The sequence below is a fragment of the Enterobacter sp. 198 genome (genome assembly GCF_009025585.1).
GTDB lineage: Bacteria > Pseudomonadota > Gammaproteobacteria > Enterobacterales > Enterobacteriaceae > Enterobacter > Enterobacter ludwigii.
The window spans coordinates 1-57,227 of record NZ_WCIM01000023.1 but is presented as its reverse complement, the minus strand read 5'-3'; the positions used below and the strand labels follow the sequence as shown (position 1 = coordinate 57,227).

General features: G+C 56.1%; 54 protein-coding genes and 1 riboswitch (1 of these 55 running past the window's edge). Of the genes, 25 read left to right on the top strand and 29 right to left on the bottom strand.

Features of this window, described 5'->3' with window-relative positions; translation table 11 throughout:
* Both F8561_RS14865 and ydgH read right to left on the bottom strand, forming a co-directional pair.
* Window positions 1–91: the 5' portion of an amino acid permease gene (locus tag F8561_RS14865; RefSeq protein WP_020884310.1), read on the bottom strand. The gene continues 1,292 nt to the left of window position 1, outside the view; 91 of the gene's 1,383 nt are visible here — the first part of the coding sequence; its start codon is at window positions 89–91; the stop codon falls past the left edge of the window.
* 185 nt (window positions 92–276) lie between these two features.
* Entirely contained in the window at window positions 277–1,221 is a 945-nt protein-coding gene (gene ydgH, locus F8561_RS14860; RefSeq protein WP_020884309.1) for a DUF1471 family protein YdgH, read from the bottom strand.
* A 535-nt stretch (window positions 1,222–1,756) separates the two neighbouring features.
* Between ydgH and pntA the strand changes: the two genes are divergently transcribed.
* Complete coding sequence (gene pntA, locus F8561_RS14850) at window positions 1,757–3,286, top strand: Re/Si-specific NAD(P)(+) transhydrogenase subunit alpha (RefSeq protein WP_020884308.1); 1,530 nt, start codon at window positions 1,757–1,759, stop codon at window positions 3,284–3,286.
* 10 nt (window positions 3,287–3,296) lie between these two features.
* Complete coding sequence (gene pntB / locus F8561_RS14845; RefSeq protein ID WP_025204333.1) at window positions 3,297–4,685, top strand: Re/Si-specific NAD(P)(+) transhydrogenase subunit beta; 1,389 nt, start codon at window positions 3,297–3,299, stop codon at window positions 4,683–4,685.
* Window positions 4,686–4,734: 49 nt separating this feature from the next.
* On the opposite strand, the gene uspE is transcribed toward pntB, so the two are convergent.
* The 6 genes from uspE to F8561_RS14810 all read right to left on the bottom strand — a co-directional run bounded on the left by uspE (window position 4,735) and on the right by F8561_RS14810 (window position 11,913).
* Window positions 4,735–5,685 carry a universal stress protein UspE gene (uspE, locus tag F8561_RS14840; RefSeq protein WP_014169827.1) on the bottom strand — a complete coding sequence of 317 codons (951 nt, stop codon included), beginning with the start codon at window positions 5,683–5,685 and terminating at the stop codon, window positions 4,735–4,737.
* Window positions 5,686–6,124: 439 nt separating this feature from the next.
* Window positions 6,125–6,877, bottom strand: a complete 753-nt coding sequence (fnr, locus tag F8561_RS14830; protein WP_014070017.1) for a fumarate/nitrate reduction transcriptional regulator Fnr — start codon at window positions 6,875–6,877, stop codon at window positions 6,125–6,127.
* Window positions 6,878–7,060: 183 nt separating this feature from the next.
* On the bottom strand, window positions 7,061–7,576 hold the full coding sequence (gene ogt, locus F8561_RS14825; RefSeq protein ID WP_020884306.1) for a methylated-DNA--[protein]-cysteine S-methyltransferase: 516 nt from the start codon (window positions 7,574–7,576) through the stop codon (window positions 7,061–7,063).
* A 10-nt stretch (window positions 7,577–7,586) separates the two neighbouring features.
* Window positions 7,587–9,113, bottom strand: a complete 1,527-nt coding sequence (gene abgT, locus F8561_RS14820) for a p-aminobenzoyl-glutamate transporter (protein WP_151887646.1) — start codon at window positions 9,111–9,113, stop codon at window positions 7,587–7,589.
* A gap of 44 nt (window positions 9,114–9,157) precedes the next feature.
* Window positions 9,158–10,603, bottom strand: coding sequence for a M20 family metallopeptidase (locus tag F8561_RS14815; RefSeq protein ID WP_151887644.1), 1,446 nt, complete (start codon window positions 10,601–10,603; stop codon window positions 9,158–9,160).
* Window positions 10,603–11,913 carry a M20 family metallo-hydrolase gene (locus F8561_RS14810; protein WP_151887643.1) on the bottom strand — a complete coding sequence of 437 codons (1,311 nt, stop codon included), beginning with the start codon at window positions 11,911–11,913 and terminating at the stop codon, window positions 10,603–10,605. The genes F8561_RS14815 and F8561_RS14810 overlap by 1 nt, the downstream gene beginning before the upstream one ends.
* Before the next feature lie 175 nt (window positions 11,914–12,088).
* Between F8561_RS14810 and F8561_RS14805 the strand changes: the two genes are divergently transcribed.
* Window positions 12,089–13,000, top strand: coding sequence for a LysR family transcriptional regulator (locus tag F8561_RS14805; protein WP_014169834.1), 912 nt, complete (start codon window positions 12,089–12,091; stop codon window positions 12,998–13,000).
* Between the two features lie 355 nt (window positions 13,001–13,355).
* Window positions 13,356–13,919, top strand: a complete 564-nt coding sequence (gene smrA / locus F8561_RS14800; RefSeq protein ID WP_020884302.1) for a DNA endonuclease SmrA — start codon at window positions 13,356–13,358, stop codon at window positions 13,917–13,919.
* A gap of 37 nt (window positions 13,920–13,956) precedes the next feature.
* Here smrA and tcp read toward each other — a convergent pair whose 3' ends face one another.
* On the bottom strand, window positions 13,957–15,618 hold the full coding sequence (tcp, locus tag F8561_RS14795; protein WP_014169836.1) for a methyl-accepting chemotaxis citrate transducer: 1,662 nt from the start codon (window positions 15,616–15,618) through the stop codon (window positions 13,957–13,959).
* A 144-nt stretch (window positions 15,619–15,762) separates the two neighbouring features.
* Between tcp and F8561_RS14790 the strand changes: the two genes are divergently transcribed.
* From F8561_RS14790 to umuC, 3 genes are all read left to right on the top strand, one after another.
* A complete protein-coding gene (locus F8561_RS14790) occupies window positions 15,763–16,629 on the top strand; it encodes an aldo/keto reductase family oxidoreductase (RefSeq protein WP_151887642.1) in 867 nt (288 codons plus the stop codon).
* A gap of 233 nt (window positions 16,630–16,862) precedes the next feature.
* A complete protein-coding gene (umuD, locus tag F8561_RS14785; RefSeq protein WP_014169838.1) occupies window positions 16,863–17,297 on the top strand; it encodes a translesion error-prone DNA polymerase V autoproteolytic subunit in 435 nt (144 codons plus the stop codon).
* Window positions 17,281–18,543, top strand: a complete 1,263-nt coding sequence (gene umuC, locus F8561_RS14780) for a translesion error-prone DNA polymerase V subunit UmuC (protein ID WP_151887641.1) — start codon at window positions 17,281–17,283, stop codon at window positions 18,541–18,543. The genes umuD and umuC overlap by 17 nt, the downstream gene beginning before the upstream one ends.
* 7 nt (window positions 18,544–18,550) lie before the next feature.
* Here umuC and F8561_RS14775 read toward each other — a convergent pair whose 3' ends face one another.
* Window positions 18,551–19,432 (bottom strand): LysR family transcriptional regulator, encoded by an 882-nt coding sequence (locus F8561_RS14775; RefSeq protein ID WP_032678042.1) that lies wholly within the window; start codon window positions 19,430–19,432, stop codon window positions 18,551–18,553.
* 97 nt (window positions 19,433–19,529) lie between these two features.
* On the opposite strand from F8561_RS14775, the gene F8561_RS14770 reads away from it, so the two are divergent.
* Window positions 19,530–20,585, top strand: coding sequence for an SDR family oxidoreductase (locus F8561_RS14770; RefSeq protein ID WP_059306016.1), 1,056 nt, complete (start codon window positions 19,530–19,532; stop codon window positions 20,583–20,585).
* A 64-nt stretch (window positions 20,586–20,649) separates the two neighbouring features.
* Here F8561_RS14770 and F8561_RS14765 read toward each other — a convergent pair whose 3' ends face one another.
* Window positions 20,650–22,158 (bottom strand): PLP-dependent aminotransferase family protein, encoded by a 1,509-nt coding sequence (locus tag F8561_RS14765; protein WP_138013785.1) that lies wholly within the window; start codon window positions 22,156–22,158, stop codon window positions 20,650–20,652.
* Window positions 22,159–22,194: 36 nt separating this feature from the next.
* Here F8561_RS14765 and F8561_RS14760 point away from each other — a divergent pair, with 36 nt between their 5' ends.
* The gene (locus F8561_RS14760) at window positions 22,195–22,962 is read left to right on the top strand and encodes an arylamine N-acetyltransferase family protein (RefSeq protein WP_020884297.1); all 768 of its coding nucleotides are present in this window, start codon (window positions 22,195–22,197) and stop codon (window positions 22,960–22,962) included.
* A 120-nt stretch (window positions 22,963–23,082) separates the two neighbouring features.
* Here the strand turns inward: F8561_RS14760 and F8561_RS14755 are convergent, their stop codons facing one another.
* Entirely contained in the window at window positions 23,083–23,352 is a 270-nt protein-coding gene (locus F8561_RS14755; RefSeq protein WP_014169844.1) for a hypothetical protein, read from the bottom strand.
* Between the two features lie 56 nt (window positions 23,353–23,408).
* Window positions 23,409–23,756, bottom strand: a complete 348-nt coding sequence (gene yajD / locus F8561_RS14750) for an HNH nuclease YajD (protein ID WP_014169845.1) — start codon at window positions 23,754–23,756, stop codon at window positions 23,409–23,411.
* A gap of 178 nt (window positions 23,757–23,934) precedes the next feature.
* Between yajD and F8561_RS14745 the strand changes: the two genes are divergently transcribed.
* Window positions 23,935–24,960, top strand: a complete 1,026-nt coding sequence (locus F8561_RS14745; RefSeq protein ID WP_151887640.1) for an LLM class flavin-dependent oxidoreductase — start codon at window positions 23,935–23,937, stop codon at window positions 24,958–24,960.
* 96 nt (window positions 24,961–25,056) lie between these two features.
* Here F8561_RS14745 and F8561_RS14740 read toward each other — a convergent pair whose 3' ends face one another.
* Window positions 25,057–26,100 (bottom strand): AI-2E family transporter, encoded by a 1,044-nt coding sequence (locus F8561_RS14740; protein WP_151887639.1) that lies wholly within the window; start codon window positions 26,098–26,100, stop codon window positions 25,057–25,059.
* A 421-nt stretch (window positions 26,101–26,521) separates the two neighbouring features.
* On the opposite strand from F8561_RS14740, the gene mdtJ reads away from it, so the two are divergent.
* From mdtJ to F8561_RS14725, 3 genes are all read left to right on the top strand, one after another.
* Window positions 26,522–26,884, top strand: coding sequence for a multidrug/spermidine efflux SMR transporter subunit MdtJ (gene mdtJ / locus F8561_RS14735; RefSeq protein WP_032670478.1), 363 nt, complete (start codon window positions 26,522–26,524; stop codon window positions 26,882–26,884).
* Window positions 26,871–27,200: a multidrug/spermidine efflux SMR transporter subunit MdtI gene (mdtI, locus tag F8561_RS14730; protein WP_014169849.1), complete on the top strand. Its 330-nt coding sequence runs from the start codon at window positions 26,871–26,873 to the stop codon at window positions 27,198–27,200. The genes mdtJ and mdtI overlap by 14 nt, the downstream gene beginning before the upstream one ends.
* 85 nt (window positions 27,201–27,285) lie before the next feature.
* Complete coding sequence (locus F8561_RS14725) at window positions 27,286–29,448, top strand: bifunctional diguanylate cyclase/phosphodiesterase (RefSeq protein ID WP_151887638.1); 2,163 nt, start codon at window positions 27,286–27,288, stop codon at window positions 29,446–29,448.
* Window position 29,449: 1 nt separating this feature from the next.
* Here F8561_RS14725 and F8561_RS14720 read toward each other — a convergent pair whose 3' ends face one another.
* From F8561_RS14720 to F8561_RS14710, 3 genes are all read right to left on the bottom strand, one after another.
* Window positions 29,450–30,271, bottom strand: a complete 822-nt coding sequence (locus tag F8561_RS14720) for a trypsin-like serine peptidase (RefSeq protein WP_020884292.1) — start codon at window positions 30,269–30,271, stop codon at window positions 29,450–29,452.
* Window positions 30,272–30,549: 278 nt separating this feature from the next.
* Complete coding sequence (gene asr / locus F8561_RS14715; protein ID WP_032670412.1) at window positions 30,550–30,939, bottom strand: acid resistance repetitive basic protein Asr; 390 nt, start codon at window positions 30,937–30,939, stop codon at window positions 30,550–30,552.
* A 177-nt stretch (window positions 30,940–31,116) separates the two neighbouring features.
* A complete protein-coding gene (locus F8561_RS14710; protein ID WP_108648373.1) occupies window positions 31,117–32,604 on the bottom strand; it encodes a carboxypeptidase M32 in 1,488 nt (495 codons plus the stop codon).
* Between the two features lie 155 nt (window positions 32,605–32,759).
* Between F8561_RS14710 and F8561_RS14705 the strand changes: the two genes are divergently transcribed.
* Window positions 32,760–33,122, top strand: a complete 363-nt coding sequence (locus tag F8561_RS14705; RefSeq protein WP_151887637.1) for a cell envelope integrity protein TolA — start codon at window positions 32,760–32,762, stop codon at window positions 33,120–33,122.
* 1 nt (window position 33,123) lies between these two features.
* Here F8561_RS14705 and F8561_RS14700 read toward each other — a convergent pair whose 3' ends face one another.
* Window positions 33,124–34,377 (bottom strand): MFS transporter, encoded by a 1,254-nt coding sequence (locus F8561_RS14700; protein WP_020884288.1) that lies wholly within the window; start codon window positions 34,375–34,377, stop codon window positions 33,124–33,126.
* A 121-nt stretch (window positions 34,378–34,498) separates the two neighbouring features.
* Between F8561_RS14700 and F8561_RS14695 the strand changes: the two genes are divergently transcribed.
* From F8561_RS14695 to bioD, 3 genes are all read left to right on the top strand, one after another.
* The gene (locus tag F8561_RS14695) at window positions 34,499–35,431 is read left to right on the top strand and encodes a LysR family transcriptional regulator (RefSeq protein ID WP_020884287.1); all 933 of its coding nucleotides are present in this window, start codon (window positions 34,499–34,501) and stop codon (window positions 35,429–35,431) included.
* Window positions 35,432–35,525: 94 nt separating this feature from the next.
* Window positions 35,526–36,746: a sugar metabolism global transcriptional regulator Mlc gene (gene mlc, locus F8561_RS14690; RefSeq protein WP_020884286.1), complete on the top strand. Its 1,221-nt coding sequence runs from the start codon at window positions 35,526–35,528 to the stop codon at window positions 36,744–36,746.
* A 130-nt stretch (window positions 36,747–36,876) separates the two neighbouring features.
* The gene (gene bioD, locus F8561_RS14685; protein ID WP_014169857.1) at window positions 36,877–37,572 is read left to right on the top strand and encodes a dethiobiotin synthase; all 696 of its coding nucleotides are present in this window, start codon (window positions 36,877–36,879) and stop codon (window positions 37,570–37,572) included.
* Here bioD and clcB read toward each other — a convergent pair.
* From clcB to F8561_RS14645, 8 genes are all read right to left on the bottom strand, one after another.
* Window positions 37,507–38,817, bottom strand: a complete 1,311-nt coding sequence (gene clcB / locus F8561_RS14680; protein WP_151887636.1) for a voltage-gated ClC-type chloride channel ClcB — start codon at window positions 38,815–38,817, stop codon at window positions 37,507–37,509. The genes bioD and clcB overlap by 66 nt on opposite strands.
* A gap of 168 nt (window positions 38,818–38,985) precedes the next feature.
* Window positions 38,986–40,134, bottom strand: coding sequence for an osmoprotectant ABC transporter ATP-binding protein OsmV (gene osmV, locus F8561_RS14675; RefSeq protein WP_014169859.1), 1,149 nt, complete (start codon window positions 40,132–40,134; stop codon window positions 38,986–38,988).
* A complete protein-coding gene (osmW, locus tag F8561_RS14670) occupies window positions 40,134–40,781 on the bottom strand; it encodes an osmoprotectant ABC transporter permease OsmW (protein ID WP_014169860.1) in 648 nt (215 codons plus the stop codon). The genes osmV and osmW overlap by 1 nt, the downstream gene beginning before the upstream one ends.
* Before the next feature lie 8 nt (window positions 40,782–40,789).
* Window positions 40,790–41,689 carry an osmoprotectant ABC transporter substrate-binding protein OsmX gene (gene osmX / locus F8561_RS14665; protein ID WP_014169861.1) on the bottom strand — a complete coding sequence of 300 codons (900 nt, stop codon included), beginning with the start codon at window positions 41,687–41,689 and terminating at the stop codon, window positions 40,790–40,792.
* An 18-nt stretch (window positions 41,690–41,707) separates the two neighbouring features.
* Window positions 41,708–42,418, bottom strand: a complete 711-nt coding sequence (gene osmY / locus F8561_RS14660; RefSeq protein ID WP_151887635.1) for an osmoprotectant ABC transporter permease OsmY — start codon at window positions 42,416–42,418, stop codon at window positions 41,708–41,710.
* Between the two features lie 273 nt (window positions 42,419–42,691).
* Entirely contained in the window at window positions 42,692–43,435 is a 744-nt protein-coding gene (locus F8561_RS14655; protein ID WP_047357364.1) for a YoaK family protein, read from the bottom strand.
* A gap of 155 nt (window positions 43,436–43,590) precedes the next feature.
* Window positions 43,591–44,214 carry a glutathione S-transferase family protein gene (locus F8561_RS14650; RefSeq protein WP_047357365.1) on the bottom strand — a complete coding sequence of 208 codons (624 nt, stop codon included), beginning with the start codon at window positions 44,212–44,214 and terminating at the stop codon, window positions 43,591–43,593.
* A gap of 106 nt (window positions 44,215–44,320) precedes the next feature.
* Complete coding sequence (locus F8561_RS14645; RefSeq protein WP_196480812.1) at window positions 44,321–44,614, bottom strand: DUF1330 domain-containing protein; 294 nt, start codon at window positions 44,612–44,614, stop codon at window positions 44,321–44,323.
* Window positions 44,615–44,682: 68 nt separating this feature from the next.
* Here F8561_RS14645 and F8561_RS14640 point away from each other — a divergent pair, with 68 nt between their 5' ends.
* The 8 genes from F8561_RS14640 to atzF all read left to right on the top strand — a co-directional run bounded on the left by F8561_RS14640 (window position 44,683) and on the right by atzF (window position 55,087).
* Window positions 44,683–45,135: a MarR family winged helix-turn-helix transcriptional regulator gene (locus F8561_RS14640; protein WP_040017354.1), complete on the top strand. Its 453-nt coding sequence runs from the start codon at window positions 44,683–44,685 to the stop codon at window positions 45,133–45,135.
* Window positions 45,136–45,351: 216 nt separating this feature from the next.
* Window positions 45,352–45,450, top strand: a riboswitch (guanidine-I (ykkC/yxkD leader).
* A 57-nt stretch (window positions 45,451–45,507) separates the two neighbouring features.
* On the top strand, window positions 45,508–46,566 hold the full coding sequence (locus F8561_RS14635; RefSeq protein WP_151887634.1) for a putative urea ABC transporter substrate-binding protein: 1,059 nt from the start codon (window positions 45,508–45,510) through the stop codon (window positions 46,564–46,566).
* 17 nt (window positions 46,567–46,583) lie between these two features.
* A complete protein-coding gene (locus F8561_RS14630; protein WP_014169869.1) occupies window positions 46,584–47,399 on the top strand; it encodes an ABC transporter permease in 816 nt (271 codons plus the stop codon).
* A complete protein-coding gene (locus F8561_RS14625) occupies window positions 47,396–48,172 on the top strand; it encodes an ABC transporter ATP-binding protein (RefSeq protein WP_063156042.1) in 777 nt (258 codons plus the stop codon). Before F8561_RS14630 ends, F8561_RS14625 begins: the two co-directional genes overlap by 4 nt.
* A 13-nt stretch (window positions 48,173–48,185) precedes the next feature.
* Entirely contained in the window at window positions 48,186–48,893 is a 708-nt protein-coding gene (locus tag F8561_RS14620) for an urea amidolyase associated protein UAAP1 (RefSeq protein WP_151887692.1), read from the top strand.
* An 11-nt stretch (window positions 48,894–48,904) separates the two neighbouring features.
* Window positions 48,905–49,537 carry an urea amidolyase associated protein UAAP2 gene (locus F8561_RS14615; RefSeq protein WP_025204312.1) on the top strand — a complete coding sequence of 211 codons (633 nt, stop codon included), beginning with the start codon at window positions 48,905–48,907 and terminating at the stop codon, window positions 49,535–49,537.
* A 151-nt stretch (window positions 49,538–49,688) separates the two neighbouring features.
* Complete coding sequence (gene uca / locus F8561_RS14610; protein ID WP_151887633.1) at window positions 49,689–53,291, top strand: urea carboxylase; 3,603 nt, start codon at window positions 49,689–49,691, stop codon at window positions 53,289–53,291.
* Window positions 53,288–55,087: an allophanate hydrolase gene (gene atzF, locus F8561_RS14605; RefSeq protein WP_151887632.1), complete on the top strand. Its 1,800-nt coding sequence runs from the start codon at window positions 53,288–53,290 to the stop codon at window positions 55,085–55,087. Before uca ends, atzF begins: the two co-directional genes overlap by 4 nt.
* An 18-nt stretch (window positions 55,088–55,105) precedes the next feature.
* On the opposite strand, the gene dmsD is transcribed toward atzF, so the two are convergent.
* From dmsD to F8561_RS14590, 3 genes are all read right to left on the bottom strand, one after another.
* On the bottom strand, window positions 55,106–55,720 hold the full coding sequence (dmsD, locus tag F8561_RS14600) for a Tat proofreading chaperone DmsD (RefSeq protein WP_151887631.1): 615 nt from the start codon (window positions 55,718–55,720) through the stop codon (window positions 55,106–55,108).
* A 42-nt stretch (window positions 55,721–55,762) separates the two neighbouring features.
* Window positions 55,763–56,617, bottom strand: coding sequence for a dimethyl sulfoxide reductase anchor subunit family protein (locus F8561_RS14595; protein WP_047744572.1), 855 nt, complete (start codon window positions 56,615–56,617; stop codon window positions 55,763–55,765).
* Between the two features lies 1 nt (window position 56,618).
* The coding region (locus F8561_RS14590) for a DMSO/selenate family reductase complex B subunit (protein WP_113657089.1) at window positions 56,619–57,227 on the bottom strand (609 nt) is incomplete at its 5' end.

The following is a 57,227-nucleotide window of genomic DNA, read 5'->3' as shown; positions in this document are numbered from 1 at the left end:
CCATATTCTGCGGTAAGCTGAACACGCCCGCACCCAGCATTGAGCTCAAAACGAGTGCAGTCAAAGCACTCAGGCCTAGTTTCTTTTCCATTGGCTTCCTGTTATGAAAGGTCCAAATCCAGAATAATTATTTCGCACAGGCGCATAAAAATGGTGGATCACACTAAGGCGCGGGATTTTACGGAGTGTCACGAAAGCATGCAATGACGTGGGGCCGAATTTCAAAAAAAAGTAACAAAAAAGGCGGCATTGCGCCGCCTCGGGTCAACCGTTCTGTTACTTGTACAGGTCGGCGCTGATGGTTACGTTGTTACCACGTTCCTGCCACTGGCGGGTGATGTGGTAATACTTCGCCCCTTTCTTCGCCGCACGTTTCGCGACCTGATAAGAGACTTCCGTCATGTTGCCGTAGTTGCCGGTAAATTTAATGCTGTCGAACGGCACCATCTGCGCTGCAGTGGCTTTGTTCAGCTCTTCAATTTTGGTTCCGTCTGGCAGGGTAACGGAGTAACGGCCACCTTTGGTGGATTGCGTTTCGAAGAAACGGCCCACTTCAGCGCTTGGTGCGGCAGAGGTGGCTACGCCTGGAATTTCCACTTTCTTCGCTTCTTCACCGCCTTTCGCTATCGCCGCACGACCCGCTTCGGAATCTGCAGGGATGGCGTCCGGGCTTTGCAGAACGCGTTTCTTCGCATCTTCTTTATAGATGAACGCGGTAATGCGCTGGTTGCCACCCTGGTTAGCATCGACCTGACGCACGATAAAGAAAGAGTACGCGCCTTTTTCTTTTGCGGCTTTGGTGATGGCATCGTTCACTTCAGGCTGGCTGCGATAGAAGCCCTGCACGGTGACGGTGTCATAAGGTTCCAGCTCAATCGCCTGATCTTTCGGTAATTCAACGACGCCGTTAATCACGCGGTTTTTCGGCGCGTCAGCTTTCGGCGCATTGTCTTTATACAGCGCAATGGTCACGCGCTGGTTACCGCTGTTGCCGGAGTCAGACTGATCAACAACGTAAAACGAGGCCGCACCGTTTTTATCGGCGGCTTTTGATGCGGCGGCGACGGCATCGCCAATAGAATTATAACGACCCACAATGACCGTATGGTCAAAAGGTTTTAACGCTGCCGCTTGCTCCGGCGTTAACTCTGTCGCGGCATTCGCAGACAGGGCGGTCGCGGAGAGAAGTGCGGACGCCAGGAGTGTGTTCTTAAGCTTCATAAAAATAATCCTTCGCCTTGCGCAAACCATGTACTGGTATTGTTGTTAATTTGAGACGGTCCCGATTATGGCATTTAAAACCCGTCGCTGTCTGCGCCATTTTTCACAGCCTGTGCTCACTGAATCATCTGATTTGATAACATTTAGTGATATGTTGAAAAAACAGGCGTCTGACAAGCAAAACTGATAAAGCTTATGACTTTTACAAGTTAATTTAATGTTAATAAGTTGTTCTCTAATGGCGCTATATCATGTTTTTACCGCTTCGCTTGCGCTATTTATCGGTCTCAGCGATGAATTTAAGGTAAATATCACTGTCAGCGACGCAGATCACTTATTTTTCACAGATAAAGTAAGAAATAGTGTTTTCTGGCGGTAGATCACGGGCGTTATTTTCAGTAGGTTATAGAAAGTTTGTTACTGTTTTATTTTCTGGGGTTAATCATATGTCGTCGCTGTCCTGCTGGCGAAAGTTGATACAAACCGCGGGCATTTATCGACAAACCATCATCAAAAACCGATGGAAGGGAAAACTATGCGTATTGGGGTACCAAAAGAACGGTTAGCCAATGAAACCCGCGTAGCGGCAACACCGAAAACGGTGGAGCAACTGCTTAAACTGGGTTTTACCGTCGCAGTTGAACGCGGCGCGGGCAAACTGGCGAGTTTCGATGACGAGGCCTTTATTCAGGCTGGCGCGGAAGTGGTGGACGGTGCTGAAGTCTGGCAGTCGCCCGTTATTCTCAAGGTTAATGCGCCGGAAGAGAGCGAGATTGAACTGCTGAATCCTGGCACGACGCTGGTGAGCTTCATCTGGCCTGCACAGAATCCTGAGTTGATGGAGAAGCTGGCAGCACGTGGCGTGACCGTGATGGCCATGGACTCCGTGCCGCGTATTTCGCGCGCGCAGTCGCTGGATGCCTTAAGTTCCATGGCGAATATCGCCGGTTACCGCGCGATTGTTGAGGCGGCGCATGAGTTTGGTCGCTTCTTTACCGGTCAGATCACCGCGGCAGGGAAAGTGCCTCCGGCGAAAGTGATGGTGATTGGCGCGGGCGTGGCGGGTCTTGCGGCTATCGGCGCGGCAAACAGCCTGGGCGCTATCGTACGCGCTTTTGACACCCGTCCTGAAGTAAAAGAACAAGTCCAAAGTATGGGGGCCGAATTCCTTGAGCTGGACTTCAAGGAAGAAGCGGGCAGCGGTGACGGTTACGCGAAGGTCATGTCCGAAGCCTTTATCAAAGCGGAAATGGAACTCTTCGCCGCGCAGGCCAAAGATGTCGACATCATTGTCACTACCGCGCTTATCCCCGGTAAACCCGCGCCGAAGCTGATTACCCGTGAGATGGTTGACTCCATGAAGTCGGGCAGTGTGATCGTCGACCTGGCGTCGCAGAACGGTGGCAACTGTGAGTACACCGTGCCAAATCAGGTGACCACAACTGCTAACGGCGTGAAGGTGATCGGGTATACCGATTTGCCGGGCCGTCTGCCAACGCAGTCTTCTCAGCTGTACGGTACCAACCTTGTTAACCTGCTGAAACTGCTCTGCAAAGAGAAAGACGGCAACATCACCGTTGATTTTGACGATGTTGTTGTGCGTGGCGTAACGGTGGTGCGTGAAGGCGAAATCACCTGGCCTGCGCCACCGATTCAGGTGTCCGCGCAGCCTCAGGCGGCACCGAAAGCGGCGCCTGAGCCTAAAGAGCCAGCTAAACCGGCTTCTCCGTGGCGCAAGTACGCGATCATGGCGCTGGTCATTATTCTGTTTGGCTGGCTGGCAGACGTCGCGCCGAAAGAATTCCTCGGCCACTTTACCGTCTTCGCGCTCTCGTGTGTGGTGGGGTACTACGTCGTATGGAATGTCTCCCATGCGCTGCATACGCCACTGATGTCGGTCACTAACGCCATCTCCGGGATTATCGTGGTCGGGGCGCTGCTGCAGATTGGCCACGGCGGCTGGGTAAGTTTCCTGAGCTTTATCGCGGTGCTGATCGCCAGTATCAATATTTTCGGTGGGTTCACCGTGACTCAGCGCATGCTGAAAATGTTTCGTAAAGGCTAAGGGGTAGCATATGTCTGGAGGATTAGTCACAGCCGCATACATTGTTGCTGCAATCCTGTTTATTTTCAGTCTGGCGGGACTTTCCAAACACGAAACGTCTCAGCAGGGAAATAACTTTGGTATCGCCGGGATGGCGATTGCGCTGATTGCCACCATCTTCGGGCCGGACACCGGCAACGTTGCATGGATCCTGGTGGCGATGATCATCGGTGGCGCGATTGGTATTCGCCTGGCGAAACGCGTTGAAATGACCGAGATGCCGGAGCTGGTGGCCATTCTGCATAGCTTCGTGGGGCTGGCGGCGGTGCTGGTGGGCTTCAACAGCTATCTGTACCACACACCCGGTCTGGAACCGATTCTGGTCAACATCCATCTGACGGAAGTGTTCCTCGGCATCTTCATTGGTGCGGTGACCTTCACCGGCTCAATTGTCGCGTTCGGCAAACTGCGCGGTAAGATCTCTTCTAAACCGCTGATGCTGCCAAACCGTCACAAGCTGAACCTGGCGGCGCTGGTCGTGTCCTTTGTGCTGCTGGTGGTCTTCGTGCGCACTGAAAGCGTGGGCCTGCAGGTGCTGGCGTTACTGGTGATGACCCTGATTGCCCTGGCCTTTGGCTGGCACCTGGTGGCCTCCATTGGTGGTGCCGATATGCCAGTGGTTGTCTCCATGCTGAACTCCTACTCCGGTTGGGCCGCGGCAGCAGCTGGCTTCATGCTGAGCAACGATCTGTTGATCGTCACCGGTGCGCTGGTCGGTTCTTCTGGTGCGATCCTGTCTTACATCATGTGTAAGGCGATGAACCGTTCGTTTATCAGCGTTATCGCGGGTGGCTTTGGTTCTGACGGCTCCTCAACCGGTTCTGACGAAGAAGTGGGTGAGCACCGTGAGATCACCGCGGAAGATACCGCAGAGATGCTGAAAAACTCACACTCGGTCATCATTACCCCAGGCTACGGCATGGCGGTGGCGCAGGCTCAGTATCCGGTTGCGGAGATCACCGAGAAGCTGCGTGCGCGTGGTATCAAGGTTCGCTTTGGCATTCACCCGGTAGCGGGGCGTCTGCCAGGCCACATGAACGTGCTGCTGGCGGAAGCGAAAGTGCCTTACGACATCGTGCTGGAGATGGATGAGATCAACGATGATTTCACCGATACCGACACCGTCCTGGTTATTGGTGCCAACGACACCGTTAACCCGGCGGCGCAGGACGATCCGCGTAGCCCAATCGCCGGTATGCCGGTTCTGGAAGTGTGGAAGGCGCAGAACGTGATTGTCTTCAAACGTTCCATGAATACCGGTTATGCAGGGGTTCAGAACCCGCTGTTCTTCAAAGAGAACACGCACATGCTGTTTGGCGATGCAAAAGCTAGTGTCGATGCGATTCTGAAATCGCTGTAAATCAGCGACAAAAAAACCGCCGGAAACGGCGGTTTTTTTATGTCTGAACTTAGTCGTCTTCCGGGTCGTCCAGTTCAACCGGTGTCTGATACTCATCCGGCTTGATGACCAGCAGGTCACAGCGCAGATGGTCGATCACCTGTTCGGCGGTATTGCCCAGGAACGCGGCAGAAATACCGGTCCGGCCAATGGTACCCAGTACCACAATCCCCGCCTGCAGATGTTCTGCTAAATCCGGGATCACCTCTTCAGGCAACCCTTTTTCCACATGTGTCATTTTCTCATCGATGCTGAATTTCTGGCGTAACGCCTTCATGGCCAGCAGGTGCTGCCCCCGGATCGCATCGTTATACACGCTCGGGTCAAATTCAGGCAGCTCGATAGCAATATTAATCGGTGTTACCGGGTAAGCGCCCACCAGATGGACTTCAGTGTGGTTAACCTGCTCGGCAAGCTGGATCGTCTCCTTGACCAGCTTTTCATTGAGCGAATTGTGGTAATCCTCCTCGCTCGCCAGGTTGACAGCCACGACGGCCTTGCCGCCTTCTGGCCACGGCTGGTCTTTTACCATCCACACCGGGCAAGGGCATTTACGCAGCAGGTGCCAGTCGGTAGGGGTAAAGATCACGGATTCCAGCTTGTCGTGCTGGTGCGCCATTTTCAGCAACAGGTCGTGCCCACCGGCGACCACTTCCTGGATAATGGCTTCGAAAGGTCGGTTATGCCAGACCACTTTAATATCGATAGGAACACCCGCTTCCAGGTAATATTTGGCCTGTTCACGGATCCACGCGGTACGCTGGCTGATCACTCCCTGACGCATTGCGGTGCGTTCGTCAGGCGACAGAAGGGTGGTCATCTCATATGAGAAGTCATAGATCGGCAAAAACGCTTTGATTTTGCCACCAATCCGTTGATGTAGATACACAGCACGTCGTAATGCCGGCTGATCGTCCTGGTTAGGATCGATAGCCACCAGCATGTTTTGATACTTTGCCATACAGGTCTCCTTACTACTGTCACCACAGTCTGTAATTAAAAGAGTAACCTATATATCTTGAATGAAACAGGGGGGAAGTTTTTGTCAGATCAATAAATCATGAAAATCTGTCACAGAAAAAGAACCGTTGTCGTTACCGCGATAAAGGCAATCAACAGCAGTACCATCACCGCAATCGCAAACGTCGTTGAATCCTGTACGTAGGTTTTTTCTTCACCCTTCATTGGCCCGACAAGCATGATCCAGATGAATATGAAGGTCACTGAGGCGATAACGACTGAAACGAAAAATAAACTTTCTCTCAATTCATAACCTCAACAAGAACCTTTCAGGGACTGAGTGGGGTGGTGCCAGGGAAACGTGGTGAAACGGAAGTGGTGACGTACCAGACCAATAAATCATAAAAATTTATCGGCCTGGCATCAATCATGCGGAGGCGTTATGCCACGTTGCGGGAGTGACCGGCAAGAACGGCCAGAGCTTCACCGTTTTCGATGGTAATGTATTTACCCTTAACGGCCAGCATTCCGCTTTTCTGGAAACGACCCAGCAGGCGGCTAATGGTTTCCACGGTCAGGCCCAGGTAGTTACCGATATCGCCACGCGTCATGGTCAGACGGAATTCACGCGGGGAGAAACCGCGCTCCGCGAAGCGGCGTGAGAGGTTATAGATAAACGCGGCCAGGCGTTCTTCTGCATTCTTTTTGGAAAGTAGCAGAATCATGTCCTGATCGCCTTTGATCTCACCGCTCATCAGACGCATCATCTGCTGACGCAGATTGGGCATTTTGCCTGAGAGATCGTCCAGCGTTTCAAACGGGATTTCGCAAACCATTGAGGTTTCCAGCGCCTGAGCAAAGCTCGGGTGATGGCCAGTACCGATGGCATCAAAGCCAACCAGGTCACCCGCCAGATGGAAGCCGGTGATCTGCTCATCACCCTGTTCCGTGATGGTGTAGCTTTTGATGGTGCCAGAACGGATAGCATAGAGCGATTTCAGTTCGTCTCCCGCTTTAAACAGCGTCTGCCCTTTCTGAATAGGCTTTTTGCGCTCGATGATATTATCAAGCTGATCGAGTTCATGCTCATTCAGGGTAAACGGGATACAGAGCTGGCTGATGCTGCAATCCTGGCAATGGATAGCACAACCGCCAGACTGAATGCGTCGTATAATTCGCTTTTCCGGGATCATAGGTTTGCTCAAGCCTTAATTGATATTGGTCAATTTTAACATCTTTTTGGTAAGTACGTAAGCCTGCCAAACCATCAATAAGGACAAGAGACGGCAACCTGTTGCCATCTTCTTGAAATTCCACAGCTTGATTATGGATTTTTAGCCTAACCGGAAGAAAATTAAGCACTAAAAGCCTGGAAACTAGAGCAGGAGATACCCCTCGTGACGCAGTAACCACTCCTTGCGCTGCACGCCACCGGCATAGCCGGTCAGGGTGCCGTTGCGGCCAATCACGCGGTGGCAGGGGACCACAATACTGACGGGGTTAGCGCCATTTGCCGCGCCGACCGCGCGGGCCGCGCCGGCACGGCCGAGTTGCCCGGCGAGCTGGCCGTAATGCATGACCTGTCCGCACGGAATACTGCGCAGCGCCTGCCAGACTTCGCGCTGGAAAGGTGTGCCTGCCGTGGCGGTCGGCAGGGTGTCAATGATGCTGAGATCGCCCTCGAAGTACGCCGTCAGTTTGTCGCTCAGGCCGCCGGGGTTGGTGGCGCTGATACGTTCATAACCCTGCGCGCGATAGTGCACGTTGAGCAACGTGTCCATCCTGTCGCTGTGTTCTTCCCACTCAACGGCGCGCAGACAAAACTGCTCGTCTGCAATCACCCACAGTGGACCAAGCGGCGTGGCAATTTTATCTTCGAGTAATCTCAGCATCGTTAATCCTTTAGTGCAGCCTTGGGTAAATCCCCGGCCCAATCGGCAGACCGACAAGATACCATGCCACCAGCATCACCAGCCATACCCCTAAAAAGATAAGCGGATAGGGTAAAACCAGCGAATAGTAGGTACCCAGTTTTGCCTCTGGTTTATAGCGCTGCAGGAAGCCTAAAAACAGCGGAACAAACGGTGAGACCGGTGCCAGCGGGATGACGGAAGAGTCTGCGATACGGAACAGGATCTGGGCAAACGCCGGGTGGAACCCCAGCATCATAAACATCGGCACAAAGATGGGAGCCAGAATCGACCAGATTGCCGAGCCGCTGGCGATAAACATGCACAGCAGTGACGACAACAGCGCAAGGCCGACAAATGCCGGGACGCCGCTTAACCCCGCCGCTTCCAGCGCATCGGTCAGCCCCACGGCCATAAATTTGCCCATGTTGCTCCAGTTAAACATCGCCACGAACTGCGCCAGCGGGAACACCATCACAATAAAGCCCGCCATCTCTTTCATGGGTTCGATCATCAGCTGCGGCAGATCGCCCTGACGGCGAATTTTGCCGGTGGCGATCCCATAGGCGAGCGAAACGACAAAGAAAAACAGAATAATCAGCGGCACAATGCCCTGAATAAACGGCGAGGGGAGAACGGTATGTTTAACCGGATCGCGCAGGATGCCGTTTTCCGGTACCACCATCAGCGCGACCGCGGCAATAAACGCCAGCGAGACCACGCCTGCCACGCGCAGGCCAACGCGTTGCTCTTTACTCAGCGTCTCCAGCTTCTCATCGCTTCGGCCTTCCCATTTCCCTAAACGCGGCTCAATGAGCTTATCGGTAATCAGTCCACCCACCAGGGTCAGCAGGACCACCGAGCTGGCCATAAAGTACCAGTTGTCGATGACGCTGACGTGCACCGCGGTGTCGATGGTTTTGGCCGCCTCCGTGCTGATGCCTGAGAGCAGGACATCGGTGGTCACGATCAGCAGGTTGGCGGTAAAGCCGCAGCCTACGCCCGCAATCGCCGACAGCAGACCCGCCACGGGATGGCGTCCGACGGCGAGGAAAATCAGAGCGCCCATGGGCGGCATGATCACCAGCGCGGCATCAGAGGAGATGTGGCTAAAGAAGGCGATAAACAGCACCATGTAGCTGGCGTAACGTGCGCTGACGTGGGAGGCCATTTTCACCATCAGCGCCGGTAACAGACCGACACGCTCGGCAAGTCCGGCGCCCAGTACCAGCGCCAGAATGGCCCCCAGCGGGGCGAAGCCGCTGAAGTTTTTAACCACATTCGGTAAAAACCAGTGCAACCCTTCGACACTCAACAGGTTCTTGACCGCCACCAGACTGCCATCGGCCGGACTGCGCACGCTGACATCAAAGGCGGACAGCACCGCTGTCGCCACCATCAAAACCACGATCAACCAGATAAAAAGCAGGAAAGGGTGCGGCACTTTATTGCCGATCCTTTCAACCCAGCCATAGAGCTTACCGGATGGGGAATGCGAAGGTATGGAAGACATACTCATGGGCGTTCCTCGGGACTGTTGTTGTGTTGTTGTGTTGTGTTTTATTATTTTAAGGGTGACGGTGTCACGCCTGTCGGAATCGGACACACGTACGGTTTTTCGGTGATTTGTTGTTCGAACTCTTCCCGGCATTGGTGCAGCAGCGTTGCATCCTGGAGCAGATTTAGCGCGGTTGCGCCCATCACTTTTCCGGCCAGCAGCATGCCTTTATGAGCAATGGAGGTTCGCCCCTGAGCCACGAGTTGCCAGGTATGCAAAGGCGTTCCGATGGTAAAGCAGGGGCTGAAACACTGTGCCACCGGCATTTTCCAGCTGACATCGCCCACATCGGTTGACCCGGCCAGTACGTTATCGGTAATGGCGTAAGGTGCGACCTCATCTGTCAGTAACATCTCCTGCTGACGGCGCGCAAAAGCGTTACCGGCTTCTCCCCCCGTCGCGGCAATGTTCTTCAGGCTGTTTTGCAGGTCATTTGGCGTTAGCGTGGCACGAATATCCTGCGCAAACTGGCGCTCCTCTTCCGTCCACTCCGGCGTGCCGTAATGCTGCAGGGCGCGATACATCGCCGCTTCGAGCGTGCGGTTGGGCAGGTAGCTGGAGCAGGCTTTATCAAAGCGACACGCAACGGTGGTTTCGGTCATCATTGCCGCGCCCTGAGCGATTTTCTCGATACGTTCGTAGATCTGCTGCGCATCGGCCATTTCCGGCGCGCGGATCAGATACAGCACTTCAGCCTGCGCCTGCACCACGTTGGGTGAGATTCCACCGGTATCGGTGATAGCGTAATGAACGCGCGCTTTCTCAATGATGTGTTCGTTGAGGAAATTGGTGCCGGTGGTCATCAGCGTTACGGCATCCAGCGCGCTACGCCCCAGATGTGGCGAGTTAGCAGCATGTGCCGCTACGCCGTGAAACCGCCAGGCGGCCTGAATATTGGCCAGCGTGCTGACGTTAAACATGCCGGCAAATGCTTCAGGGTGCCAGGTGACGGCGGCATCAACGTCATCAAACAAACCTTCGCGCACCATAAAGGTTTTCCCTGAACCACCTTCTTCACCAGGACAGCCGTAGAAACGCACGGTGCCGCTCCCCCCGTGCTGCTCCAGCCAGCTTTTCACCGCAATGGCACCCGCCAGCGCTGCCGTTCCCAGCAAATTGTGGCCACAGCCGTGGCCGTTGGCACCCGGCGTGGCGGACTGTGCCGTCGCGCAATGTGCCTGCTGGCTCAATCCGGCCAGAGCATCATATTCCCCCAGCAGGGCGATAACGGGTTTACCGCTGCCGAAGCAGGCGATAAAGGCATTCGGAATCCCGCCGGCTTCACGGGTCAGGGTGAAACCTTCCGCTTCCAGCGCGCCGGCAATCCGTTCCGCGGACCAGAACTCTTCAAAACGCGTTTCAGGGTGATCCCAGATGTCGTCGGCAATGTCGGTTAACAGCTGACATCGTGTGTCGATGGCATCGGCAATAAAAGCGTAGTTCTCCTGCATTACACACCTCGCGTCCACGGGAAATTAAGCGCAGTGCGCGCCAGCGTTTCGATAGCGAGGTTCATGACCTGCTCATCAAAATCAAATTTTTCATTGTGATGACCTGCGCTTAACTCGGTACCGAACACCATATACGACGCCATTCCGCCATTCTGCTGCACGCGGGCCATCATCAGCGTCGCGTCTTCGGAACCTGCGGGGGCGTTGACTCTGTCAATGGCCTGCACCACGCCGGTCACCTGGCTTGCCTGCTGGCGCAGATAATCTACCCAGGCCGGTGTAGGGGCACTGGCGGTGGCGGCGCCCATCAGACGCATCTCGACGCTCACGCCGTAGAGTGCCGCCGCACCGGTAATCACGGCCTGCGCGCGTTCAAAGACGTACTGGTTAATGGCTTCGCTTACGCCGCGGGTTTCAACCTTGAGCAGGGCGTTAGCTGGCACGACGTTGCGTCCGCTGCCGGCCTGCATCACGCCGACATTCACCCGCGATGCACCTTCGCTGTGTGGGGCAATGCTGTGAAGCGCGATAGCGGCCTGAGCTGCGGCGAGCAGGGCATTCCGGCCGTCCTCCGGTTTACCGCCGGCGTGTGCGGCAACCCCGGTAAAATGCACATCGAACTTGGTGGTGGCCATAAAATTATCGCTGCCGCAGATCACCACCCCGGCGGGCACACCGGTGCCAATGTGAATCGCGGTGAAGTAGTCCACATCGTCGAGCGCCCCGGCAGCCACCATGGCGCGAGCGCCTCGGGTGCCTTCCTCGGCAGGCTGGAAGATCAGTTTGATGGTGCCATTGAGTTGCGATTCATTCTGCTTAAGCACGTGTGCCAGCCCCAGACCAATGGTGGTGTGACCATCGTGGGCGCAGGCGTGCATCATCCCCGGGTTGCAGGAGGCAAACCCGTCGCGGAACGGGCGATGGCTGTCATCGAGTGCTTCGCTTAAATCCAGCGCGTCCATATCCACGCGAAACGCCAGCGTCGGGCCTGCGCGGCCGGTATTCAGGGTCGCCACAATGCCGGTAAATCCCCCTTCAAACGGGGTCAACCATTTCTCTGGTGCGCCTTGCGCCCGGGCGCGGGCAAACTCTCGCGCCAGCGTGGCGTCATCGGGTAATCCCATACGGCTTTCGGCGTCCACCACGTCGCGGCCCACCGCCAGCGAATAACCCAGCTGGTCTAAGATTTCCGCGACTTTCGCCGCCGTGCGAAATTCGAGCCATCCGGACTCCGCGAAATGGTGAAAATCGCGACGCCATGCGCACAGTTGTGGGGCTAATGTCTGGATGTACTGCGCCAGTGATTTCATATCTGTTCCTGTCATCATTAAAATATGTGAACTGCTTCACGCTGTGATAGTTTTTACTTATCACTAACCGTTTTTTCACAGTTTTAACCGTTCAGGAATTACCCTCGCACATCCATTTCCATTAAAGTAGATGACAGTTTCTTTACTCTGATAAACAACGGTTATCGGTCGGGCTATGTCATTTCAGATTAAATTTCATCAAATCCGGGCGTTTGTTGAAGTCGCGCGTCAGGGCAGTATCCGCGGTGCCAGCAGGACGCTTAATCTTTCGCAACCGGCGCTGACTAAATCGATCAAAGAGCTGGAAGAGGGGATGGCGGCGCAGCTTTTTGTGCGCAGGAGTAAAGGCGTCGCATTGACCGAGTGTGGGGAAGGGTTTTACTCGCGCGCCAGGCTGATTCTGGAAGAGTTACGCGCGGCGCAGGATGATATCCGCCAGCGCCAGGGGGAACTGGCCGGGCAGATTAATATTGGAATGGGAGCCAGTATTTCGCGAAGCCTTATGCCCGCGGTGATCACCCGCTTTCATGCACAACATCCGCAGGTAAAAGTCCGGATTATGGAAGGGCAACTGGTGTCGATGATCAATGAATTACGCCAGGGCGAGCTGGATTTCACCATCAATACCTATTATCAGGGGCCGTACGATCATGAGTTTACGTTTGAAAAATTGTTCGAAAAGCCTTTCGCCGTATTTTGTCGGGAAGGGCATCCGGCGACGGGCGCGACATCCATTACCGAATTGCTGAATTATAACTGGACAATGCCGACGCCACGCGGGAGTTATTATAAGCAATTGGAAGATGTTTTTACTCATCGCTCGCAAATACCACGCATTGACGTTGTCTGCGAAACGTTTTCTTCCTGCATTAGTCTTGTTGCACAAAGTGATTTTTTAAGTATCCTGCCAAAGGAACTGGGCTGTGACCCGCTGCTGGCGCACCGTCTGGTTATGCTGCCCGTTGTCGAATCGCTACCTAAAGCGGCCTATTATTTAATTCAGCGCCGTGATTCTCGTCAGACACCCCTGACCGAATCGTTAATTACGCAATTCAGAAGAGAGGCGCGGAAAATAGTATCGGAGTGAAGCGGGGAGTAAAATAAAAAAACAGAGCCTGTCCGACATCAGACAGACCCTACAACACACAGCAGTGCTTCCCTTCGCAGATCCTGAATGTTATATCCGTGAAGCAGGTTTATTTAATTATAACAGCCCACCCTCAAAAAGATATGTTTTAGCATCATTGATTCCACATTTTTTTAACCTAAACTTTCTGTTTTATGTGTGCTGAAATTTAAGTTAAGTCGCGTTTAACTTTTGCGAAGAAATAATTTTTATATTCATCAGGTTAATATTTATGCCCTCATCCTGGGGTAGCGGTTATTGAGGCCCATGCCTGGCGCAGGTATAGTACAGGCTCAGATGTAGCGGGAGGATGTCCATGAACCCTGACGACAAATCACTTTTTCTTGACGCCATGGAGGGTATCCAGCCCCTGAAGCGCTGCACGGATATTCACTGGCAGCCGAGCCGCAACACGCGAACGCGTCAGGAGATTGATACCGAGCAACTGGATAACTTCCTGACCCTGGGCTTCCTGGAACTTCTGCCCCTGGAGGAGCCGCTGGCGTTCAGACGGGAAGGGGTGCAACAGGGCGTTATTGATAAGCTCCGCTCGGGTAAATATTCCCGCCAGGCCAGCTTAAATCTGTTACGCCAGCCCGCCGAGCGTTGCCGGCAGATGCTGTTTTCCTTTATCCGCCAGGCTGGGCGCGATGGATTACGTAACCTGGTGATCATTCATGGAAAAGGGCGGGAGCAGAACGCCCACCCCAACGTGGTACGCAGCTATCTGGCGCGCTGGTTAACCGAGTTCGAGGAAGTGCAGGCCTTTTGCGTGGCGCTGCCGCATCACGGCGGCAGCGGAGCATGCTATGTTTCGTTACGAAAGTCTGACGAAGCGAAACAGGAGAACTGGGAACGGCACGCTAAGCGCAGCCGTTAAGCGCTTCTGGCGGGCGAGACGTTCGCCCGCCTGTCACTCAGAAGGTTTCCCAGTTGCTGTCGGTGGCGGTGTTGGCCGTTGCCGGGCGTAACAGTTGTGGGGTTTTCACCGTGGCCGGGCGGGGTGCGGTGGCTTTTTCCTTTCCGTTCAGGCGAAACGCTGCCACAGCCTGGCGCAGTTGTTCCGACTGATCTTCCAGGGCCGCCGCCGCCGTGGCGGATTGCTGTACCAGCGCGGCGTTTTGCTGTGTGACGCTGTCCATCTGCGAAACGGCCAGGCTCACCTGTTCGATGCCGCGGCTCTGTTCATCGGACGCCGACGAAATCTCGCCCATGATATCGGTCACACGGGTCACGGCAGCGACAATCTCCTTCATGGTTGCGCCCGCTTCGCTGACCTGCTCTGAACCGGTATTCACCCGGCTGACGGAGTTCTCAATCAGCCCTTTGATCTCTTTCGCCGCCTGCGCACTGCGGCTGGCCAGCGTGCGGACTTCACCTGCGACGACCGCAAAGCCACGACCTTGCTCCCCGGCACGTGCGGCTTCCACCGCCGCGTTAAGCGCCAGAATGTTTGTCTGGAAGGCAATGCTGTCAATCACGCCGGTAATGTGCGCAATTTGCTGCGAGCTGTCGGCGATTTCGGTCATGGTACGGACAACGTTATCCACCACGTGACCGCCACGGGCCGCCGTTTCTGAAGCGTTCTTCGCCAGTAGCGTAGCCTGACGGGCGTTGTCGGAGTTCTGTTTAACCGTTGCGGTCAGCTCTTCCATGCTGGCAGCCGTCTCCTCCAGCGAAGCCGCCTGTTGCTCGGTGCGGGCAGACAGATCGTTGCTTCCGGCGGCAATTTCACCTGCGCCTGTGTAAATGGAGTCGGTGCTACCACGCACGGCGCTGACGGTGGTCACCAGCGACTGCTGCATCTCATGCAGACCCGCCGCCAGTTGGCCCATCTCATTGCGGCCAGACAGGGCGATATCCTGCGTCAGATCGCCGCCCGCAATGGCGCGAATATGGTTCATAATCATGTGGAGCGGTTTTAACAGCAGGTGTTGTAAACCCTGCCAGATCACCACCAGCACCGCGATAACGGCCAGGAAGATCGCTGCCAGCGTCCATTGCATCTGGGTAAAGCTGCTCTGGTTCTCTTCGGTTGCGGCTTTCAGCAGGGTGTTGTTTTCGGCGCGCCAGCGGTTATAAACCCCTTCCATATCGTCCTGGGCCTGTTGGGCATCCAGATCGCCATAGGCCTGGTAGTTGTCGGCACGCAGATACGCAATGGAGAGACGCATTACTTCATGCATCTGGCTCCATGATTTCTGCATTTCGTCGGTTAATGCCGCGTTCTGGCCGTTAACCTGCGGCATTTTCTGCCACTCTTTGTTATAGGCTTCCGCTTTAGCCAGAGAATCAGCCGCGGTGCCAAGCAGTTTGTTGATCGCCGCAAGGGACGCCGGGTCACGCTGGTTTTTCAGGTAGCGGATCGCCACGCGGGTGACGGTGACGCGCGTTTTGATCAGCGTGTTCACGCTGTCGCTCAGGCTCTCCTGCTGGGCATTGAGCACCCCGGAGTTCTGGAAGTTATGGCGGTCGTTGCTGACGGCAGAGTAGAACAACCCTCCCGTGACAACTTGCAACAGACAGAATATGGTGAGAGCAAAGATAATACCGGTAATCACGTGCAGATTTTTCAGCATAGCGGTCGTCCGTTAGAGAAGATGCAGGGTTACACAAATACTATCGTCGTAGAGAAATTAAACTTTAATTTAACTCGCGCTTAACTACGGGGTCTGTTAAGGAACTCGTTGTAAATCCGGATCATTTTTATGAGGAAGGTCGACATGAGCAGCATTGATAAAAGCGGGACGTACGCACTTGGGTCGCGGACGGTTAAACGGCTTGGCTATGGCGCGATGCAGCTTGCCGGGCCAGGCGTGTTTGGTCCTCCAAAGGACAAAAATGCCGCGCTGGATGTGCTCCGCGAAGCGGTGGCTGCTGGGGTGAATCACATTGATACCAGCGATTTTTACGGGCCTCATATCACCAACCAGCTGATCCGCGAGGCGCTTCATCCGTACCGCGACGATCTGACGCTCGTCACCAAGATCGGTGCCCGTCGCGGCAGTGATGCCTCCTGGCTGCCGGCCTTCTCCGCGCAGGAACTGACGCAGGCGGTACATGACAATCTGCGTAATCTGCAGCTGGATGTGCTGGATGTGGTTAATCTGCGCATCATGTTCAGCGCACACGGGCCAGCAGAAGGCTCAATTGCTGAACCTCTCGCCACGCTGGCCGAGTTACAACAGCAAGGTTTGGTGCGCCATATTGGCCTGAGCAACGTCACGGCCACCCAGGTTGCGGAAGTGCAGAAGATGGTGCAGGTGGTGTGTGTGCAGAACATGTACAACATCGTGAACCGTGGCGATGATGTGCTGGTGGATTCGCTGGCGCAGCAGGGGATTGCGTATGTGCCGTTCTTCCCGCTGGGCGGTTTTACACCCCTGCAATCATCCGGGCTGCAGGCGGTCGCTGATTCGCTGGGCGTAACGGCAATGCAGGTCGCGCTGGCGTGGTTGCTGCAACGTTCGCCGAACATCCTGCTGATCCCCGGCACCTCCTCCGTGGCGCATCTGCGACAAAATCTTGCGGCGGCGGAGCTGGTGCTCCCGGCTGACGCGCTGGAAACGCTCGATTCGCTGGCGGATTAAGCCAGACAGGCATAAGCCCAAAGCAGTGCTTTGGGCTTTTTTGTCCCTCTTGAAACCTGAATGTCGCTGCCGCAGGCGTTATCTGGCTATTCTTTCGCCGATGCGCAGGATACGGCTTAATTAAATCCGCTCACACTTCAATGCGTTTGGGGTAACCCCCGTAAAGGACCTTGATCCTTGTCCATAATCCGTAATACTGTATTTATATACAGTATCTGGCGAGAAAGGCATTTATGGACACTCTCTTTTCTTATTATCCAAAGCAACCCCTTGAGTTACCTTTATTTGTAGAACGCGTAGCGTGTGGTTTTCCAAGCCCGGCGCAGGATTATGTGGAGGATCGTCTCGATCTTAACCGCCTGGCCGTCAGGCATCCCAGCGCGACCTACTTTGTGAAGGTGAGCGGAGACTCGATGATCGGCGTTGGGATCGGCGATGGCGATCTGCTGGTCGTCGATCGTTCGTTAAACGCCGTGCACGGGGATATTGTGGTGGCATCCGTCGCGGGTGAGTTTACGGTCAAAGAGCTGCAGACCCGCCCGATCCTGAGGTTAGTGCCGCATAACGTTCGCTATCAGCCGATCACGTTTCAGTCCGAAGAGGAACTGCAGATCTTCGGTGTTGTCACCCACACACTCAAAACGCATAAACATGTTCGCGCTGGTTGATGTGAACAGCTTTTATGCCTCCTGCGAGACGGTGTTTCGGCCCGATCTGCGGGGCAAACCCGTGGTGGTGGTCTCCAATAACGACGGCTGCATTATTTCGCTGTCGCGGGAGGCAAAGCAGTTCGATATAAAAATGGGCGAGCCGTATTTCAAATTCAAAGAGAAGCGCTTTCCCGCGCGGGTTTACGTCTTTAGCTCGAACTATGCGCTTTACGCCGATCTCAGCAGCCGGGTGATGCAGACGCTGACCGACTTCGCCCCGGCCATAGAGATTTACTCCATTGATGAGGCGTTTGTGAACGTTGCTGGCGTCAGCAACTGCATGGCGCTGGAGGCGTTTGGTCATCATATGCGCACGCAGGTGTTTAAAAATACGGGATTAACCGTTGGCGTAGGCATTGCCCCCACGAAAACGCTGGCGAAGCTGGCCAACTATGCGGCAAAGCGGTGGAACAACACGGGAGGCGTAGTGGATTTATCGGATCGCGAGCGGCAGCGTAAACTGCTGGCGCGCGTACCGGTAGAGGAGGTGTGGGGCGTCGGGCGGCGCATTACCAAAAAACTTAATGCGATGGGTGTCACCACGGCGCTGGATCTGGCACAAGCTTCCTCGTGGGTCATCCGCAAACATTTTAACGTTGTCCTGGAGCGCACGGCGCGCGAGCTGCGCGGCGAGCCCTGTCTTGATCTGGAAGAGTTTACGCCCACGAAGCAGCAGATTATCTGTAGCCGCTCGTTTGGACACCGTATTACGCAATACGAGGAGATGCACCAGGCCATTTGCGCCTACGCTGAACGGGCTGCGGAAAAGCTGCGCAGCGAGCATCAATATTGTCGCTTTATCAGCGTGTTTTTGCGTACCAGCCCGCATGCGGACAACGAGGTTTATTACGGCAATCAGGCGTCTGTCACCCTGATGACGCCCACCAATGACTCGCGCGATATCATCCGTGCCGCCACCGATGCGCTGGGGCGCATATGGCTTGACGGCTATCGCTACATGAAAGCGGGGGTGATGCTGGCGGACTTTTTCAGTAGCGGCGTCGCCCAGCTGAATTTATTTGACGATAACCGTTTGCGCGCCAACAGCGCGGCGCTGATGGCGCTGATCGACAGCGTGAATCATTCCGGGAAAGGGAAGATATGGTTTGCCGGGCAGGGGATTGAGAAATCCTGGGCGATGAAGCGCGAGATGTTGTCACCGGCTTATACGACGCGGTACGCGGATTTGCCGGTAGCGAAGTAGACGCCGGTTATTTGGCAAGCGTCGGCAGGATTTGTTCGATCACCTGTATCACGCTTCTGACGCGTTGTGGGATAAAGCGGGCGTCGGGGTAGACGGCATAGAGATACCGGTCAGGTAACCGCCAGGCTGGTAATACCGGCACCAGCGTGCCGGCTTGCAACGCCTTTGCCGCAAGCGGCAGCTGCATGCCGCCAATCCCGATGCCTGACTCCAGCGCCTGTAACAGGGCGTCACTGGTGTTGGCACGAAAAACGGTATGCACTTTCACGTCAATTGTTTCCTCACCGGCGATCAACCGTAGAGGCGCATCCCGCGGGATGCCGCTAAATCGCACATGGGGATGTGCCGCCAGTTCGCTGACGGAGTGTACCGCCTGAAAGCCGGGAGCAGCGAACAGCGCGGTTTCAATCCGCATCAGCAGACGTGCCGCATGCGATTGCGGAGGCTCAGCGCTAAGGCGTAGCGCGACATCCACCCCTTCGCTCACCAGGTCGGCGATGCGGTCATCCAGGGACAGCGTCAGGTGCAATGCCGGATGCAGGCGCTGAAGCGCCAGCAGAGGGGGCAAAACGATCTGCCCCAGACCGCTTGGCAACTGAACATGGACGCTGCCCTGAAACTGATGATCGGCAGGGTTCAACCGTCTCTCCGCTTCCTGCATGGCATCCAGCAAAAGCTGCATATCACGGCGATAACGTTCACCCTGCTCGGTGAGCTTCATCATTCGCGTTGTCCGATGCAGTAATACCACCCCGAGCTCCTGTTCCAGGGCGGCAATCTGCTGGCTGACGGCAGACTGCTTCATTCCGCTCTGGCGAGCGGCTGCCGAAAAGGAACCCGCTTCTGCGACGCGCAGAAAGGTGGAAATGGCGTTGAGCTTATTGTTCATTTAATGTTTTTTCTTATAAGTGCCATCGAATTCAGGGGATATGTAGGGAAAAAATAATATATCACACTGTGTCTGTCACCCTAACTGGAGAAACACCGTGAATAAGATGCAGCCACAAAACGTCGCGCTGGTCGCTGGCGCCAGCGGGATCGTAGGCAGACAGCTCGTCAAAACGCTCCTGGACAATAAATGGCAGGTGATTGGCCTGAGCCGCCATGCCTTATCCCATCCTGATGCTATTTCGCTGATCAACGTTGATTTACTGGATGCAGAGGATAGCGCCAGGGCTTTGCAAGCCGCTGGCGAGATCACTCATATTTTTTACAGCGCCTGGATGAATGCCGGGAGCTGGACGGAAATGGTTGAACCGAACGTCACGATGTTGCGTAACCTGGTCAGCAATATTGAAAAAACGGCACCTTTGCAGACGGTAAGCCTGATGCAGGGATACAAAGTGTATGGCGCGCACCTGGGACCGTTCAAAACCCCGGCACGCGAAAGCGATCCGGGCGTACCCGGGGCAGAATTTAACGCCGCTCAGCTCGCGTGGCTCCGTGATTTTCAGCGGGGAAAACGCTGGCACTGGAATGCCATCAGGCCAGGCGTGGTGGGCAGTTCGGTGCCAGGCAATACCATGAACCTTGCGCTGAGCATCGCACTGTATGCGTCCCTGTGTAAGGCTCTGGGTTTACCTCTGCGTTTTCCCGGTTCGGAACAGACCTGGCACAGCATTGTTGATCATACTGACGCCGGATTGCTGGCGGAGGCAACGCTGTGGGCAGCCACATCACGTAGGGCTAACAACCAGGCTTTCAACGTGAATAATGGGGACATCTGGCGCTGGAGCGAGCTGTGGCCGCGCATCGCACGCTGGTTTGAACTGGACTCTGCGCCGCCGGTCAGATTGTCATTCCATCAGTTGTTTAAGGATTATCGTGCGTTATGGCGCGACATTGCCGGGGAGCGGTTGGTGGAGGCGGATATTTTGCAGCTGAACGACGGGCATTTTGCCGATTTTGTCTTTAGCTGGAATTACGACATGTTTGGCGACGGCAGTAAGCTCCGCCGGTCAGGGTTCACGCGAATGCAGGCAACCGATGAGATGTTTTTCAGCCTGTTCTCGCAGCTAAGAGCGGCACGTATTATTCCGTGAAAAAAAGAGTGCGTTTCTGACGGCAGTAAAAAACGCGAACCCGGATGCAGGGAGTAAAGAACGCTCAATGTTCACTTTCTGGAATAAGGCCAGAGGAACCGGCCAGTTCATGACAAAGCGCGCCAATCCGATCCACCGCATTCAGCAGGAGGGGCGTGGGTTCGTTGGCACAATTTAATCGCAGGTAATTCGTTAAGTGTGCGCGGGGGGAAAACAGCGGCCCGGGGCTAACGCCAATGTTCAGTGCCAGCGCGCGGCGGTGCACCTCCAGTGCATTCACCTGGTGTGGAAGTTCAACCCACAACAGGAAACCGGCAGCCGGCACGTTAACGCGTGTGCCGGGAGGGAAGCTTGCCTTGACGCGCGCAATGACGGCACCAATCCCTTCTGCGATGCGCCGCTTTAGCCGCCGCAGATGACGATCGTAGTCGCCACTGGCCAGGATTTCGCTCGTTGCGGCTTCAAACAGCGGCGCGCCTGCCCAGTCTCCGGCCATACGCGCCTGCAGGACCTGGGCGTGGTAACGTCCGGCCGCAATCCAGCCGATGCGCCATCCGGGCGCAAGCGTTTTAGACAATGAACTGCAGTAAATGACATTCCCGCTCTGGTCGAACGCTTTACAGGCCGGAGGACGTTGCCCTTCGCCGACCAGATCGCCATAAACATCGTCCTCAATTAACGGGATGCCTGCATCTTCCAGCAGGGCAACAAGTTCCTGCTTGCGGGGGACGGACATACTGGCACCCAGCGGATTTTGCACGGTGGGCGAGGCCAGAACGGCCGCTGGATGATGGCACCGAATAGCATCGGCGAGCGGCGCCAGCAACAACCCTTCTTGAGGATCGGTTGGGATCTCCAGCGCCTTCAGGCCCAAATCTTCCAGCAGCAACAGCGTACCGAAATAGGCGGGTTGTTCTATCGCTACCACGTCGCCAGGCTGGCACACAGCCCGCAACGCCAGACGCAGCGCCTGTGTCGCGCCAGCGGTGATGATGAGATCCTCTGCACCAAAACGGCCACCCCATTGCGCGGCCCGGGCGGCAATCTTACTGCGCAAATCAACCCGTCCCGGAGGCAGGCTATAGCTTTGCCCACGCGCTTCCAGACGTCGACCTGCAGACTGCAGCGCACGTTGCAGGGTATCGCCTGGTAGCCACGCGGGGTCGGGCAAGGCAGCCCCCAGCGGTACCAGTCGGGCTTCTGCACTACTGAATAACGATCGCGCGACGGCTGACATTGTCACAGGCACGGGGCCGGACAGGGAACGCGTGGGCTGCACGCATCGGGACTGGCGGGTCTGACGGACGTAGTAGCCCGAACGCGGACGCGCAACGATCAGGCCTTCGGCCTCAAGGCAGCGGAGTGCTTCCAGTGCCGTCGGGAGACTGACCTGTTCGCGCTCGGCCAGTTTACGTGCAGAGATCATCCGGTCGCCGATTTGCAACGCGCCTGAAGCCAGCGTAAGACGCAGCATCTCAGCAATCCGACGGTAATGGGGGGACGGGGCGGCCATGGGGATCTGTGCAGTCAAATTTTCGATAAAACTGACTATACAGCCAATGAAGTGCCCCATCTATAGTGTCCGGCATGTTCCAGACAAGGAGGCACTATGCACAGCGACAATTTCGATATTTCTGCCTATTTCAGGCGCATAAACTATACCGGCCCTGCGGCTGCCGATACTGCTACCCTGCATGCGCTTATGCGCCATCAGCTCTTTTCGATACCCTTTGAAAATGGGGATGTACAGGCGGGTAAAGTTGTCTCGCTGGTACCCGAAGACATTGCCGATAAGCTGTTGAGGCAGAAGCGCGGCGGTTACTGCTATGAGGTGAATGGGCTATTTGCGATGGCGCTGGAGGCATTGGGCATTCGCTGGCGTTTTGTCGCGGCGCGCCCGATGTTCTACCCGGTGCGTCGGCCTAAAACCCATATGGCACTCATTGCTGAGATTGACGGTCGTCAGTGGCTTTGTGACCTCGGGTTCGGTAGCTACGGCATCCGTGCTCCGATGGCGTTAGACATGCTTGATACGGATATCCGGCAGGATTTCGACACGTTCCGGCTGACCCGTAACGCTGAGGGTGAGTATCTGCTTCAGGCATGGGTGGAGGGTAAATGGGCCAGTCAGTACGGCTTTGACCTCTCTCCTCAGGAGTGGATTGATTTCGTGCCTGCCAACTACCTTAACTCCACGCACCCGGACGCCATTTTTGTGCAGAAGCTGCTCGTCGTACAGCATCGCCCGGAAGGACGCCAGATTTTGCTGGGTAACGTGCTGAAAACGATCACCGCGCAGGGCGTGGAAACGCAACAGCTGGCAGAAGATGATATTGCCTCTGTACTGAAAAATTGTTTCGCGCTGACGGTTGAGTGATCCGCAGGGGGACGCTGGACTGTATCGAGTCTGCGCATGCGTCCCCGGCTTATCATCGACAATGCGAACTGTTAAAGACAGAGGCTACCTGAGACGTCTTCAGGGCAGAAACCGTATCCGCTACGTAAAAAGCGTCGTAATAATCAACCCTATAATATACAGGGAAAGGATGCCCTGGATGCTACTTAAAGCCCACCGCAAGTAGCGCCACTGGTAGCGTTCTCTGGCATTGGCCTCGGCAATGGGGCCGGTAGCGTCAGGGGCTTCTTTTCTGAAGCGCTGCAGGGTTTGATGACACCACCACACCAGCAGTAATACCAGCACGGTTTTCGTGAGCAGTGAGCCATAAGCATTGAAAAAAACGTCCCAGTAGCAACGGAGTGTATCCATATCCTTTTACCTGTAACTGTGAGGCCCATATGACGAAGAGGGGCAATATTAGGGAATTATTTTTTCTTATTCATCATCGCTTTTAGATCGGCAAACGGGTTGAAAGTGGCCACGCCCATGTCTTTTTGCGCGTCTTCACCCGCCACAACGGTAGTACCGTACTGATCTGCTTCGGTGTATTTCGAGTGTTCATGGTCGTGGCAAAACAGGCACAACAGCTCCCAGTTGCTGCCATCTTCCGGGTTATTAGTATGATCGTGATCGATATGGTGAACCGTGAGCTCGCGCAGGTTTGAATAGACGAACTCGCGTGAGCAGCGTCCACAGACCCAGGGATAGATTTTTAATGCCTTTTCACGGTAGCCACTTTCCAGTCGCGCGTAGTTTTTAGGGATCAGAGCCATTGCCGGTTTTACCTGCCAGGGAAAAAGAAAGACGCACTATATCTCATTATGGGGCGTCATTGCGATCCGCTCAATTCAGTCAATTTATTTGAATTATTCCGTTAAATAAAGGGCATTTATTCTCCCCGGGTAATGCGTAAAGTAGAGATAACGCAAAGCATCATCAGGATATCTCGTTATGAAAAAGATCGGCTTTTTGTCATTTGGTCACTGGACACCGTCACCTCAGTCCGGCACGCGTTCCGCGGCGGACACCCTGTTGCAATCCATCGACCTGGCCGTCGCCGCTGAAGAGCTGGGCGCAGACGGTGCCTATTTCCGTGTGCATCATTTTGCCCGTCAACTCAGCTCTCCGTTCCCCTTACTGGCGGCGAACGGTGCCAAAACGAAAAGCATCGAAATCGGTACTGGCGTGATCGATATGCGCTATGAAAATCCGATGTACATGGCGGAAGATGCGGGCGCGGCGGATTTAATCTCCGGCGGACGTTTGCAGCTGGGGATCAGCCGGGGCTCTCCGGAGCAGGTCATTGATGGCTGGCGTCATTTTGGTTATGTCCCGCAGGAAGGGGAAAATGAATCAGATATGGCACGCCGACACACCGAGGTACTGCTTGAGGTGCTGCACGGAGAAGGGTTTGCAAAACCGAACCCACAACCAATGTTCCCAAATCCACCGGGGCTGCTGCGCCTGGAGCCACATTCCGAAGGTTTACGTGAGCGCATCTGGTGGGGCGCAGGGTCGAACGCGACAGCGGTATGGGCTGCAAAACTGGGGATGAACCTGCAAAGCTCAACCCTGAAAGATGATGAAACCGGTGAGCCATTCCATATTCAGCAGGCAAAACAGCTCCGCGCTTACCGACAGGCCTGGGCGGAAGCCGGGCATACTCGTCAGCCGCGCGTCTCGGTCAGCCGCAGTATTTTTGCGCTGATGGACGATCGTGACCGCATGTACTTCGGCGCAAGCCGGAACGACAGCGATAGCGTGGGTTACCTTGATGAGAAAACGCGCGCAATTTTCGGACGCAGCTATGCCGCTGAGCCTGAAAAGCTGATTGAGCAGTTGAAACAGGACGAAGCGATTGCCGAAGCGGACACCTTATTGCTCACCGTGCCGAACCAGCTCGGAGTGGATTACAACGCGCATGTTATCGAATCCATTCTGAAGCATGTTGCACCGGCAATGGGATGGCGCGAATAGCCATTTTGTTGTGCGCCGGGCGCCGCGCGCGAAGGCCGTAACACCTGCCTGTCTCGTCACCCCCGGTAAGGGGGACGAGGCAGGCATCTGCGGAGGTTATTCGACTGGCTTATGGCTCATATCGCTCAGCAGCACGGCGATACTTTGCCCGCCCGCCGTCTGTTCGAGGCCAATCTTCACAATGATGGTCAGCGGAACGGAGAGCAACATGCCGACCGGGCCGAGCAGCCATCCCCAAAATATAAGGGACAGAAATACCACCAGCGTGGACAATCCCAGACCGCGCCCCATCATGCGTGGCTCAAGAATGTTCCCGAACACCAGGTTAATCACCAGATACCCGGCCAGCAGAATCAGCGCATCATAGAATCCACTGAACACCAGCACCTGCAGAATAGGGGGGATAGCGGCCAGCACCGAACCGATGTTGGGGATATAGTTGAGCGCAAAGGCCAGTAATCCCCAGACGAACGCAAACCGGACATCCAGCGCCATCAGCATTCCCCAGACCACGGCCCCGGTGACCAGGCTAATGGCGGTTTTCAGGACCAGATAGCGGGAGACGCTATCCAGCGCGCGTTGAATCGCTCCCATGCCTTCAACCGGACGGACCATTATTTGCTGCAGTTTTGCGGGCAGTTGCGGCACTTCCAGCAGCATAAACACCACCGTTAAAAACAGCAGGAAAATCGAGGTCATGGCGTTAGAGAGCTGCGCCAGCAGGCCGGTGACGAGGGTCATGGCGGCATTCGGATCAATGTACTTCAGCAACTCCTCAACGGACACTTCGATTCCCGCACGCTGCAGCCAGGGTTCAAGCTGCAACAGCGGTATCGCCAGCGACAAGCGGTATTTCGGTAACGTTCGCGTCAGTTCATTCAGGGAGGTGCCGAGATAAGCGACCAGCAGCACCATGGCAATAATAATGATGCTGATAAGCATCGTGATTGCCAGCACGCGCGGGATGCGGAACCGCGTCATGCGCTGTATGAGCGGGTTAAGGATCACCGCAATAAACAGGGCCAGAATAAACGGCACGATGATGTCGGCGGCAAAACGAACGCCCGTCAGTATGATCACCAGCATGCCCAGCATGATGACAATTTTTAGCCCGTTCAGGGTAATGATGGGTTTAGCCATGGGGGTTCCTGAATAATATTTTTATTTATAATAAAGGCGAAAGCCGTTTCAATAAACTAACCAAAATCAAACGGGATGGGTAAAGAATTGAAAAGACTTTGAGTAAAAGCCTTACTTATGGTACAAATTTGGCGTGTTCAACTACCGAGGACAATTTTCATCCGCAAAGACGAGAAGCAACAACGCGGATAATTGTAATTTTATGGACAATTTGTTCAGGACGTATTCTTCAAACAACACCGCTGTATTTTTCACTTCCTTCTGCCTTCTTTCTGGTGAGCAACACTGGCGCAACGCGCTATAGTCACATCTTCTGCCTGAGCTGGCGCTACGCGCTTAGCTGTCTGATTTAATTTCATATTTTTGGGTTTGCTGCACGCAGCAGGCCACGATGGATTATATTCTCAAGCAGGAGAAAAACATGTTTTACTGGATTTTATTAGCCCTTGCTATTGTCGCTGAAATTACCGGCACGCTGTCTATGAAATGGGCAAGCGTCAGCGATGGCAATACCGGCTTTATTTTAATGCTGGTGATGATTTCACTTTCCTATATTTTCCTGTCGTTTGCAGTGAAGAAAATTGCGCTGGGTGTGGCCTATGCGCTGTGGGAAGGGATCGGTATTTTGTTGATCACCCTGTTCAGCGTCTTATTATTTGACGAAACATTATCAACAATGAAGATTGCCGGGTTAACGACGCTGGTAGCAGGTATCGTGCTGATTAAATCGGGTACACGCAAACCGACTAAGCAGCCGAAGGAGCAGACCCATGCAGCAGTTTGAATGGATCCACGCGGCCTGGTTGGGGTTTGCCATCGTGCTGGAGATTTTAGCGAACGTCCTGCTAAAATTCTCTGACGGTTTTCGTCGTAAAATTTACGGACTGTTGTCGATTGCCGCCGTACTGGGGGCGTTCAGCGCCCTGTCACAGGCGGTGAAGGGTATCGATCTGTCCGTGGCCTATGCGCTGTGGGGCGGGTTTGGTATTGCCGCCACCCTGGCAGCCGGCTGGGTGCTGTTCGGTCAGCGTTTAAATAACAAAGGTTGGATTGGACTGATATTGCTGCTTGCCGGCATGATCATGATAAAACTCGCCTGATACACGTTAAGCCATTATTTACAGGCAGCGAAATTCGCTGCCTGTATTACTCTTAAAAAAAGCAAAACATTGAAGAGGATGGCTAATGTATCGCACATTAAGCTGGCGCAATATTCCCACCGCGAGAACATTGTTTGCCATGATCTTCATGGCGGGGATCGGCTTAATCATCTCCATTGTCGCGCTGCTCTATTTATCTCTGCACCTGATCAGCACCAAAACCAATGAAATTGACGAGCACCGCACCACGCTTTCCGTGCAGGGTGCGATACAAACGTCGGTTAACCGTGTCTCGACCCTGGTGATTGATAATGCCGTCTGGGACGATGCGGTACGCGAGGTCTACCGCCCAAAGCTCGATACCGAATGGTTATACAACACCTGGGGAGCGGGCTTTAAAGTCAATAACCTCTATGACGGCACTTTCGTGCTGGATGAGCATTTCAACGTCATCTGGGGATCGTTTCAAAGCCAGCCTTTTGCGGAGACGAATCTCGACTTTTTTGGCAAAGGCCTGCAAGCGCTTATTCAGCAGCACGGACGTGAATTACCCAGCCAGAAGAATATTTATGCCGGGATCACCCGAACGCGTCACGGCGTCGCGTTTGTCGGAATAGGGCTGATCCGACCGATGATCGGGCGATTGCAGGTTAACGACGGTACGCGCCGCTATCTGGTGATTACCCGCCATTTGAATAGCGGCATATTATCCGATCTGGGGCAGACCTTTCAGATTGATAACCTCAACTTTACCCCGGATAAAATCAACAGTCTGAGTATGCCGCTGCGCAGTTCTGCTGGGGAGTTACTGGGTTACCTCAACTGGCAGGCACGCCTTCCTGGCGCGCAGGCGGCCCGGGCCGCATCATCTGATATCACGCAGATAGTGGTGCTGGCATCGGTGCTGATCCTGCTGTTTATTATGGTGAGCTGTGTGGGCCTGTACAAACTGGCCCGCGGAGAAAGCCAGGCGCGTCTGGTCGCCAGAACGGACTGGCTAAGCCATCTGCCGAACCGCCGCGCACTCATTGAAGCGCTGGACCGCGTGAGTTTGCGTGGCGATATTGACGTCAAAAGCGTGGTGTTTATCGATCTGGATGGCTTCAAGGACGTCAACGATATCTACGGCCACAGCGTCGGTGACGATCTCATTGTGACCATCGCCAAAACGCTGAATGAATGCGTTCCACCGGGCGGGATGCTGGCGCGCATGGGAGGCGATGAGTTTGCCATGACCATCGGCGGTGAAGGGGCAGAAGCGCTGGCGACCACCTTTGCCGAATCCGTACTGGATTTTCTCAATACCCCCATTCGTCTGGGGGAGCGCACCATTCATATCGGTGCCAGCATCGGGATTGCCAGCGGAACCCTGATTGAATGCACCAGTTCCGAGCTGTTTCGCCGCGCCGATATCGCCATGTACCATTCCAAAATTAGCGGGAAAGGGCGTGTCACCCACTATGACGCGGCGCTGAATAACGCCCGGGAACGCAAGCTTGCGATTGAAAACCAGATCCGTAACGGACTGGAGCGAGACGAGTTTGAAGTCTGGTACCAGCCGATTATTGACGCCCGCAGTCAGAAAATGAGCAGCGTGGAAGCGCTGGTTCGCTGGCCGCGTCATCCGGAAGGTGAACTCGGTCCAGATACCTTCATTTCCATTGCGGAAACGAGTGGGCTGATTTACAAACTGGGCCAGTTTGTTTTGCAGCGTGCCTGCCAGGATCTGGAGCCGTACAGCGAATTAAAGCTCTCCGTTAATATCTCCCCGGCGCAGTTTCGCGACCCTGAATTCGAAGAAAAAGTGGCCTGGGTTCTGGAAAGCACCCGTTTCCCGGCCAGGCGACTCCAGCTCGAAGTCACGGAGACCTATGTGCTGGAAAACCCCGAGCGTGCCCGCACGGCGATTGCCAACCTTAAAGCACTGGGCACCGCGGTGGCGCTGGATGATTTTGGCACGGGCTATTCGAGTATTGGCTATTTGCGGCGTTTTAATTTCGACACCATTAAGATCGATAAATCACTGGCCGGGCTGGTGGACAACGATGAGCAGGCGGCGGCGCTGGTGAGCGGCACGGTGAGGATCGCCAATGCCCTGGGCATGGCGGTGGTCGCTGAAGGGGTGGAAAACGAAAAGCAGATGAAATTGTTACGGCTGGCTGGCTGCGATCAGCTGCAGGGATTCTGGTTCAGCCAGCCGATGCCGATTGAATCAATCAGGGCGTTACGTCAGGTCAGACAGTGCTGAGTTACTGCTGCGCCAGTGCTTCCAGCTTGTCACGAAAACCGGTCACGGCTAAGGCCCGGTTATCTGCTCGCCATCTGTCTTTTGCCGCTGGCGCAGAGCTTTGAACACCAATCAGCTGCCAGCCGTTATCCGTTTTTAACATCAGCGGCGAGCCGCTGTCACCGGGTAACGTATCGCACTGATGCGAGAGCACGCTGTTTTGCGCCCATCCTGTGACAATACAGTCCGTGTGGGTGTAAAGCGCGTCCAGATGATCGACAGGGTAGCCTGATTGCGTCACCTTACGGTCGGCGGCTTTCAGTGCGGCAGTGAGCGCGGCTTTGTCTCCGTCAAATAACGGAAGCGGGGTAATGCCAGAGGGCGGGTAGCGCAAAATGATCAGGCCAAAATCCCAGGATGCCGCTGACGGAGGCACTATCCAGCCGTCACCGTCGGGCTTCAGACGTTTGCCGAGAGAAGCATCAACCCGTCCCTCAATACCGTGAATTTCATAACGCCACATCCCTTTTTGCGACACAAATCGCAGGGCAACGGCTTTGTCTGGCTTGCCGTCTGGCGGTGTCAGCAGGCAGTGGCCTGCCGTCAGGGCAAGTTGTGGGGTAATCAGCGTAGCGGTACATAAATTACCGCTGGCGGTTTCCAGTTGCCCGATAGCGTCCCAGGGTGCCTGGGTAGGATCGGCGACGCGCGTACGATCGTCATGACCGAAAAACAGCGTTTTAAGCTCTTTCGCGCTAATGGTTTCATCACCGCCATCATCCGCATGTGAGAATCCAGAAAAAAGACCAAACGTTCCCAGTAACAACACAACAGATTTACGCATATCACACTCTGGTGGGGGCAATTATGATTATTAAAAGTGAACCCTATGAAAATACTATAGACGGGACAGCGCTAAAGTGGGAGTAAAATCAGCGTGCTACGATCAGGAAAGATAAAAATGGCTTGCGATGAGCGCGCATAAAATAAGCAGGATAAGAATCAGCTCAAACCGATAGCGCCGCAGCATACGCCCTCCGGATAAAAAAAACGGCGCTGGACCTTTCCGGTTCAGCGCCGGTTTACCAACGTGCCCCGAAAGGCACGGTTAAGCTTGTACTCTTACGCAGCTGGCTGTGCAGCTGGTTTAGCAGCTTCGTGTTTTACTGCTTTTTTGTGATGCTTTTTAGCGGCCTGGGCTTTCTGTTCTACAGCAGGTTTGGTCGCTTTTTTGTGGTGCTTTTTAGCGGCCTGCGCTTTCTGCTCTACAGCCGGTTTAGCGGCATCTTGTTTAACGGCTTTTTTGTGGTGTTTTTTAGCAGCCTGGGCTTTTTGCTCTGCAGCAGGTTTAGCGGCTTTATGGTGTTTCTTGTGGTGTACGGTTTTTGCCGGAGCAGCAGTCGTTGTTGCAGCTGGAGCAGCAGCAGCCGGTGCAGCAGTGGTTTCAGCAGCAAACGCAGCAGAAGACAGACCCATAGCAGCGGCAACAACCAGAGCTAATACTTTTTTCATGTTCATACCCTCGAATTTGGTTTTTCATTTAACCCCACTGCGGGGCCGTTGAAAGAACTATATCCCTGTAAATTCGGGGTTTCCGTGAGTGATTGGTATCGGCGTGTAACGGAATGTACAAAGGGCGGTAAAGGGTGCGCAAAAGGAAAACGGCCGGAGCGTACTCCGGCCGCTGGATTACAGATAACGGGACGTCAAATGCTCGCGGAAGTAACGGATATTCAGGTCTTCACCCGTCGCCTGGGTAATCAGTTGCGAAGTGGTGAAGCGGCTACCGTGCTGCCAGATGTTCTGACGCAGCCAGTCAAACAGGGCGGAGAAATCGCCCTCAGCGATGGAGGACTGCAGATCCGGCAGCGCCGTTTTGGCCGCATGGAACAATTGCGCGGCGTACATCGCGCCGAGCGTGTAGGACGGGAAGTAGCCAAAACCGCCGTCGGTCCAGTGAATGTCCTGCATACAGCCGTTGCGGTAGTTATCTTTGGTTGATAACCCGAGCCAGGCCTGCATTTTCTCATCCCACAGCGCCGGAATGTCATCCACCTCGATATCGCCATTGATCAGCGCACGTTCAATTTCATAGCGCAGCACCACATGCGCCGGGTAGCTGACTTCGTCGGCATCGACGCGGATATAGCCCGGTTTCACGCGCTGGTTCCAGGCAATAAAGTTCTCTTCACTGAACGCCGCCTGACTGCCAAAACGGGCGTGAACCGCAGGGAGGAGATGTTTAAGAAAAGCGTCGCTGCGCCCCAGCTGCATCTCAAAGAACAGGCTCTGGGATTCGTGGATCGCCGTTGAACGGGCGAGAGAGACAGGTTGACCGGCCCACGTTCGCGGCAGGTTTTGCTCGTAGCGCGCGTGTCCGGTTTCGTGGATCACGCCAAACAGCGCGCTGAGCAGTTCGTCCTCATCATAACGCGTGGTGATGCGCACATCTTCCGGCACGCCACCGCAGAACGGGTGTGCACTGACGTCCAGGCGACCACCGTTAAAATCAAAGCCGAGCATCTTCATGGCTTCAAGCCCAAGTTCACGCTGCGTTGCCGTCGGGAAGGGGCCCTGCGGCGGAACGAACGACTGCTGAGCCTGTTTTTCCACAACGTTTGCCAGCAGGTCCGGCAGCCAGGATTTCATATCCGCGAACAGTACGTCCAGACGCGCACTGGTCATGTCCGGCTCGAAAATATCCAGCAGCGCGTCGTAAGGGCTGCAGCCTTTGGCTTCAGCACGCAGACGAGCCTCCTCGCGGCTCAGTTTGACGACCTCTTTCAGGTTGGCGGCAAACCCCTGCCAGTCATTGGCCGGGCGCTGGGTACGCCAGGCGTGCTCACATTTGCTGCCTGCCAGCGATTTGGCTTCCACCAGCGCTTCCGGCAACAGCGACGCCTGCTGGTAATGACGCGTCATTTCACGCAGGTTGGCTTGTTCAATATCATTCAGGTCCTCACCGGCCGCGGCGGACAGCCATTCACCCACCTTTTTATCGGTCAGGATCTGGTGTTGCAGAACGCTCATTTCGGCCAGCGCTTCACCGCGCGCGGCACTGCCTCCCGGCGGCATCATGGTAAACATATCCCAGCTGGCGATGGAGGAGAGGTGGGAGAAACGGGAGAGGCGCTGGAAGGTGCGGGTGAGTTGTTGGTAATGGCTGTTTTCGCTCATTTCGTTTTCTCTTTGCAAGGCGATGTTTCAGGCATGAAGAGTGAGTAGTATCAAAATTCCCGCCTGAATCCAAGCCATTACCCCTTAGAGTTTGGTGCTATTTCGTTCAGTAACGCTGTGCTATAACCCTAAAAAAAACGACTACCGGATGGAAAATGAACAAGGTTGTGAGTGTAGGGATTGCAGTGTTGCTGACGGGGTGCCAGACACATCATCATGACGTGATCCCGTTCAACACCGAAGAAGACTCCGCGCACGCATGGGCGTTTGCGTATGTGGAAACAGTGAAACAAAGGATGACGACCACAGAGCAGTATGAAGGGAAGCTCTGCTCGTTGAAGATTCACCAGCCCAAAGGCGCGACCTATGTGACCCACATTCAGGTGGTAAAAGGCAGCGATCCTGAGCTGTGTAAGGCCGCCATTGCGGCCTTACAGTCTGCCAGTGACGATCATGTGCTCCCAGTGGTACCTGATGCGCGTATCGGGGAAAACTACACGCTCGATTTCAAACCCTGAATCAGTGCAGCCGCTGGTGTAAACGGGTCCCTACCAACAGCGCCCCGCAGAGCATCAGCGCAATAAAACCGCCCACGCCGTTCCAGCCATAGTTATGCCAGAACACCCCACCCAGCGTCCCCGCAAAGCTGGAACCGAGGTAATAGCTGAACAGATACAAAGACGACGCCTGGCCTTTGGCCCGGCGAGCGCGTGGCCCAATCCAGCTGCTGGCCACCGAGTGAGCGGCGAAGAAACCGGCAGAGAAAAGCAGCATCCCGGCGAAGATAAGCCACAGGGAGGCGAAAAGGGTCATCAACAGGCCGAGCAGCATGACGGCGGTAGAGACCAGCATAACCGGACCGCGTCCAAAGCGGGCCGTCATCGCTCCGGCTTTAGGTGAACTCCACGTGCCGGTGAGATACGCCACAGAGAGCAGACCCACCACCGCCTGACTCAGGTGCCACGGGGAGAGCATCAGGCGATAGCCGATATAGTTAAACAACGTAACGAATGAGCCCATCAGCAGAAAGCCGGTCAGGAACAGCAGCGGCAACCCTTTGTCACGCCAGTGCAGACGGAAGTTGATGAACAGCGTTTTCGGGCGCAGGGAGGTGGAACGAAAATGACGTGATTCCGGAAGGATTCTCCAGAACATCAGCGCAGACGCAAGGGCAAAGCAGCCGATCACCGCCAGCGCAATACGCCAGTTAAAGAAGTCCGTAAACACCCCGCTCAGCAGACGTCCACTCATTCCGCCAATCGAGTTCCCGCTGATATACAGCCCCATAGAGAAGGCGACAAAGCTCGGGTGGATCTCTTCGCTGAGATAGGTCATCCCGACCGCCGCCACGCCGCTCAGGGATAACCCAATTAACGCACGCATCACCAGGATACCGTGCCAGCTGGTCATCATCGTGGAGAGTAACGTACAAATCGAAGCCAGCATCAGGGCGGTAACCATCACCTGTTTACGGCCAATGGCGTCGGAAAGTGGCCCGGTGAAAAGCAGACCAATCGCCAGCATGCCGGTAGAGATGGAGAGCGAAATACTGCTGCTGGCAGGCGATACGCCAAATTCATGGGAAAGAACGGGCAGGATCGGCTGAACGCAATAGAGCAGGGCGAAGGTTGCCAGACCCGCTGAGAAAAGCGCCAGCGTGACGCGCATAAACTGGGGGGTACCACGTTTAATGAACTGAACCGGCTGCGATGCTGCGGGTAAATCATCAATATCTCTGGCCGGATCGATATCAATGGTAGATGTACGACTCACACAATGTCCTTGCTTAAACATCCCCGTGGTTTCGGGTGACGGGTATGACCACACGATCAGAGTAGGAAAATGTAAATATTCTGTCTAATATATTAATAATCTCAAATGATACTTTAAAAATATGAATATCGAACTGCGTCATCTGCGCTACTTTGTCGCCGTCGCTGAAGAGCTTCATTTTGGCCGCGCGGCGGCAAGACTGAATATCTCACAACCCCCGCTAAGCCAGCAGATCCAGATCCTTGAGCAACAGGTCGGGGCGCGCCTTCTGGCACGGACCAACCGCAGCGTGAGCCTGACGGCGGCCGGGAAGCAATTTCTGGCCGACAGCCGACAAATTCTCAGTATGGTGGATGAGGCGGCAGCCCGGGCAGAGCGGCTTTATCTCGGGGAAACCGGAGAGTTGCGGATTGGGTTTACCTCGTCTGCACCGTTTATCAGCGCTGTTTCGCAGACCCTGTCGTCGTTTCGCCGGCATTTTCCGGATGTGCATATTCAGACGCGCGAAATTAATACCCGCGAGCAAATCGCTCCGCTGAATGAAGGTTCTCTTGATTTAGGTCTGATGCGTAACACCCAACTCCCGGATACGCTGGCGTGGCAGGTTATTCTGCGCGAACCGTTGATGGCAATGATCCCGCACGATCATCCGCTCGCCTCGCGTTCGGCGGTCACGCTGGCAGAGCTGGCAAAAGAGCCGTTTGTTTTTTTCGACCCGCAGGTAGGTACCGGTCTGTACGACGATATTCTGGGCCTGTTACGACGCTACGATCTTGCCCCGATCATTACGCAGGAAGTCGGGGAAGCAATGACCATTATTGGACTGGTCGCGGCGGGGCTGGGTGTCTCTATTCTTCCGGCCTCGTTTAAACGGGTACAATTGCGTGAAATGCGCTGGGTTGCTATCGCCGAAGACGATGCTGTTTCGGAAATGTGGCTGGTATGGTCGAAACATCATGAGCAGAGCCATGCAGCGCAGCGGTTTAAAGCACAGCTGTTAAGCGCCTCTGCAGGACAATATTTAGAGGGAAAAGTGGGTAAAAATGTGCAGTAAATCACATGGCTAAGTAAATATTTGACGACGGCCATTGAAGTGCTTCACCATAGCCCACAGTTTATTTCGATGCTCGAAAATAAGGGAGTACGAGGTGGTTGCTGATAGTCAGCCAGGGCACATTGATCAGATTAAGCAGACCAACGCTGGCGCGGTTTATCGCCTGATTGATCAGCTTGGCCCGGTTTCGCGTATCGATCTTTCGCGCCTGGCACAACTGGCACCTGCCAGTATTACCAAGATTGTTCGTGAAATGCTGGAAGCCCACCTGGTCCAGGAGACGGAAATTCAGGAGCCGGGCAGCCGCGGCCGTCCGGCGGTCGGCCTGGTGGTGGAGACTGAGGCGTGGCACTACCTGTCACTGCGCATTAGCCGGGGAGAGATCTTCCTTGCCCTGCGCGATCTAAGCAGCAAGCTGGTGGTAGAAGACCGGCTGGAGCTGCCGCTCAAGGCTGAACAATCGCTCCTCGATGCCATTGTCACCCATATCGATCACTTCTTTATTCGCCATCAGCAACGCCTTGAACGCTTAACGGCCATTGCGATCACCATGCCGGGTATTATTGATACCGAAAATGGAATCGTGCACCGCATGCCGTTCTACGACGATGTTAAAGAGATGCCGCTGGGCGAGGTGCTGAAAAATCACACCGGCGTGCCGGTCTATATTCAGCATGACATCAGCGCCTGGACGATGGCGGAGGCGCTGTTTGGCGCATCCCGCGGCGCAAGGGACGTGATTCAGGTGGTGATTGACCATAACGTCGGGGCGGGCGTCATCACCGACGGACGCCTTCTGCATGCCGGAAGCAGTAGCCTGGTCGAAATTGGCCACACGCAGGTCGATCCCTACGGCAAGCGCTGTTACTGCGGCAACCATGGCTGTCTGGAAACCATCGCCAGCGTGGAAAGCGTGCTGGAGCTGGCGCAGGTCAGGCTCAGCCAGTCCATGAGCTCTTCGCTGCACGGACAACCGTTGACCGTCGATTCACTCTGCGCCGCAGCGCGTCAGGGGGATCTGCTGGCAAAGGATATTATTACCGGAGTGGGGAATAACGTTGGCCGCATTCTGGCCATTATGGTGAATCTCTTCAACCCGCAAAAAATCCTGATTGGCTCACCGCTGAGTCAGGCGGCGGAAATTCTCTTCCCGGCTATCTCGGCCTGTATTCATCAACAGGCGCTCCCGGCCTACAGCAAAAATATTGCCGTGGAAAGCACCCAGTTTTCCAATCAGGGCACCATGGCTGGTGCAGCCCTGGTCAAGGACGCCATGTATAACGGCTCGCTGCTGATCCGCCTGTTACAGGGTTAACTCTTTTCCGCAGATGTACGAAAAATTGCGCTATCTCAAGCTGGGTAGCGCACGCATCCCGTAGACTTCCCCCACTGAATTATTTCTCTGGTTTATATTTTCGAAGCATACCCAAGAGGTGGAATGAGTCATGCTTAAGCGTTTCTTTGTTACGGGTACAGATACCTCTGTCGGCAAGACCGTTGTATCCCGCGCGTTGCTACAGGCTCTGGCAGCAAGCGGTAAACGCGTTGCAGGGTACAAACCGGTCGCAAAAGGCAGTAAAGAGACGCCCGAAGGATTGCGGAATAAAGACGCCCTGGTGTTACAAAGCGTCTCGTCACTGGAACTGCCATATCACGCGATCAATCCCATTGCCTTAAGCGAAGATGAAAGCAGCGTGGCGCACAGCGGTCTGATTAATTACACCCTGTTGTCCGACGGTCTGGCGAACCTGAGCGAGATGGCCGACCATGTCGTGGTGGAAGGTACCGGCGGATGGCGCAGCCTGATGAACGATCTGCGCCCGCTTTCTGAGTGGGTGGTGCAGGAGCAACTGCCGGTGATCATGGTGGTCGGTATTCAGGAAGGGTGCATCAACCATGCGCTTCTGACGGCGCAGGCGATTGCCAATGACGGATTGCCGTTGATTGGCTGGGTCGCAAACCGTATCAACCCGGGCCTGGCGCACTACGCGGAAATCATCGACGTGCTCAGCAAAAAACTGCCGGGACCGTTGGTGGGTGAGCTGCCTTATCTGCCACGTGCCGAACAGCGTGAATTAGCGCAGTACATCGATCTCTCTTCCCTCGGTCGCATGTTGTCCGTAGATCGAGTCGTGGCGTAACGTCCGCGAGAAGACGGACGCGATCACGCAGGCAATCAGCAAACCGGGCAGCAAAAAATACTGCCCGGTCATTTCACAGACCATCAACGCAGACATAATGGGCGCATGGGTCGTCGCGGCGAGTAACGTCGCCATGCCTGCCAGCCCCAGCAAAATCACCGTTTCAGATCCCGGAAACCACAGCCCGAAGAGTTGTGCAAACAGCATTCCTGTGGCCAAGCCGACAAACAACGTCGGTGTGAAAACCCCGCCCGGCGCGCCAGAACCACTGCTTGCCAGTACCGCCAGTAATTTACAGATAAATACACCTGCTATCACGGACAGCAGCGGTGGGGCGAACAGAAAAGCCTGAACCACGCTGTAGCCATTCCCCCACACGTCAGGCGTCAGGAGCGACAGCAGCCCGACGATCGCTCCGCCGAGCGCCAGTTGCCAGGGCGGCGAAAGCCTGAGACGCAGAAATAACGAATGGCTGAACGCCATTAGCCACATCAGCAGCGGTCCGCACAGGCCCGCCAGCAGGCCTGTCGCGACAAGCAGGCCATAATCTGCCGCACTGAGTAGGCCACTCAGATGGACGTCATAGAGCGTACCGGCACCGGGCGCTAAGAGTCGCGTGGTAAGCAGGGCTACCACCGCCGCAATCACCACCGGCCCGAGCGAGGCCAGCATCAGCGTGCCAAACAGAATTTCGGCAATAAACAGGCTGCCGGCCAGGGGCGCGTGATAGGCGCTGGCCATCCCGGCCGCGGCTCCGCAGGCAATCCATAATTTCCATTCGGATTTCGGCGTAAAGCGTTGGGCGAAAAAGGAGGCGGCCAGTGCCGCAAGCAGGATCATGGCACCTTCGCGGCCGATGGCGCTCCCGCTGGAGACAACCAGCAGTGACGCAAGGGATTTTACGAGGCTCGAGCCATAATCAAACTGGCCGTCACCCGTCTCCAGCGCTTCCATATAATCTGTCGACGCATGAGGACGTTGCGCCGTAAGCCGCTGCCATCCCCACAACAATAACCCCGCCGCCAGCCCTCCTAGCGCGGGCGTTAGCGCGCGACGCCACGGGGATAACGCCGCCGCGGCATTCACCAGACTGCCGCTGTTGTTACTGAGAAACAGCCACTCCAGCAGATACATGCTGTGGCGGAACACCGCGACGGCCAGCGCGGCCAGTATGCCGGTAAGGGTGGCAATCAGCAGTCTGCGAAACATCGCGCGGATGTCGGGATAAGCGTGAAGACGTTGCATGGGCCGCAATTAAACGTGGGAGATACAATATTGTGAGGGGAAATCGCGGGGTTAGCAAAAGGTATGCGTGCGATGAACCGTGTCGGCCTGAGCAAATGCGCTGTGGGGGAGCGTGTCGCCGGGCAGGTCAGCGCCATACGTCTGGCCCGCCCGGCGGAGTGTTTTCGCTTAACTCTCGCTGTGAATATTCAGCGCCCGGCGCGTACGGCCGGAGCTGAGATACTCGGCAATATAATCCTGTGAGATCTCGCCGTTATAGCGACCCTCTTCGTCGACAATCGGCATCCAGCTGGTGTTGCTCTCATACAGCCGGGAGAGCACCACGCGCAGGTTATCCTCCGCTTTGCCGGTCATACGGAACGGATGCAGGATATCGGCACAGGTGCCGCTGGCATTACGCGCTTCCCGACGCTTCACAAAGCCCAGCGGTTTACCCCGATCGTCCACGACGGTAATGGCGCGAATATCGTTGTCATCCATGATCGCAAAGGCGTCAGAAAGCAGGGTAGAGCCCCGCACGGTGAGGGTCGGTTGCTGGTCGGTGACATCGCCTGCCGATACCAGCAGCAGACGCTTGAGCGTACGGTCCTGGCCGACAAACGAGCCGACGAACTCGTTCGCCGGTTTTGCCAGCAGTTCGTCCGGGCTGGCGCACTGGACAATACGCCCCTGGCGGAAGACGGCGATACGATCCCCAAGCTTCAGGGCCTCGTCGATGTCATGGCTGACCAGCATCACGGTCTTTTTCAGTTTGCGCTGCATCTCCAGGAACTGGTTCTGGATCACCTCGCGGTTTATCGGGTCCACCGCACCGAACGGTTCATCCATCAGCAGTACCGGAGGATCCGCCGCCAGGGCGCGGATCACGCCGATACGCTGCTGCTGACCGCCGGACATTTCACGCGGATAGCGGTTGAGAAATTTATGCGGGTCCATGGCCACCATATCCATCAGCTCTTCAGCGCGGGTTTTGCACCGGGCTTTATCCCAGCCCAGCATGCGCGGCACCACGGTGATGTTTTCCTCAATGGTCATGTTCGGGAACAGACCAATCTGCTGAATAACGTAGCCAATATTGCGGCGCAGGGTCACGGTATCCATCCCGCTGGTGTCTTCGCCGTTAATCAGGATCGTGCCGCTGCTTGGCGCGATCAGACGGTTAATCATCTTCAGGGTGGTGGTTTTCCCACAGCCTGACGGGCCGAGCAGGACGCACATTTCCCCTTCAGGCACGTTGAGGTTGACGTTGTCGACGGCCTTAACGCTCTGGCCGTGTTTCTGTGAAAATTGTTTGGTGAGGTTTTCCAGTTTTATCATTATCGTATCCCCTTTGGAGTCAGAACGACCTGCAGACGATGCAGCAGCCAGTCGAGCACAATCGCTAAAAGACAGATCATCAGCGCACCCGCAATTAACATACGAATATCGCTGCCGCCGATGCCGTTAAGCAGCAGCAGGCCAAGGCCGCCAGCGCCAATCACTGCGGCAATGGCCATCACGCCGATGTTCATCACGACGGCGGTGCGGATACCGCCAAAAATCACCGGCAGTGCCATCGGGATTTCAACCCAGCGCAAACGCTGCCAGAAGGTCATCCCGATACCGCGTCCGGCTTCACGCAGGCCCGGCGGCAGGCTGTCCAGCGCGGTATGGGTGTTACGCACAATTGGCAGCAACGAGTAGAGAAACACCGCCGTGATAGCGGGCAGGGCGCCAATGCCCTGACCGATCAACGAAAAGAGCGGGATCATCAGGCCAAACAGCGCAATGGACGGTATCGTCAGCACGATGGTGGCAATCCCCAGCACCGGCGTCGCCAGCCATTTGTGGCGGACAATCAAAATCCCCAGAGGGACGCCGATGAGTATGGCTAGCCCAACCGCCAGCGCCACCAGCCACAGGTGTTGCAGCGTCAGGGTTAGCAGATAGTCCCAGTTATCCAGAATGTAGTGAATCGTCTCCATAGCGCCTCCTACAGCAACTGTTTGCTACGCAGGAAATCACGGGCGACCTGCTGCGGTGACTGATGGTCGATATCCACCTTCTTATTCAGTTCGGTGATAACGTCGTTATTGAGCTGGGCGGAGAGAGTATTCAGCGCCTCTTTCAGACCCGGATTGGCGTCAAGGGTGTCTTTACGCACCACGGGAGTGACCGCATAGCTCGGGAAGAAGCCTTTATCATCTTCCAGCACCTTCAGGTCGAAGCCTTTTACCCGCCCGTCGGTGGTATAGATAAGCCCGGCATCGACGAAACCGTCCCGCACCGCGTTATAGACCAGGCCCGGGTCCATCTGGCGGATCTGCGGGCGATCCAGTTCCATGTTGTATGCCGCCTGCAGCGGTTTCATCCCGTCGCTGCGCCCGGCAAATTCGAGGTCCAGACCCAGCAGCCAGTTTTTATCCGGATCGGTTTTACGGATCTGCTCAATCTTTGCGACCATTTCAGACATGGTGTTGATGTGTTCCGCTTCGGCGCGTTTACGCTGCATGGCGAAGGCGTAGGTATTGTTCATATCGGCGGGGTTGAGCCATACCAGACCGTGCTTCGCGTCCAGGCGTTTCACCGTCTCGTAAGACTCCTGTGGCGACATGCGCTTGTTGATGTGGTTAAAAATGATTAACGACGTGCCGGTGTACTCCCAGGTCATATCAATCTGTTTGTTGATCATCGCGTTGCGGGAAATGACCGTAGCAATATTGGTCTGTGGCTGGACCTGAAACCCCTTCTTTTGCAGATACTGGACGGTCATGGCCGAGAGAATGTGCTGCTCGGTAAAGCTCTTGGTCGCCAGGATCAGCGGGGCCGCTATCGCCTGGCTGGTGAACAGTGCCGCGGCACACAGCGCCGTCAGGCTGGATATCAGTCTCATAAAAGCTCCTTGTTATTGTTATCGAGCGAGATGTGGACTCATCACGCGACCCAGCGCAGCCAGCAGGGTGTCGAGGATCAGAGCAAACAGGGCGGTGGCCGCCGCGCCGAGGATCAGCGTCGGGAAGTCGTTGAGGTAGATACCGGGAAAAATCAGTTCGCCGTAGCTGCTGGCACCAATCAGGAAGGCCAGCGGGGCGGTACCCACGTTGATGGCGGTGGCAATGCGGATCCCGGAGAGCATTACCGGCCAGGCGTTGGGAAGTTCGACCTGGCGCAGACGCTGCCATTTCGTCATCCCAATGCCATTAGCCGCTTCCAGTAACGACGCCGGAACCGAGCACAGTCCGGCATAGGTGTTTCGCACTATCGGCAGCAGCGAGGCGAGGAACAGGGCGATAATCGCAGGCGTATCACCGATACCAATCACCACCATTGCCAGCGCCAGAACGGCCAGCGGCGGCAGGGTATTACCGACGTTAAAGATCTGCATCACGTATTCAGCGACACCGCGTGCTGACGGGCGGCTCAACAAAATGCCGCTGGGAATACCCATCAGCAGGGCAAAGAACATGGATGAGAATACCAGGATTAAATGCTGTTGCCCGAGGTAAATCAGGTCAACCTGACGCGCCTTAATTGTATCCAGCCCAATTCCCCAGGTGAGGAGGGCAACGACCACAATAATGGTGCCGACAAAAAGCAGCGAACGTTTGAGTAATGGGTGCATTGCGATGTGTCTCCCTGTGCGCATGCGTTATAGCAACCACGGGTTGCCTGTTGTTATGCCATGTTTCGGCAGGGGTAGTTGACCTATAGCAAGCGTTTGGGATGGGTTCCAGCGAAGGGGGAAAATCAGTAACCCTATGAAATTAGTGACAACCTTAGGTTAAGCCTTATGGAGCAAGGGCTGGCTGTGGGGCAGACAGAATTGTCCTAAAGCGTAATTTAAAATGTGACAGTGTCACATGGCGTGAGCGTCTCCTCACGCCTGCGACCCTCATTATCGGCTGAAGGCGGCGCGCACTCGGCGAACGCGCACTGAGGTGCTGATGATGGAAAAGGCGGCGACAACGACGAGCATTACCCCAAGCGCCAGCATGGCGTTAAACCCAATCCACCTGAACAGGAGCAGCCCGGCGATACCGCCGGTAATAAACGAGAAAATGGTGGTTAAGTGGGTTTTAAGCTGACTTTTTTGCGCTGCCGTATCTTTGGAATAATCCCGGCGGAGCATCGCCACCAGGACCGAGGCCAGGGATATTCCCGCGTCCGTCAGCGTGCCGGTAATATGGGTTGATCTTACCCGGCCGCCAGAAAGCTGGGTCGATGTTGAATTATGAATCCCCATCAGACCACAAAGAAAGATAATAATTTCACGGTTAGTCGTGAGGGCATGGAAATACATCTCGTAACAGGAAACGCCGGTCAGTAATAATCCCTCGACCAACAGTATCTGGCAAAAAACCAGCCTGATATTATGGATAATCCCCCATAACACGATGATACGGGCCATGATTGCGCCGGCAACAAAAGACAGAATAATGGTGCCAAAGAACAAAATATCATTCAGATCGGTAGAGGAAACTTCGCTGGATAATTGGGAGGTATTGCCGGTCATATGGGAGGGAAAAAAGCCAAATGCCCCGAGGGCGATGGCGTTGAGCAAGCCTGCAGAGGTCGCCAGCCAGAGTGCGAGCAGGCGATCCTCCTGATGCGTTCGTTCTTTTTTGAGTTTAATCAGCAAGAATACCTCCGGGTTGAGCTTTGCCTGACTATTCAGGCTAGCAAAGCGGTGCAAGGGGCTGTCCAGGATATTGCTTAATTATTATTCCTGATAACGGCATTCAGGGTTTTGTAATTAAATAAAATATCCTTGCTGAATGTGTGTGGGCTGAAAACTTACACCATACCGTTATTCCCGTGACGTAAAAATGCCGGTCGCTGATTAAGTCGTTCGAACCAGGCGTTAATTGCCGGCACATCAGGCTTATCAAATGGCGTCATTTTCCAGCGGTTCACCGAAAGACCAAGTACCACGTCTGCAAGGGTAAACACCTCGCCCGCCGTATAGGCTGCAGTGCGTTGCAACTGCTCCTCCAGAATAGCGATGCAGTAGTTCCACGCTTTAATTCCGGCGGCAATACGCTCCGGGTCGTTATAGTCCGGGTTATTGCGTCCCAGTGCCGGAAAGACATACCGCCAGGCATTGTTGAATTCGCTTGCCTGCCAGTCCATCCAGCGTTCGACGTTGGCGCAGGCCTGCGGTTCCGTTGGCAGGAGATCCTCACGGCCGGCTTTACGTGCCAGATAACGGCAGATTGCGTTAGATTCCCAGAGGACGAACTCGTCATCGAGCAGCACGGGAACCATGGCGTTGGGATTCAGAGCGCGGAAGGCAGCGGTTTGCGTGGAGGCAAAACCGCTGCCGTAGTCTTCCTGGTGATACTCGATACCCGCTTCTTCGCAGGTCCAGAGCACTTTACGTACGTTGATCGAGGTTGTCTTGCCCAGGATGCTTAACATGATGCCGGTGTCCTTTTAGAGATGCAGTGTTTAAAAACTCTACACCGGTTCTGGCGAACGGGTGGAGAAATCTGGAAACGATACCGCAGGCAAGGAAACGAAACGCTTAGTCAGTGGTGACAACGAACATTTTTGCCTGCTGTGCCAGCTGGCGTTCAGCTTTAATCGGGGCATATTTTTCCGAATGGTAAAACGCCAGCGCCTGCTGCAGTGAAGGGAACTCAAAAATGCCAGCAAAGGGTAGCGGTTCTTCATCGCCTTCAAGGACTTCAACAACAGGACCAAAATGCAGAATTTTGCCGCCGGCCTCTTCAAGTGCCAGTCTGAAGCGAGGGGCAAGATTGGCCTGCCGTGCAGGGTCGATAACACGTAAATTGATATGGATAAATGCGGGCATCATGATACCTTGAATAGCATTAATAGTGTATATACACTATTTTATCTCACCGTATCTGTCGAGCGTAAATTATGAACACTGTTGATCTGGCGTTACTAAAAACCATCCCCGAAACCTGTCCGGCGTATCAGGCACGTGCAACCGCACGGGCTATTACGCGTTATTACAACGCCTGCTTCAGACCTTATGAATTGACGGCAGAACAGTTCAGCCTGCTGGTGGGGATCGGCGGTGGCGTAAATGAAACGGTGGCAGGGCTTGCATCAAAGGCCGGGGTGGATGCAACCACACTGAGCCGAAACATACGGATTATGGAGTCCCGTGGGGTTATTGAATCAACGGGGGGGCGCGGGCGCCGTGGAAAACAACTTAGCCTGACCTCGCAGGGGTGGGCGCTTCTGACATCCGTGATCCCCGTATGGCAGTCCGCGAGAGAGGAATTGTCACGTAAAATGGGAAGCGAGCAGCTCAGCCTGACGACGACGATGATGAAAGACCTGGCAAAAACCAGCACATCATTTTGAGCCTTTCCTGCTGTCGCAGACACGTTCTGTGGGCAACGCCGTCAGCACCACGCGTCATCCCAAAGAGCACCAGCACGGTGCACTCAACTCGCCTTGTCTCACCAAAACGGTGAAACAGAATGCACAGGCAGACTTAACAGATTAATAATTAACATAAAAAATTCTGGCATATCCCTTGCAACGCTTAACACTGAAGGGCAGCACACCACAATTTGAAAAATAGCTGGCTAGGGTTCCGGTTCACTGCGGTGAATGGCTGGTCCAAGAGCTGGCGACCTCTGAGAGGTTACACGGCGGGACAAAAGCCCGGGAGACAGCAGCACCTGAAGGTGTCGCGCTGCCCCCTAATTTTGTGCCACTCAGAGGTCAAGCATGAAGAAAACGCCATTATTCCGCACCCTGGTACTCTCCCTGGCGATGCTGGTCAGTCTCCCCACCTTTGCTGCGGTGAAGAAAGAGTTCAACGTCTGCTGGACCATCTACGCCGGCTGGATGCCCTGGGGCACCCTCAGCAGTAGCAAAATCATCGATAAATGGGCCGATAAATACGGCATCAAAATCAACGTTGTTCAGCTCAACGACTATATCGAATCCATCAACCAGTACACTGCGGGCCAGTTTGACGGCTGCACCATGACCAATATGGATGCGCTGACCATACCGGCCGCGGGCGGCGTTGATACCACGGCGCTGATCCTTGGCAGCTATTCAGAAGGCAACGACGGCGTGGTGATGAAGGGCGAGGGCAAAACGCTCAACGACCTGAAAGGGATGAAAGTCTACCTGCCTGAGCTCTCTGTTTCCCACTATCTGCTGGTGCGCGGCCTGGAAAAAGCCGGCCTGGCCGAAAAAGACGTCACCGTGGTAAACACGTCTGACGCGGACATCGTCTCTGCCTTTGGCACGGCAAATGTGCAGGCGGCGGTAGCCTGGAACCCGCAGCTGTCGGTCATCAAAGGCACACCAAAAACGACTGAAGTGTTCAGCTCCTCTCAGGTACCGGGTGAGCTTATCGACATGATGGTGGTCAACAGCGAAACCCTGAAAGACAACCCGGCGCTTGGCAAAGCATTGACCGGCGCATGGTACGAGATGATGGGGCTGATGAAAGCGCAGGATGCCACCGTGCTCAACGCAATGGCCGCCGCCTCCGGTACCGATCTGGCCGGTTATCAGGCGCAGCTGAAAACAACCCACCTGTTCTATACCCCGCAGGACAATATTGCCTTTTTAACGTCGCCGGAACTGGCGAAAACCATGCAGCGCGTGGCCACGTTTTCGTTCGATAAAGGGCTGCTGGGCGATGGGGCGCAAAGCGCGGATTTCATCGGCATGCGCTTCCCGGGCAATGTCATCCAGGGCGATGCCAGCAACGTGAAGCTGCGCTTTGACGACAGCTTCGTGAAAATGGCCGCTGCCGGCACGCTGTGATAACGGACGGAACTTCCATGCGACAAATTAATCGCCATCCCACGCCCGGCATGCGGCTGATGCTCGTGATGCTGCCTTTCGTCCTGCTGCTGGCCGCATACTTTTTCGGTTCCGCGGTCAGGCTGGAGGCTAACCCGCAGGACAAGCTGCTGCCTGGCCTGCAGCAGATGCTGGACGCGCTATCACGCATGGCGTTTACCCCGGATAAACGCAGCGGTGACTATCTGTTCTGGGTGGACACGCTGGTGAGCCTTGCCCGTCTGCTGACGGGGCTGGTCATCGCCTCGATCATCGGCCTCTGTGTTGGCGTCACCGCCGGTGTTTTCCCGCTGTGGCGCGCGTCGCTCTCGCCGCTGATGACGGTGCTGTCGATGATCCCGCCGCTGGCGATCCTGCCGGTGCTATTTATCGTTTTCGGGCTGGATGAACTGTCGAAAGTGATGCTGATTGTCATCGGCATCACGCCGATGCTGGCGCGCGATCTGGAGCATCGCGCGTGCGAAATCCCCCCGGAGATTCTGATCAAAGCCCAGACGCTGGGTGCCAACAGCTGGACGCTGGTGTTGCGCGTGGTACTTCCGCAGCTGCTATCGCGGCTGCTGACCTCGCTGCGTCTGCTGCTGGGGTCGGCATGGTTATTTCTCATTTCGGCAGAGGCCATCTCCTCAACCGCCGGGCTGGGCTATCGCATTTTCCTCGTGCGCCGCTATATGGCGATGGATGTGATCATTCCGTACGTCCTGTGGATCACGCTGCTGGCCTGGCTGATGGATCTGGCCCTGCGCCAGTTACATAAAACCTGGTTTCCCTGGGCGGAAGGAGGGAAGGCATGAGCTTTATCACCATCAACAATATCTGGCAGGAGTACGGCGACCACGTGGTGCTGGAACGCCTCAATCTGCAGGTGAAAGAGGGCGAGTTCTGCTCAATGGTGGGGGCCTCTGGCTGCGGAAAATCCACGTTTTTGCGCCTGCTGCTCGGTCAGGAAGCGCCCAGCCGAGGGTCCATTACGCTCGACGGTAAACCGCTGCGCGCCGAGCCGGACAGCAGCCGGGGCGTGGTGTTTCAGCGCTACTCCGTTTTCCCGCATCTCAGCGTGCTGGATAACGTCACCATAGGTCTGGAACTGCCGCAAGCGACGCTGTTCGGGCGACTGTTTGGGGCAAAGAAACGCGCGGCGCGTGAGCGAGCCACCGGGATGCTGGAAAAAGTCGGTCTCGGGCATGCGATGCACAAATACCCGGCCCAGCTTTCTGGCGGTATGCAGCAACGTTTAGCCATTGCGCAGGCCTTCATCATGCAGCCGCGCGTGTTGCTGCTGGATGAGCCGTTTGGCGCCCTGGACCCGGGTATTCGTAAAGATATGCACGCCTTGTTGCTTCAACTGTGGGGGGAGACCCGCATGACCGTCTTTATGGTCACCCACGATCTTTCGGAAGGCTTTAACCTCGGCACCCGCTTACTGGTGTTCGACAAAGTGCGCCTCGACCCGCAGGCGCCCAACGCCTTTGGCGCCCGTATTACCTACGACATTCCGCTCAACGAGACGCGGCTCTCCGCGCTGAGTGGAACGGCTCCCGATAACGTTTATGCATTAAGGGGTTAACACCGTGAATACCATGACTATGTTACGCGAAGAGATCCTGCCCGGCGGCGGTCACCTCTCGTTTGTGCTTAAGCGCGGGCAGATCCTGCGTATGACCGACATTGAAGGTGGAGCAAACGTCAGCCTGCTGATGCTGAATCCGCACGAGAAAAGTGAACGTCTTAACCTGCCCGACACCCTGAAAGGCCAGCACACCGCGCGTCTGACCGCCGGACACTGCTTTTACTCCGACATGGGACGCGTGCTGGCAGGCATCACCGCAGATACCTGCGGCTGGCATGACCCGTTTGGCGGCGTACTGAACGCCGCCGAGGCGACAGAAAAATATGGCCAGGGGCGCTATCAGGAACTGCGCAACGGGTTTTACCGAAACGGAACGGACAACCTGCTGGTGGAGATGGGGAAGTGGGATCTCAACCTCGAAGATCTGCTGATGGTGGTCAACTTCTTCAGCAAAGTCACCGTCGATGACTGCGGTCAGTTCACCTTCCACGGTGGCTATTCGCAGCCGGGCAGTTACGTGGATCTGTACGCGCCCATGGACACGCTTGTGGTGATGACCGCGCTGCAGCATCCGATGGATCCGTCCCGGGAATATGCCCCACGACCGGTCGCGCTGAGCTGGCGACAAGCTGAGGATGAAGAGGGGGCCGTTAACGCGCTTCTGACGCGCCCGGAAAACGAACGCGCCATGACCAATACCCGGCTTTTCGCCCTGTAAGGAGCAGTAAAATGACCATGATCTCTGAAAAGCATGTGCAAGACGCGGTATTTCGCCACGTGATCCCGGCAGGTGAACCGTACCTGTTCGAGGTGAAACAAGGGCAGACGTTGCGCCTGCTCGACCTGGAAGGTAACCAGGCGGTCGACACGCTGTTCTACAATGCCGATAACCCGCGTGAACGTTACGATGCGCAGCGCACATTGCGCCGTCAGAACAACGCCTATCTCACGCGTGGCAGCGTCCTGTACTCCAGCCTCGGTAACCCCCTGCTGACCATTATCGACGATACCTGCGGGCGTCACGATACCCTCGGCGGGGCCTGCGCCCAGGAGAGCAACACCGTGCGATACGCCCTCGATAAACGCCATATGCACAGCTGTCGCGATAACTTCCTCTGCGCCTGTCTGCACGATGGCCGTCTGCAAAAACGCGACATCACGGCCAACATCAATTTCTTTATGAACGTGCCGGTGACGCCAGAGGGTGGGCTGACGTTTGAAGATGGCATCTCCGCGCCGGGGAAATACGTCGACCTGCGCGCCGAGTGCAACGTCATTGTCTTGATCTCCAACTGTCCACAGCTGAATAACCCCTGCAACGGCTGGAACCCAACGCCTGCTGAGGTGCTGGTATGGAACTGACGCCCACCCGCTGGCAGCGACTGCGCCAGGCGCTGTACCGCCTGTTTGAAGTTCGTGCCGGACGCATTCTGCCGTAACCGCTTTTTCCCCATGGACGACCATGGGTGAGCCGATTTTCGGCGGGACGACCCGCCACGATTGAGTCTGACCTATGTTGACGACACTCCTGATTGCGAACCGCGGGGCGATAGCCTGCCGCATTTTACGCACCCTGCGCACCATGAAAATCCGTGGCGTGGCAGTCTATTCCGAGGCGGATATCAGCAGCCTGCATATTCGCGAGGCCAATGAAGCGCTGAGTCTGGGCGATGGCCCGGCGGCGAATACCTATCTGGATAGCACGAAGATCATCGCCGCCGCGAAAGCCAGCGGCGCACAGGCCATTCATCCGGGGTACGGTTTTCTCTCGGAAAACGCCGCGTTCGCCGAAGCGTGTGACGCCGCGGGGATTGCCTTTGTGGGCCCCACGCCGGAACAGCTGCGTCTGTTTGGGCTAAAGCATACCGCTCGCGCGCTGGCGAAAACGCACGGGGTTCCGATGCTGGAGGGCACCGACCTGCTGGCCGATGTTAACCAGGCCGTCAACGCTGCCGCCGAAGTGGGATATCCGGTGATGCTGAAAAGCACGGCGGGAGGCGGCGGTATCGGTATGCGCGTCTGCTATGACGCAGAAGCGCTGCGTGACGCGTTCGATGCGGTAGTGCGTCTGGGGAAAAATAACTTCAGCGACGCGGGTGTGTTTATCGAAAAGTACATCGAGCGGGCGCGTCATCTGGAAGTACAGCTGTTTGGCGACGGCAAGGGTGAGGTGATTGCCCTCGGCGTGCGCGACTGCTCTGTGCAGCGGCGTAACCAGAAAGTGCTGGAGGAGACGCCCGCGCCAAACCTGCCGGCGGGCATGGCGCAGGCACTGTGCGAGGCGGCGATAACGCTCGGTAAAGCGGTCAACTACCGCAGCGCGGGCACCGTTGAATTCGTCTATGACAGCGACGCCGCCCGCTTTTACTTCCTTGAGGTGAATACCCGTTTGCAGGTGGAGCACGGCGTGACCGAACAGGTGTGGGGCGTGGATCTGGTACGCTGGATGATCGAACTTGCCGCCGGAACGTTGCCGCCATTGACGACACTGCGTGACACCCTGAAACCGAAGGGGCATGCCATTCAGGCCAGGATCTATGCCGAGAATCCGGGCCGTCAGTTCCAGCCTTCACCGGGACTGCTCACCGACGTGGCTTTCCCGCCCGATGACCGCGTTACGCTGCGCATCGACAGCTGGGTTGAGGCCGGATGCGAAGTCCCGCCGTTTTTTGACCCCATGTTAGCCAAAATGATCGCCTGGCAGCCGACACGCGAAGCCGCCATCCGCGTGCTGCATTCCGCGCTGGGGGAGACCCGTCTTTATGGCGTTGAAACCAACCGCAGCTATCTGCAGCAGATCATGACCTTCGCACCGTTTGCCGCAGGTGAGCCCTGGACCCGCTGTCTTGAGCACCTGATGTACCAGGCGTCCACGCTGGAGGTGCTCAGCGCCGGTACGCAGACCACGGTACAGGATTACCCGGGACGCACAGGCTACTGGGCGGTTGGCGTTCCGCCATCCGGGCCAATGGACAGCCTGGCGCTGCGTCTGGGTAACCGTCTGCTGGGCAATAAAGACGATGCCGCCGCGCTTGAGATCACCCTCAGCGGCCCGACGCTGAAATTCAACGGCGATGCGCAGCTGGTGGTGACGGGCGCTGAAATTGCGCTCACGCTGGACGGTGAACCGCTGGCCAATAATCACGTTTTTCGCGTCCGTGCGGGCATGACGCTGCGTATGGGAGAGATCCGCGGTGCGGGCGTGCGCAGCTATCTTTGCCTGCGCGGCGGGTTTAACGTGCCGGAATATCTGGGCAGTAAAAGCACCTTCACGCTGGGGCAGTTCGGGGGGCACGCCGGACGGGCGCTCCGCACAGGTGACATTTTGCACCTGGCGCCGTTAACCGAGCCGGTTGCGGACGCGCCGCTACCGCAGGCGCTGCACACGAGGCTGGACGCGGTGCGCGAACTGCGGGTGATTTACGGCCCGCACGGTGCGCCGGAGTATTTCACGCCGGATTACATTGCGACGTTTTTCGCCACCGAATGGGAAGTGCATTTCAACTCCAGCCGGACGGGGGTACGCCTGATTGGCCCGAAACCGGAATGGGTTCGCGACAGCGGCGGCGAGGCGGGCCTGCATCCGTCGAACATTCATGACAATCCGTATGCCATCGGCGCGGTGGATTTTACCGGCGATATGCCGGTGATCCTCGGCCCGGATGGCCCAAGCCTGGGCGGGTTTGTCTGTCCGGTCACCATCATCGAGGCCGATCTGCACGCGGTAGGACAACTGAAGGCGGGAGATTACGTTCGCTTTGTGCCGGTGGATATTGCCACCGCGCGACGGCTGGCGCAGGCGCAGGAGCGCCAAATCGCCAGCCTGACCCCGCAACCTGTCACGTGGCAACCTGCCGGGCTGGACTCACCGATTGTGCTGACGCAGGGGACGGCCGATAAACGTCTGGTGGCGAGAGTGTCGGGTGATACCCATCTGCTGCTAGAGATTGGCGAGCCTGAGCTGGATCTGGTGCTGCGTTTTCGCGGCCACGCGCTGATGCAGGCGCTGGAGGACCGGGCGCTGAAAGGCGTTATCGATCTCACGCCGGGGATCCGCTCCCTGCAAATTCATTATCAGCCGGAAACGCTGCGCCTGGATAGCCTGCTGGAGGTGATCGCCGGGCTGTGGCAGGGCGTTTGTGACCAGGACTCGCTGGACGTGCCGTCGCGCATCGTCTGGCTGCCGCTCTCCTGGGACGATCCGGCATGTCAGAAAGCCATCGACAAATACATGACCACCGTGCGCCGCGATGCGCCGTGGTGCCCGAGTAACCTGGAGTTTATCCGTCGCATAAACGATCTGGCTAACATTGATGAAGTGTATAAAACGGTGTTCGACGCCCGTTATCTGGTGATGGGGCTGGGGGATGTCTACCTCGGCGCGCCGGTGGCCACGCCGCTCGACCCGCGACACCGTCTGGTGACCACCAAATACAATCCGGCGCGCACCTGGACGGCGGAGAACTCGGTGGGCATTGGCGGGGCATACCTCTGCATCTACGGTATGGAAGGGCCGGGCGGGTATCAGTTTGTGGGGCGAACCCTGCAGATGTGGAATCGCTATCGCACGGTAGAGGATTTCGGCGGCAAGCCCTGGCTGCTGCGTTTCTTCGATCAAATTCGCTTTTATCCGGTCTCAGCCGGGGAGTTGCAAACCATCCGCCGGGATTTCCCGCTGGGGCGTTATCCGCTGCGTATTGAACACACCACGCTGAAACTGGCGGAGTATCAGCAGTTTCTGGCTGACGAAGCACCTGAGATTGAGGCATTCCGTGCGCATCAGCAGGCGGCGTTTAACGCCGAGCGTGAGCGCTGGATAGCGGGTGGGCAGGCGCATTTTGACAGCAGCGACGAAACGACGGATGACGGTGACGACGTGCCGTTACGGTCGGGAGAATCCGGTGTTGAAAGCCCGGTTGCCGGCAACCTGTGGCAGGTGAACGTTGAGGTCGGCAACACCGTGCGCGAAGGCGATGTGCTGGTGGTGCTGGAGTCGATGAAAATGGAAATCCCGTTAGTTGCCACTCAGGACGGCGTGGTCAGTCAGGTCCGTGTCCAGCCGGGGTCGTCGGTGCGGGCGGGCCAGTGCGTGGTCGTTCTGGAGAAAACAGCATGAAACCTCTTTATGATTTACGTCTCTCTGTGCTGGCAGAGGCATACCGTGAAGGCCAGATCGCCCCGCGTGAGGTGATAACGGCATTACGCGAGCGCGCGCTGGCGCTGAACCCGTCATTTAACGCTTTTATTTATCTGCTCACCCCTGAAGAGCTGGAGCCGTACCTTGCCGCGCTGGAGGGCGTAGCGCCGGACACGCTGCCGCTGTTCGGCGTGCCCTTTGCCATCAAAGACAATATCGATCTGGCGGGTATCGACACCACCGCCGCCTGTCCGGCATTTGCGTATCGGGCAGAGCAGGATGCAACGATAGTTTCGCAGTTGATTGCGCTGGGGGCGATTCCTCTGGGGAAAACTAACCTCGATCAGTTCGCAACCGGCTTAAACGGTACGCGCTCGCCGTATGGCCCATGTCGTAACAGCGTTCATCCGGATTACCCGTCCGGTGGCTCCAGCGCGGGGTCGTCGCTGGCGGTCGCCCTGGGGCTGGCGAGCTTCGCGCTGGGAACGGACACGGCCGGTAGCGGGCGCGTACCGGCCTCGCTGAATAATCTGGTCGGCCTCAAGGCAACCAAAGGTCTCATCTCCACGGCAGGGGTTGTGCCTGCCTGCCGCACGCTGGACTGCGTCACGTTTTTCACCGCGACGGCAGCAGAGGCCAGCCAGCTGCTGGCACTCACGGCGCGACAGGATCCGCGTGACGAATACAGCCGGTCCAACCCGACGTGGAACGGCCCGCAGGCTTTTGGTGTCCCTGCTGCGGGCTTTCGCTTTGGCGTGCCGGAGACGCTGGAGTTTCTCGGCTGTGCAGAAAGCGAGGCGCTGTATCACCGCGCAAAGACGAGGCTTATCGCGCTGGGGGGCGTGCCCGTGACTCTCGACTTTGCACCGTTTCTGGCGGCCGCGAAACTGCTCTATGACGGCCCGTGGGTCGCCGAGCGTTATCACCTCGCGGGTGCGCTGATTGAACGCCAGCCCGACGCGGTGTTGCCGGTTATCCGTGATGTCCTGCAAAACGCGCCTGCAGCCACTGCGGTGGCGGCGTTTGACGCGCAGTACAAACTCCAGCGGTATAAAGCCGAGTGCGATGCCATGATGGCCGACCTGGAGTGCGTATTAATCCCGACGTATCCCCGCCCGGTGAGTCTGGCTGAGCTGGCCGATGAACCGGTTAAAAGCAACTCGGCGCTGGGCATCTATACCAACTTTATGAACCTGCTCGACTATGCCGCCGTAGCGGTCCCGGTCGGTGAAATGAACAATGGGCTGCCATCCGGCGTCACGCTGTTTGGCCGCGCGTTTACCGATCAGTATCTGCTCAGTCTGGCTGATGCGTTACAACGTCACACAAAATTAGCGTTACCGGGCAACCGCGCCATGCTGGACGACGCGCCGACCTGCACCGCAACCCATGACCGCCTGCGGATAGTGGTCTGCGGTGCGCATATGGACGGTCTGGCGCTCAATGTTCAGTTACGTGAGCGCGGAGCACGCCTTGTAGACGCGACCACCAGCGCACCTTATTACCGTCTGTATGCGCTGGCGGACGGTAAACGTCCCGGAATGGTTCGGGTGGCAGACCAGGGGGCCGGGATTGCGGTCGAAGTCTGGGAACTACCGCACAGCGAAGTGGGGTCGTTTCTCGCCGGGATCCCCGCACCTCTGGGGCTGGGAAAAATCGAGCTGCAGGATGGACGGTGGTTGACCGGGTTTATCTGCGAGGCGTATGGCCTGGCGGGGGCACGGGATATCACGGAATTTGGTGGCTGGAGAGCCTGGCTTGCCCGGAAACAGTGAGCAAGCCAGGTGCTGGCGTTAGCGGTACAGCGTTTTTTCCGCGACCGGAATAATTAACGTCTCCTGCCAGTCCGCGAGCGTCAGCTGTGCGAGTTTGCCCAGTGCGGTGTAGAACGGGTGCCCGGCGTTTTCAACAAACACGGACAGGAAGCGGGTACTCCACGGCAGCAGGTGCCACGCCAGAAGCTGGTCGCGTTCAGCGTCGCGGCCATTTTCTGCCAGCCACGCGGCCAGTAACAGCAGGGTACCGATGTGATCTTCCGGTTCGTTCTGCTTCATCTCGAAGGCAATGTTGTTTTCACGCATCCACTGGCGCAGCGCGAGGGTGGAGTCGCCGAAGAGCACGGATTCCCGATCCAGCCAGACGGAACCCCATGGCGGTGACGGCAGTGCGTAAGGGCCAATAAACAGACGTTGCCAGGCATCTTTTAACGCTTCATCGGATGGCGTTTTGAACGCATCTGCAACGGGCTGCAGCGTTTCCGGCGCCAGCGGCCAGTCCTGAATCCAGTCGCCTGCGGTGAGCGCCTGCACCAGCGGCGCAGTCTCCTCGCTATCCGGAGCAAAATAAAACAGCGCGCCCAGTACCCGGGCGCTGAACGCGAACGAATCACGCTGTGAGACTTCTTTCATGACTACCTTCCTTGCTCGCGCGGAGTAGCCCGCGCGACTGTGTTAACCCGCAATCGCCATACCTGCGGTCATGTGCAGACCATAGAAAAGACCACGGCCAATCAGTTCACCCACGACGACCAGTATCACGCCTGCAAAAAGAGCGAGGGCTTTAGGCTCCTGCCGACGCATCAGCGGGCACAACCAGCAGCCGAGTCCGGCGGCAAGCAGTACGATACGCCAGATTTGCAGTGCGCCATAGTCAGGCAGCAGGGCACTCGCCTGTTGAACGGAACTGTGGATTGTCGCCAGGTCATTGCTCTGCAGCACGATGACCGCCACACAGGCCAGGAGTGCCAGTACGCTGACTGAGGCCGCGAATGTGCTTTTATATGTCGTGTTTGCCACGCGCAGCAACAGGGCTGCAAACAGCGGCCCTCCCAATACCAGCGTCAGGAAAAAGGCCAGCGTGGTGTAACCCGTGTACCAGGTCGGTACGGTATCAATTTGATAAACCCGGGTCATCGCCCAGACAAAGACAACGCCCAGGATCTGGCTAACGACCAGCCAGATTTTACCCAGTGCCGGGGGCATTTTACCGATAACGGATACCAGCCACCAGAAACCGCCAACGGCAAAGAAAACGGATCCCGCGGCAATTTCGTTACTGAGCGCCGAAGCACCCACGCGGTTGAGCGAGTTAAAGGCCCGGAGCGGGGAGCCAAGGTGCAGCACGGACGCCAAAAATCCGATGCCCATTACCAGCCACAGAAAGAACATACTGCGGACAAGGCGTGTTTTCACCGCGTCGTCTTTTTCAGTAAGCCAGACGAGCCCCATAACGATCAATGCCCCGGCGACGCACTGTCCGAAGACGGTGAAGATCACCAGCGGCCATTCATGCCATCCACTTCCCATCTCACACCTCTTTCGGGTTTGCCAGGTAGCCGGTGGTGTCCCCTGTCGGGCGGCTGTTGGCGTTAGGTTTAATCACGATGCTCGGCTTCGTGAAGTGCGCGGACGGCAGCGGCGCGACGGCCGCCAGCTGACCATGTTTTTTACGCAGCTCGTCGATAGGACCGAAGTCCAGCGCACGCAGCGGACAGGACTCCACGCAGATCGGCTTTTTGCCGTCTGCCACACGAGTGTGGCAGCCGTCGCACTTGGTCATATGCCCTTTGGCGGCGTTGTACTGCGGGGCACCGTACGGACAGGCCATGTGGCAGTAGCGACAGCCGATGCAGACATCTTCATCCACCACCACAAACCCGTCGTCACGCTTGTGCATCGCCCCGCTCGGGCAGACCTTGGTGCAGGCCGGGTCTTCGCAGTGGTTGCAGGCAATCGACAGGTAGTAGGCAAACACGTTCTGATGCCAGACACCGTTGTCTTCCTGCCAGTCACCGCCTGCGTATTCGTAAATACGGCGGAAGCTGACGTCCGGGGTTAAATCTTTGTAATCCTTGCAGGCGAGCTCGCAGGTTTTGCACCCGGTGCAGCGGCTGGAATCAATAAAAAATCCATACTG

Bases quoted from the DNA above. Each gene is read 5' to 3' on its own strand.
- ydgH (WP_020884309.1), bottom strand. From the start codon at position 1,221: ATGAAGCTTAAGAACACACTCCTGGCGTCCGCACTTCTCTCCGCGACC.
- pntA (WP_020884308.1), top strand. From the start codon at position 1,757: ATGCGTATTGGGGTACCAAAAGAACGGTTAGCCAATGAAACCCGCGTA.
- pntB (WP_025204333.1), top strand. From the start codon at position 3,297: ATGTCTGGAGGATTAGTCACAGCCGCATACATTGTTGCTGCAATCCTG.
- uspE (WP_014169827.1), bottom strand. From the start codon at position 5,685: ATGGCAAAGTATCAAAACATGCTGGTGGCTATCGATCCTAACCAGGAC.
- fnr (WP_014070017.1), bottom strand. From the start codon at position 6,877: ATGATCCCGGAAAAGCGAATTATACGACGCATTCAGTCTGGCGGTTGT.
- ogt (WP_020884306.1), bottom strand. From the start codon at position 7,576: ATGCTGAGATTACTCGAAGATAAAATTGCCACGCCGCTTGGTCCACTG.
- abgT (WP_151887646.1), bottom strand. From the start codon at position 9,113: ATGAGTATGTCTTCCATACCTTCGCATTCCCCATCCGGTAAGCTCTAT.
- F8561_RS14815 (WP_151887644.1), bottom strand. From the start codon at position 10,603: ATGCAGGAGAACTACGCTTTTATTGCCGATGCCATCGACACACGATGT.
- F8561_RS14810 (WP_151887643.1), bottom strand. From the start codon at position 11,913: ATGAAATCACTGGCGCAGTACATCCAGACATTAGCCCCACAACTGTGC.
- F8561_RS14805 (WP_014169834.1), top strand. From the start codon at position 12,089: ATGTCATTTCAGATTAAATTTCATCAAATCCGGGCGTTTGTTGAAGTC.
- smrA (WP_020884302.1), top strand. From the start codon at position 13,356: ATGAACCCTGACGACAAATCACTTTTTCTTGACGCCATGGAGGGTATC.
- tcp (WP_014169836.1), bottom strand. From the start codon at position 15,618: ATGCTGAAAAATCTGCACGTGATTACCGGTATTATCTTTGCTCTCACC.
- F8561_RS14790 (WP_151887642.1), top strand. From the start codon at position 15,763: ATGAGCAGCATTGATAAAAGCGGGACGTACGCACTTGGGTCGCGGACG.
- umuD (WP_014169838.1), top strand. From the start codon at position 16,863: ATGGACACTCTCTTTTCTTATTATCCAAAGCAACCCCTTGAGTTACCT.
- umuC (WP_151887641.1), top strand. From the start codon at position 17,281: ATGTTCGCGCTGGTTGATGTGAACAGCTTTTATGCCTCCTGCGAGACG.
- F8561_RS14775 (WP_032678042.1), bottom strand. From the start codon at position 19,432: ATGAACAATAAGCTCAACGCCATTTCCACCTTTCTGCGCGTCGCAGAA.
- F8561_RS14765 (WP_138013785.1), bottom strand. From the start codon at position 22,158: ATGGGGCACTTCATTGGCTGTATAGTCAGTTTTATCGAAAATTTGACT.
- F8561_RS14760 (WP_020884297.1), top strand. From the start codon at position 22,195: ATGCACAGCGACAATTTCGATATTTCTGCCTATTTCAGGCGCATAAAC.
- F8561_RS14755 (WP_014169844.1), bottom strand. From the start codon at position 23,352: ATGGATACACTCCGTTGCTACTGGGACGTTTTTTTCAATGCTTATGGC.
- yajD (WP_014169845.1), bottom strand. From the start codon at position 23,756: ATGGCTCTGATCCCTAAAAACTACGCGCGACTGGAAAGTGGCTACCGT.
- F8561_RS14745 (WP_151887640.1), top strand. From the start codon at position 23,935: ATGAAAAAGATCGGCTTTTTGTCATTTGGTCACTGGACACCGTCACCT.
- F8561_RS14740 (WP_151887639.1), bottom strand. From the start codon at position 26,100: ATGGCTAAACCCATCATTACCCTGAACGGGCTAAAAATTGTCATCATG.
- mdtJ (WP_032670478.1), top strand. From the start codon at position 26,522: ATGTTTTACTGGATTTTATTAGCCCTTGCTATTGTCGCTGAAATTACC.
- mdtI (WP_014169849.1), top strand. From the start codon at position 26,871: ATGCAGCAGTTTGAATGGATCCACGCGGCCTGGTTGGGGTTTGCCATC.
- F8561_RS14725 (WP_151887638.1), top strand. From the start codon at position 27,286: ATGTATCGCACATTAAGCTGGCGCAATATTCCCACCGCGAGAACATTG.
- F8561_RS14720 (WP_020884292.1), bottom strand. From the start codon at position 30,271: ATGCGTAAATCTGTTGTGTTGTTACTGGGAACGTTTGGTCTTTTTTCT.
- asr (WP_032670412.1), bottom strand. From the start codon at position 30,939: ATGAAAAAAGTATTAGCTCTGGTTGTTGCCGCTGCTATGGGTCTGTCT.
- F8561_RS14710 (WP_108648373.1), bottom strand. From the start codon at position 32,604: ATGAGCGAAAACAGCCATTACCAACAACTCACCCGCACCTTCCAGCGC.
- F8561_RS14705 (WP_151887637.1), top strand. From the start codon at position 32,760: ATGAACAAGGTTGTGAGTGTAGGGATTGCAGTGTTGCTGACGGGGTGC.
- F8561_RS14695 (WP_020884287.1), top strand. From the start codon at position 34,499: ATGAATATCGAACTGCGTCATCTGCGCTACTTTGTCGCCGTCGCTGAA.
- bioD (WP_014169857.1), top strand. From the start codon at position 36,877: ATGCTTAAGCGTTTCTTTGTTACGGGTACAGATACCTCTGTCGGCAAG.
- clcB (WP_151887636.1), bottom strand. From the start codon at position 38,817: ATGCAACGTCTTCACGCTTATCCCGACATCCGCGCGATGTTTCGCAGA.
- osmV (WP_014169859.1), bottom strand. From the start codon at position 40,134: ATGATAAAACTGGAAAACCTCACCAAACAATTTTCACAGAAACACGGC.
- osmW (WP_014169860.1), bottom strand. From the start codon at position 40,781: ATGGAGACGATTCACTACATTCTGGATAACTGGGACTATCTGCTAACC.
- osmX (WP_014169861.1), bottom strand. From the start codon at position 41,689: ATGAGACTGATATCCAGCCTGACGGCGCTGTGTGCCGCGGCACTGTTC.
- osmY (WP_151887635.1), bottom strand. From the start codon at position 42,418: ATGCACCCATTACTCAAACGTTCGCTGCTTTTTGTCGGCACCATTATT.
- F8561_RS14650 (WP_047357365.1), bottom strand. From the start codon at position 44,214: ATGTTAAGCATCCTGGGCAAGACAACCTCGATCAACGTACGTAAAGTG.
- F8561_RS14645 (WP_196480812.1), bottom strand. From the start codon at position 44,614: ATGATGCCCGCATTTATCCATATCAATTTACGTGTTATCGACCCTGCA.
- F8561_RS14640 (WP_040017354.1), top strand. From the start codon at position 44,683: ATGAACACTGTTGATCTGGCGTTACTAAAAACCATCCCCGAAACCTGT.
- F8561_RS14635 (WP_151887634.1), top strand. From the start codon at position 45,508: ATGAAGAAAACGCCATTATTCCGCACCCTGGTACTCTCCCTGGCGATG.
- F8561_RS14630 (WP_014169869.1), top strand. From the start codon at position 46,584: ATGCGACAAATTAATCGCCATCCCACGCCCGGCATGCGGCTGATGCTC.
- F8561_RS14625 (WP_063156042.1), top strand. From the start codon at position 47,396: ATGAGCTTTATCACCATCAACAATATCTGGCAGGAGTACGGCGACCAC.
- F8561_RS14620 (WP_151887692.1), top strand. From the start codon at position 48,186: ATGACTATGTTACGCGAAGAGATCCTGCCCGGCGGCGGTCACCTCTCG.
- F8561_RS14615 (WP_025204312.1), top strand. From the start codon at position 48,905: ATGACCATGATCTCTGAAAAGCATGTGCAAGACGCGGTATTTCGCCAC.
- uca (WP_151887633.1), top strand. From the start codon at position 49,689: ATGTTGACGACACTCCTGATTGCGAACCGCGGGGCGATAGCCTGCCGC.
- atzF (WP_151887632.1), top strand. From the start codon at position 53,288: ATGAAACCTCTTTATGATTTACGTCTCTCTGTGCTGGCAGAGGCATAC.
- dmsD (WP_151887631.1), bottom strand. From the start codon at position 55,720: ATGAAAGAAGTCTCACAGCGTGATTCGTTCGCGTTCAGCGCCCGGGTA.
- F8561_RS14595 (WP_047744572.1), bottom strand. From the start codon at position 56,617: ATGGGAAGTGGATGGCATGAATGGCCGCTGGTGATCTTCACCGTCTTC.